General features: G+C 40.8%; 70 protein-coding genes, 1 tRNA gene and 1 pseudogene (2 of these 72 only partly in view). 57 read left to right on the plus strand and 15 right to left on the minus strand.

Annotation, left to right across the window (positions count from 1 at the left end; all coding sequences use genetic code 11):
• A protein-coding gene (locus OFO07_RS06270; RefSeq protein WP_442868075.1) for a pseudouridine synthase family protein crosses the window boundary here: on the plus strand, positions 1-574 show its 3' portion. 332 nt of this gene lie to the left of the window's left edge; the window shows 574 of its 906 coding nt (coding positions 333-906); the start codon falls outside the window, past its left edge; the stop codon is at positions 572-574.
• 44 nt (positions 575-618) lie between these two features.
• On the opposite strand, the gene OFO07_RS06275 is transcribed toward OFO07_RS06270, so the two are convergent.
• The 4 genes from OFO07_RS06275 to hisF all read right to left on the minus strand — a co-directional run bounded on the left by OFO07_RS06275 (position 619) and on the right by hisF (position 3,668).
• Complete coding sequence (locus OFO07_RS06275) at positions 619-1,074, minus strand: hypothetical protein (protein WP_270871338.1); 456 nt, start codon at positions 1,072-1,074, stop codon at positions 619-621.
• Between the two features lie 259 nt (positions 1,075-1,333).
• Positions 1,334-2,401 (minus strand): 23S rRNA (adenine(2503)-C(2))-methyltransferase RlmN, encoded by a 1,068-nt coding sequence (rlmN, locus tag OFO07_RS06280; protein WP_270871339.1) that lies wholly within the window; start codon positions 2,399-2,401, stop codon positions 1,334-1,336.
• Positions 2,398-2,907: a purine-nucleoside phosphorylase gene (locus OFO07_RS06285; RefSeq protein WP_333720489.1), complete on the minus strand. Its 510-nt coding sequence runs from the start codon at positions 2,905-2,907 to the stop codon at positions 2,398-2,400. The genes rlmN and OFO07_RS06285 overlap by 4 nt, the downstream gene beginning before the upstream one ends.
• A 2-nt stretch (positions 2,908-2,909) precedes the next feature.
• Positions 2,910-3,668, minus strand: a complete 759-nt coding sequence (hisF, locus tag OFO07_RS06290; protein WP_270871341.1) for an imidazole glycerol phosphate synthase subunit HisF — start codon at positions 3,666-3,668, stop codon at positions 2,910-2,912.
• 87 nt (positions 3,669-3,755) lie between these two features.
• Here hisF and rsmA point away from each other — a divergent pair, with 87 nt between their 5' ends.
• From rsmA to ybaK, 6 genes are read left to right on the plus strand one after another with little or no spacing between them, the layout of a single operon-like run.
• Positions 3,756-4,559: a 16S rRNA (adenine(1518)-N(6)/adenine(1519)-N(6))-dimethyltransferase RsmA gene (rsmA, locus tag OFO07_RS06295; RefSeq protein ID WP_270871342.1), complete on the plus strand. Its 804-nt coding sequence runs from the start codon at positions 3,756-3,758 to the stop codon at positions 4,557-4,559.
• Positions 4,540-6,594, plus strand: coding sequence for a ribonuclease J (locus OFO07_RS06300; RefSeq protein WP_270871343.1), 2,055 nt, complete (start codon positions 4,540-4,542; stop codon positions 6,592-6,594). Before rsmA ends, OFO07_RS06300 begins: the two co-directional genes overlap by 20 nt.
• A 10-nt stretch (positions 6,595-6,604) precedes the next feature.
• The gene (locus tag OFO07_RS06305) at positions 6,605-7,564 is read left to right on the plus strand and encodes a KpsF/GutQ family sugar-phosphate isomerase (RefSeq protein WP_270871344.1); all 960 of its coding nucleotides are present in this window, start codon (positions 6,605-6,607) and stop codon (positions 7,562-7,564) included.
• 2 nt (positions 7,565-7,566) lie between these two features.
• Positions 7,567-8,337: a pseudouridine synthase gene (locus OFO07_RS06310; protein WP_270864685.1), complete on the plus strand. Its 771-nt coding sequence runs from the start codon at positions 7,567-7,569 to the stop codon at positions 8,335-8,337.
• An 8-nt stretch (positions 8,338-8,345) separates the two neighbouring features.
• Positions 8,346-8,687 (plus strand): hypothetical protein, encoded by a 342-nt coding sequence (locus tag OFO07_RS06315; protein WP_270871345.1) that lies wholly within the window; start codon positions 8,346-8,348, stop codon positions 8,685-8,687.
• Between the two features lie 2 nt (positions 8,688-8,689).
• Entirely contained in the window at positions 8,690-9,181 is a 492-nt protein-coding gene (gene ybaK / locus OFO07_RS06320; RefSeq protein ID WP_270871346.1) for a Cys-tRNA(Pro) deacylase, read from the plus strand.
• A gap of 44 nt (positions 9,182-9,225) precedes the next feature.
• On the opposite strand, the gene OFO07_RS06325 is transcribed toward ybaK, so the two are convergent.
• The 3 genes from OFO07_RS06325 to OFO07_RS06335 are packed head-to-tail and all read right to left on the minus strand — an operon-like array spanning position 9,226 to position 11,659.
• Positions 9,226-10,179, minus strand: a complete 954-nt coding sequence (locus OFO07_RS06325) for a hypothetical protein (RefSeq protein WP_270871347.1) — start codon at positions 10,177-10,179, stop codon at positions 9,226-9,228.
• The gene (locus OFO07_RS06330) at positions 10,176-11,099 is read right to left on the minus strand and encodes a DUF3137 domain-containing protein (RefSeq protein WP_270871348.1); all 924 of its coding nucleotides are present in this window, start codon (positions 11,097-11,099) and stop codon (positions 10,176-10,178) included. Before OFO07_RS06330 ends, OFO07_RS06325 begins: the two co-directional genes overlap by 4 nt.
• Positions 11,099-11,659: a LemA family protein gene (locus OFO07_RS06335; RefSeq protein WP_270871349.1), complete on the minus strand. Its 561-nt coding sequence runs from the start codon at positions 11,657-11,659 to the stop codon at positions 11,099-11,101. The genes OFO07_RS06330 and OFO07_RS06335 overlap by 1 nt, the downstream gene beginning before the upstream one ends.
• 115 nt (positions 11,660-11,774) lie before the next feature.
• On the opposite strand from OFO07_RS06335, the gene OFO07_RS06340 reads away from it, so the two are divergent.
• Positions 11,775-11,851 (plus strand) — tRNA-Met (locus tag OFO07_RS06340).
• Positions 11,852-11,882: 31 nt separating this feature from the next.
• Here the strand turns inward: OFO07_RS06340 and OFO07_RS06345 are convergent.
• Positions 11,883-12,779 carry an AraC family transcriptional regulator gene (locus OFO07_RS06345; protein ID WP_270871350.1) on the minus strand — a complete coding sequence of 299 codons (897 nt, stop codon included), beginning with the start codon at positions 12,777-12,779 and terminating at the stop codon, positions 11,883-11,885.
• 138 nt (positions 12,780-12,917) lie between these two features.
• On the opposite strand from OFO07_RS06345, the gene OFO07_RS06350 reads away from it, so the two are divergent.
• Positions 12,918-14,060, plus strand: coding sequence for an iron-containing alcohol dehydrogenase (locus tag OFO07_RS06350; RefSeq protein ID WP_270871351.1), 1,143 nt, complete (start codon positions 12,918-12,920; stop codon positions 14,058-14,060).
• A 43-nt stretch (positions 14,061-14,103) separates the two neighbouring features.
• Here OFO07_RS06350 and OFO07_RS06355 read toward each other — a convergent pair whose 3' ends face one another.
• Both OFO07_RS06355 and purM read right to left on the minus strand, forming a co-directional pair.
• The gene (locus tag OFO07_RS06355) at positions 14,104-14,607 is read right to left on the minus strand and encodes a tetratricopeptide repeat protein (RefSeq protein WP_270871352.1); all 504 of its coding nucleotides are present in this window, start codon (positions 14,605-14,607) and stop codon (positions 14,104-14,106) included.
• A complete protein-coding gene (gene purM, locus OFO07_RS06360; protein ID WP_270871353.1) occupies positions 14,577-15,560 on the minus strand; it encodes a phosphoribosylformylglycinamidine cyclo-ligase in 984 nt (327 codons plus the stop codon). Before purM ends, OFO07_RS06355 begins: the two co-directional genes overlap by 31 nt.
• Before the next feature lie 81 nt (positions 15,561-15,641).
• Between purM and coaE the strand changes: the two genes are divergently transcribed.
• The 5 genes from coaE (at position 15,642) to OFO07_RS06385 (ending at position 19,080) form a co-directional block, all read left to right on the plus strand.
• A complete protein-coding gene (gene coaE / locus OFO07_RS06365) occupies positions 15,642-16,238 on the plus strand; it encodes a dephospho-CoA kinase (protein WP_270871354.1) in 597 nt (198 codons plus the stop codon).
• Positions 16,235-17,086 carry a diaminopimelate epimerase gene (locus tag OFO07_RS06370; protein ID WP_270871355.1) on the plus strand — a complete coding sequence of 284 codons (852 nt, stop codon included), beginning with the start codon at positions 16,235-16,237 and terminating at the stop codon, positions 17,084-17,086. Before coaE ends, OFO07_RS06370 begins: the two co-directional genes overlap by 4 nt.
• 9 nt (positions 17,087-17,095) lie before the next feature.
• Positions 17,096-17,470, plus strand: a complete 375-nt coding sequence (locus OFO07_RS06375; RefSeq protein WP_270871356.1) for a VOC family protein — start codon at positions 17,096-17,098, stop codon at positions 17,468-17,470.
• Between the two features lie 83 nt (positions 17,471-17,553).
• Entirely contained in the window at positions 17,554-17,955 is a 402-nt protein-coding gene (locus tag OFO07_RS06380; RefSeq protein ID WP_270871357.1) for a hypothetical protein, read from the plus strand.
• A gap of 615 nt (positions 17,956-18,570) precedes the next feature.
• Positions 18,571-19,080: an EexN family lipoprotein gene (locus OFO07_RS06385; RefSeq protein WP_270871358.1), complete on the plus strand. Its 510-nt coding sequence runs from the start codon at positions 18,571-18,573 to the stop codon at positions 19,078-19,080.
• Here the strand turns inward: OFO07_RS06385 and OFO07_RS06390 are convergent, their stop codons facing one another.
• The gene (locus OFO07_RS06390) at positions 19,081-20,205 is read right to left on the minus strand and encodes an AAA family ATPase (protein WP_270871359.1); all 1,125 of its coding nucleotides are present in this window, start codon (positions 20,203-20,205) and stop codon (positions 19,081-19,083) included. It abuts the gene before it with no gap.
• A gap of 236 nt (positions 20,206-20,441) precedes the next feature.
• On the opposite strand from OFO07_RS06390, the gene rpsJ reads away from it, so the two are divergent.
• From rpsJ to OFO07_RS06515, 25 genes and pseudogenes are all read left to right on the plus strand, one after another.
• Positions 20,442-20,753, plus strand: coding sequence for a 30S ribosomal protein S10 (gene rpsJ / locus OFO07_RS06395; protein WP_270858578.1), 312 nt, complete (start codon positions 20,442-20,444; stop codon positions 20,751-20,753).
• A gap of 11 nt (positions 20,754-20,764) precedes the next feature.
• Positions 20,765-21,343 carry a 50S ribosomal protein L3 gene (gene rplC / locus OFO07_RS06400; RefSeq protein WP_270858577.1) on the plus strand — a complete coding sequence of 193 codons (579 nt, stop codon included), beginning with the start codon at positions 20,765-20,767 and terminating at the stop codon, positions 21,341-21,343.
• Entirely contained in the window at positions 21,340-21,954 is a 615-nt protein-coding gene (gene rplD / locus OFO07_RS06405; RefSeq protein WP_270858576.1) for a 50S ribosomal protein L4, read from the plus strand. Before rplC ends, rplD begins: the two co-directional genes overlap by 4 nt.
• Before the next feature lies 1 nt (position 21,955).
• Entirely contained in the window at positions 21,956-22,237 is a 282-nt protein-coding gene (locus tag OFO07_RS06410) for a 50S ribosomal protein L23 (protein WP_270858575.1), read from the plus strand.
• Between the two features lies 1 nt (position 22,238).
• On the plus strand, positions 22,239-23,069 hold the full coding sequence (gene rplB, locus OFO07_RS06415) for a 50S ribosomal protein L2 (protein WP_270858574.1): 831 nt from the start codon (positions 22,239-22,241) through the stop codon (positions 23,067-23,069).
• Between the two features lie 2 nt (positions 23,070-23,071).
• Positions 23,072-23,353 carry a 30S ribosomal protein S19 gene (gene rpsS, locus OFO07_RS06420; RefSeq protein ID WP_270858573.1) on the plus strand — a complete coding sequence of 94 codons (282 nt, stop codon included), beginning with the start codon at positions 23,072-23,074 and terminating at the stop codon, positions 23,351-23,353.
• 10 nt (positions 23,354-23,363) lie between these two features.
• Positions 23,364-23,675: pseudogene (rplV, locus tag OFO07_RS06425) on the plus strand (50S ribosomal protein L22); the annotation flags it as partial.
• A gap of 19 nt (positions 23,676-23,694) precedes the next feature.
• Positions 23,695-24,390, plus strand: coding sequence for a 30S ribosomal protein S3 (gene rpsC, locus OFO07_RS06430; protein ID WP_270858572.1), 696 nt, complete (start codon positions 23,695-23,697; stop codon positions 24,388-24,390).
• 2 nt (positions 24,391-24,392) lie between these two features.
• Positions 24,393-24,818: a 50S ribosomal protein L16 gene (gene rplP / locus OFO07_RS06435; protein WP_270858571.1), complete on the plus strand. Its 426-nt coding sequence runs from the start codon at positions 24,393-24,395 to the stop codon at positions 24,816-24,818.
• A complete protein-coding gene (rpmC, locus tag OFO07_RS06440; RefSeq protein WP_270858570.1) occupies positions 24,805-24,987 on the plus strand; it encodes a 50S ribosomal protein L29 in 183 nt (60 codons plus the stop codon). The genes rplP and rpmC overlap by 14 nt, the downstream gene beginning before the upstream one ends.
• Before the next feature lie 10 nt (positions 24,988-24,997).
• Positions 24,998-25,249 carry a 30S ribosomal protein S17 gene (gene rpsQ, locus OFO07_RS06445; protein ID WP_270858569.1) on the plus strand — a complete coding sequence of 84 codons (252 nt, stop codon included), beginning with the start codon at positions 24,998-25,000 and terminating at the stop codon, positions 25,247-25,249.
• Positions 25,249-25,617 (plus strand): 50S ribosomal protein L14, encoded by a 369-nt coding sequence (gene rplN, locus OFO07_RS06450; protein WP_270858568.1) that lies wholly within the window; start codon positions 25,249-25,251, stop codon positions 25,615-25,617. The genes rpsQ and rplN overlap by 1 nt, the downstream gene beginning before the upstream one ends.
• Entirely contained in the window at positions 25,617-25,850 is a 234-nt protein-coding gene (rplX, locus tag OFO07_RS06455) for a 50S ribosomal protein L24 (RefSeq protein WP_270858567.1), read from the plus strand. Before rplN ends, rplX begins: the two co-directional genes overlap by 1 nt.
• 2 nt (positions 25,851-25,852) lie before the next feature.
• Positions 25,853-26,398 carry a 50S ribosomal protein L5 gene (gene rplE / locus OFO07_RS06460; RefSeq protein ID WP_270858566.1) on the plus strand — a complete coding sequence of 182 codons (546 nt, stop codon included), beginning with the start codon at positions 25,853-25,855 and terminating at the stop codon, positions 26,396-26,398.
• A 1-nt stretch (position 26,399) separates the two neighbouring features.
• Positions 26,400-26,585 carry a type Z 30S ribosomal protein S14 gene (locus tag OFO07_RS06465; protein ID WP_270858565.1) on the plus strand — a complete coding sequence of 62 codons (186 nt, stop codon included), beginning with the start codon at positions 26,400-26,402 and terminating at the stop codon, positions 26,583-26,585.
• Positions 26,586-26,597: 12 nt separating this feature from the next.
• Positions 26,598-26,993 (plus strand): 30S ribosomal protein S8, encoded by a 396-nt coding sequence (rpsH, locus tag OFO07_RS06470; RefSeq protein ID WP_270858564.1) that lies wholly within the window; start codon positions 26,598-26,600, stop codon positions 26,991-26,993.
• 76 nt (positions 26,994-27,069) lie between these two features.
• Positions 27,070-27,606: a 50S ribosomal protein L6 gene (gene rplF, locus OFO07_RS06475; RefSeq protein ID WP_270858563.1), complete on the plus strand. Its 537-nt coding sequence runs from the start codon at positions 27,070-27,072 to the stop codon at positions 27,604-27,606.
• A 10-nt stretch (positions 27,607-27,616) separates the two neighbouring features.
• Positions 27,617-27,973 (plus strand): 50S ribosomal protein L18, encoded by a 357-nt coding sequence (gene rplR, locus OFO07_RS06480; RefSeq protein ID WP_270858562.1) that lies wholly within the window; start codon positions 27,617-27,619, stop codon positions 27,971-27,973.
• Positions 27,974-27,988: 15 nt separating this feature from the next.
• Positions 27,989-28,432 (plus strand): 30S ribosomal protein S5, encoded by a 444-nt coding sequence (gene rpsE, locus OFO07_RS06485; protein ID WP_270858561.1) that lies wholly within the window; start codon positions 27,989-27,991, stop codon positions 28,430-28,432.
• A 12-nt stretch (positions 28,433-28,444) separates the two neighbouring features.
• Positions 28,445-28,846 (plus strand): 50S ribosomal protein L15, encoded by a 402-nt coding sequence (gene rplO / locus OFO07_RS06490; protein ID WP_270858560.1) that lies wholly within the window; start codon positions 28,445-28,447, stop codon positions 28,844-28,846.
• Positions 28,846-30,111, plus strand: coding sequence for a preprotein translocase subunit SecY (gene secY, locus OFO07_RS06495; RefSeq protein ID WP_270858559.1), 1,266 nt, complete (start codon positions 28,846-28,848; stop codon positions 30,109-30,111). The genes rplO and secY overlap by 1 nt, the downstream gene beginning before the upstream one ends.
• Before the next feature lies 1 nt (position 30,112).
• Positions 30,113-30,880, plus strand: a complete 768-nt coding sequence (map, locus tag OFO07_RS06500) for a type I methionyl aminopeptidase (RefSeq protein ID WP_270858558.1) — start codon at positions 30,113-30,115, stop codon at positions 30,878-30,880.
• A 14-nt stretch (positions 30,881-30,894) separates the two neighbouring features.
• Positions 30,895-31,113, plus strand: coding sequence for a translation initiation factor IF-1 (gene infA, locus OFO07_RS06505; RefSeq protein WP_005869854.1), 219 nt, complete (start codon positions 30,895-30,897; stop codon positions 31,111-31,113).
• Between the two features lie 221 nt (positions 31,114-31,334).
• Positions 31,335-31,451, plus strand: a complete 117-nt coding sequence (locus tag OFO07_RS06510) for an ABC transporter six-transmembrane domain-containing protein (RefSeq protein WP_270871360.1) — start codon at positions 31,335-31,337, stop codon at positions 31,449-31,451.
• On the plus strand, positions 31,423-32,115 hold the full coding sequence (locus OFO07_RS06515; protein WP_270871361.1) for an ABC transporter six-transmembrane domain-containing protein: 693 nt from the start codon (positions 31,423-31,425) through the stop codon (positions 32,113-32,115). The genes OFO07_RS06510 and OFO07_RS06515 overlap by 29 nt, the downstream gene beginning before the upstream one ends.
• A gap of 42 nt (positions 32,116-32,157) precedes the next feature.
• Here the strand turns inward: OFO07_RS06515 and OFO07_RS06520 are convergent, their stop codons facing one another.
• A complete protein-coding gene (locus OFO07_RS06520; RefSeq protein ID WP_270871362.1) occupies positions 32,158-32,835 on the minus strand; it encodes a DNA alkylation repair protein in 678 nt (225 codons plus the stop codon).
• A gap of 143 nt (positions 32,836-32,978) precedes the next feature.
• On the opposite strand from OFO07_RS06520, the gene OFO07_RS06525 reads away from it, so the two are divergent.
• The gene (locus OFO07_RS06525) at positions 32,979-33,755 is read left to right on the plus strand and encodes a 3'(2'),5'-bisphosphate nucleotidase CysQ family protein (protein WP_270871363.1); all 777 of its coding nucleotides are present in this window, start codon (positions 32,979-32,981) and stop codon (positions 33,753-33,755) included.
• A gap of 45 nt (positions 33,756-33,800) precedes the next feature.
• The gene (locus tag OFO07_RS06530; RefSeq protein WP_270871364.1) at positions 33,801-34,187 is read left to right on the plus strand and encodes a type II secretion system protein; all 387 of its coding nucleotides are present in this window, start codon (positions 33,801-33,803) and stop codon (positions 34,185-34,187) included.
• 14 nt (positions 34,188-34,201) lie between these two features.
• Here OFO07_RS06530 and OFO07_RS06535 read toward each other — a convergent pair whose 3' ends face one another.
• Positions 34,202-34,804, minus strand: a complete 603-nt coding sequence (locus OFO07_RS06535) for a hypothetical protein (RefSeq protein ID WP_270871365.1) — start codon at positions 34,802-34,804, stop codon at positions 34,202-34,204.
• A 97-nt stretch (positions 34,805-34,901) separates the two neighbouring features.
• Here OFO07_RS06535 and OFO07_RS06540 point away from each other — a divergent pair, with 97 nt between their 5' ends.
• The 15 genes from OFO07_RS06540 to OFO07_RS06610 all read left to right on the plus strand — a co-directional run bounded on the left by OFO07_RS06540 (position 34,902) and on the right by OFO07_RS06610 (position 53,289).
• Positions 34,902-35,459: a TRAP transporter small permease subunit gene (locus tag OFO07_RS06540; RefSeq protein ID WP_270871366.1), complete on the plus strand. Its 558-nt coding sequence runs from the start codon at positions 34,902-34,904 to the stop codon at positions 35,457-35,459.
• Positions 35,459-36,820, plus strand: a complete 1,362-nt coding sequence (locus OFO07_RS06545; RefSeq protein ID WP_270871367.1) for a TRAP transporter large permease — start codon at positions 35,459-35,461, stop codon at positions 36,818-36,820. The genes OFO07_RS06540 and OFO07_RS06545 overlap by 1 nt, the downstream gene beginning before the upstream one ends.
• Positions 36,821-36,857: 37 nt before the next feature.
• On the plus strand, positions 36,858-38,663 hold the full coding sequence (locus OFO07_RS06550; RefSeq protein WP_270871368.1) for a biotin/lipoyl-containing protein: 1,806 nt from the start codon (positions 36,858-36,860) through the stop codon (positions 38,661-38,663).
• A 158-nt stretch (positions 38,664-38,821) separates the two neighbouring features.
• A complete protein-coding gene (pckA, locus tag OFO07_RS06555; protein WP_270871369.1) occupies positions 38,822-40,405 on the plus strand; it encodes a phosphoenolpyruvate carboxykinase (ATP) in 1,584 nt (527 codons plus the stop codon).
• Complete coding sequence (locus tag OFO07_RS06560; protein WP_270871370.1) at positions 40,380-41,681, plus strand: CAP domain-containing protein; 1,302 nt, start codon at positions 40,380-40,382, stop codon at positions 41,679-41,681. Before pckA ends, OFO07_RS06560 begins: the two co-directional genes overlap by 26 nt.
• 9 nt (positions 41,682-41,690) lie before the next feature.
• A complete protein-coding gene (argH, locus tag OFO07_RS06565) occupies positions 41,691-43,088 on the plus strand; it encodes an argininosuccinate lyase (protein ID WP_270871371.1) in 1,398 nt (465 codons plus the stop codon).
• Positions 43,058-43,729, plus strand: a complete 672-nt coding sequence (locus tag OFO07_RS06570) for a uroporphyrinogen-III synthase (RefSeq protein ID WP_270871372.1) — start codon at positions 43,058-43,060, stop codon at positions 43,727-43,729. Before argH ends, OFO07_RS06570 begins: the two co-directional genes overlap by 31 nt.
• A 218-nt stretch (positions 43,730-43,947) precedes the next feature.
• Positions 43,948-45,195 (plus strand): phosphoribosylamine--glycine ligase, encoded by a 1,248-nt coding sequence (gene purD, locus OFO07_RS06575; RefSeq protein ID WP_270864713.1) that lies wholly within the window; start codon positions 43,948-43,950, stop codon positions 45,193-45,195.
• A gap of 4 nt (positions 45,196-45,199) precedes the next feature.
• Entirely contained in the window at positions 45,200-45,646 is a 447-nt protein-coding gene (locus OFO07_RS06580; protein WP_270867896.1) for an RDD family protein, read from the plus strand.
• Positions 45,633-47,882, plus strand: a complete 2,250-nt coding sequence (locus OFO07_RS06585) for an LPS-assembly protein LptD (RefSeq protein WP_270871373.1) — start codon at positions 45,633-45,635, stop codon at positions 47,880-47,882. The genes OFO07_RS06580 and OFO07_RS06585 overlap by 14 nt, the downstream gene beginning before the upstream one ends.
• Positions 47,879-48,613, plus strand: coding sequence for a phosphoribosyltransferase family protein (locus tag OFO07_RS06590; protein WP_270871374.1), 735 nt, complete (start codon positions 47,879-47,881; stop codon positions 48,611-48,613). Before OFO07_RS06585 ends, OFO07_RS06590 begins: the two co-directional genes overlap by 4 nt.
• Complete coding sequence (locus tag OFO07_RS06595) at positions 48,597-50,729, plus strand: polyribonucleotide nucleotidyltransferase (protein ID WP_270871375.1); 2,133 nt, start codon at positions 48,597-48,599, stop codon at positions 50,727-50,729. Before OFO07_RS06590 ends, OFO07_RS06595 begins: the two co-directional genes overlap by 17 nt.
• A gap of 12 nt (positions 50,730-50,741) precedes the next feature.
• Positions 50,742-51,596, plus strand: a complete 855-nt coding sequence (locus OFO07_RS06600; protein ID WP_270871376.1) for a universal stress protein — start codon at positions 50,742-50,744, stop codon at positions 51,594-51,596.
• Between the two features lie 41 nt (positions 51,597-51,637).
• Positions 51,638-52,801: an MFS transporter gene (locus tag OFO07_RS06605; RefSeq protein ID WP_270871377.1), complete on the plus strand. Its 1,164-nt coding sequence runs from the start codon at positions 51,638-51,640 to the stop codon at positions 52,799-52,801.
• On the plus strand, positions 52,798-53,289 hold the full coding sequence (locus OFO07_RS06610) for a methylated-DNA--[protein]-cysteine S-methyltransferase (protein WP_270871378.1): 492 nt from the start codon (positions 52,798-52,800) through the stop codon (positions 53,287-53,289). The genes OFO07_RS06605 and OFO07_RS06610 overlap by 4 nt, the downstream gene beginning before the upstream one ends.
• Position 53,290: 1 nt before the next feature.
• Here the strand turns inward: OFO07_RS06610 and OFO07_RS06615 are convergent, their stop codons facing one another.
• Both OFO07_RS06615 and OFO07_RS06620 read right to left on the minus strand, forming a co-directional pair.
• Positions 53,291-53,530, minus strand: coding sequence for a cyclophilin-like fold protein (locus OFO07_RS06615; protein WP_270871379.1), 240 nt, complete (start codon positions 53,528-53,530; stop codon positions 53,291-53,293).
• Between the two features lie 26 nt (positions 53,531-53,556).
• On the minus strand, positions 53,557-53,817 hold the full coding sequence (locus tag OFO07_RS06620) for a helix-turn-helix domain-containing protein (protein ID WP_270858537.1): 261 nt from the start codon (positions 53,815-53,817) through the stop codon (positions 53,557-53,559).
• Between the two features lie 83 nt (positions 53,818-53,900).
• Between OFO07_RS06620 and OFO07_RS06625 the strand changes: the two genes are divergently transcribed.
• On the plus strand, positions 53,901-54,814 hold the 5' portion of the coding sequence (locus OFO07_RS06625) for a type I restriction endonuclease (protein WP_270871380.1). Its footprint extends 148 nt past the window's final position; 914 of the gene's 1,062 nt are visible here — the first part of the coding sequence; it begins with the start codon at positions 53,901-53,903; the stop codon falls past the right edge of the window.

Below are 54,814 nucleotides of genomic sequence, written 5' to 3' on the forward strand. Positions count from 1 at the left end.
TGCGGCGGTCGTGCATAGGCTCGATAAAGAGACAAGCGGCGTGATACTGGTAGCAAAAAATTTGGCTTCGCTGAACGCTTTAAAAACGCTTTTTGAAAATAGGGCGGTGAAAAAATCATATTTTGCTTTGGTGAGCGGGAGAGTGGAGCGAGAATTTGTAATCGATGAGCCAATAGGCGAGAGTTTGGAAACTGACGAAGTAATGATTAAAATGCGAATTTGCGAAAACGGCAAAAAGGCGATAACCGAAATTTATCCGATAGAGTATTTTAGCGAATTTAATGCGACTTTGGTTCGAGCCGTGCCACTGACGGGAAGACAGCATCAAATTCGTTTGCATTTGTTTCATGTGAAACACAAAATTTTAGGCGACCCGCTTTACGGGACTGATACGGCGACTTTCGAAGCGATTTTGGACGAGAAATTAAGCGTGTGTGAGCGGATAAATTTAACAGGCGCTTCTAGGCTTTGCCTACATGCAGCGAATTTGAGTTTTGAATTTAACGGGAAAATTTATGATATAAATACAAAAAGCGACTTTAAGACTGAATTTTTAAAGTCGCTTTGTAAATAAAGTAAATTTAGGCAATTTGGCTAAATTTATCCGAAATATTTTTATTAATATATGCTATTAAATTCATCTATTTTATTTTTTGTGTTACGGTCGTTTATGCCAACAATATTTGAAGCTAATCTGCAATTATTATCAAAATTTGTTTGCTCATCTAGTCCGTATTTACCTTTTCCTATATTCCATCTTATTTTTTTAAGTTCTTCTGTATTTCCTTCTTTCATAACTCTCATATCGACAGCCCAACAAATATCATGAATTTGTTGAGCTAATTCTTTATGGTTTCTACCGAGCGGTTCATAATCAAAGTGACTTACGCAATAAACAGTTGGCTTTACTCTACAATTTTTTAAATTTTTACTTGTCCAATCTACTTCGGTTTTTGAACTTGTGTTGCCGCCAAATGTTGGAAACTGTGGCAATTCTGGTAACCTAAATTCTGCACAACCACAAAAATTTAAACCTACAAAAGCCGTAAAGCTCAACACCAAAATTTGTTTCATTTTTTTATCCTTTGAAAATAAAATTAAAAATCCACAGAATATCAAAAAAAAAAAAAAACAAATGGTAAATAAACGGCAGTTTTTTAACATAATTTTTAAAATTTTATATGATTTAAATTTCGGCGCAGTGTTTTGGAGTTGCGCTAGCGAAATTTTAAAATTTGGTAAAATTTACTCTTTTTTTTCATTTAAAACTACATAAAAAATTCCACAAATGCCGATTATAGCGACGATTGCGATAAAAACTACTTCGATTATATCAAGGGCGGTCATTTTTGCTTCTTTCTTTGAGTTGTCCGCACGCGGCACTTATGTCAAGCCCCTTGCTTTGGCGAATCGTGCAGGTTACGCCGTGCGCGCTGAGATAATCTTGGAATTTTACCATATTTTCAGTGCTTGGGCGCAGATACGGGCTTCCTTCGTGCGGGTTAAAATATATCAAATTTACCTTTGCTTTTATGCCGTGAAGTAGCTTCACAAGGGTTTTTGCGTCGCCGGGGCTATCATTTACGCCGCCCATGACAAGGTATTCGAACATCACTCGCTTTCGCATATCTATGGGGAAATTTCGCACGGCGTCCATAACCGAAGCTATGTTGTAGGCTTTGTTTATCGGCATTAGCTTGGCGCGAAGCTCGTCGGTTACGGCGTGAAGTGAAATGGCAAGCAAAACACCCAAATCCATTTCACCCAGCTTTTTTATCTGCGTGGCAAGACCGCTCGTGCTGATAGTTTGGCGGCGTGGAGCGATGGCTAGGCCGTCATTTTCTTTTAAAATTTGCACGGCTTTTGAGACATTTGCTAGGTTGTCAAGTGGTTCGCCCATACCCATATATACGACATTTACGCGTCTTTCGTAAGGGATTTGGTTTGCGATTTTTATGTATAAAATTTGCCCGACGATTTCACCTGCTGTGAGATTTCGCACAAATCCGCCTTTGGCAGTCAGGCAAAACGCACAGCCCATTTTGCAACCGACTTGCGAACTAACGCAGATCGAATATCGCGCATGGCGTGAAATTTTGCCGTTTTCATCGGCGACTTCATCTTTCATAGGAAGCAAAACGCTCTCTATGGTTTTGCCGTCTTTTAGCTCGAAAAGATATTTTTTGCTTCCGTCGATACTCTTTTCGCATTTCACGCATTTTACGGGGTCTAAATAGAAATTTTCGCTTAAATTTGCTCTTAATTCCTTTGGCAAATTTAGCATTTCATCGAAATTTTTAACGCCTTTTTTATAAATCCACTCGTAAATTTGCTTGGCTCTAAATTTTGGCGTTACAAGCTGGGATAGTTCATCAAGTGTGAAATCTAGGATATTTTTCAAATTATTCCTTTTTGTTTTAAGTAATTTTCTAAAATTTCTTTGGCTTTTGCGTGATTTTTCAAAAAATCTGCGTGTGCGTTTTGATTGCAAAAATTCGTCGCGACGAAAATTCCGCGAGCTGGGATTTTGAAACTTTCGGCGACTTTGACGACAGAGTAAAATTCCATATTTTCGATTTTGTAGCCGAGCTCAGCGAATTTTTGCGCGCAAATTTCATCTGTGGTGATGAAATTTGATGAGTTGCAAAATGTTTCATATGAAACATTTGGGTCAAAAATCGGGCTGTATGAATAGCCTAAAAGCTCGGAAATTTCGTGGTTTGTGGCTGTTTCGCACTCGAAAATATCAAAAATTTTACCTTCGTTATACAGACCGCAACTGCCTACAAATAAAATTTCGCTATGTTTTTCGCTCGCTAAAATTTTGGTTAAATTGATAGCGCAATCCACGAGCCCTACGCCGACAGCGCGCGCGAAGCCGAATTCTTCGCCGTTTCCTGCGCACACTATCAACTTCGAACCCTTATGTCGTTTTGCAAAAGATAGGCTTTTAAATCTTTGATTTTTATCTCGCCGAAGTGGAAAATACTCGCCGCGAGCGCCGCGTCAGCCCCGCACTCAAAGGCTTCTTTGATATGCTCCATATTTCCTGCACCGCCACTTGCGATAACGGGGATTTTTAGCATTTTGCTAATTTTGCCCGTAACTTCCAAATCAAAGCCATTTTTGGTGCCGTCGCAGTCCATGGAAGTGAGTAAAATCTCCCCCGCACCGCGGTTTTGCACTTCCTCTGCCCACGCATAAGCGTTCAGTCCAGTGTCTTCTCTACCACCTTTGACAAAGACATTGTAGCCCTCACCGGTTCGTTTGACATCGATTGCCACGACGACGCATTGAGAGCCGAATTTTTTCGCCGCTTCGTCGATTAAACCTGGGTTTGCGATAGCCGATGAGTTTAGGCTGACCTTGTCGCAACCCACATCCAAAAGTCGCGAAATATCGTCGATTTTGCGGATTCCACCACCCACGGTCAGCGGGATAAAAAGCTGTTTTGCCACGCTTTCGACTACATGCACGATAGTGTCGCGGTTCTCAAAACTAGCCGTAATGTCTAAAAAACAAAGCTCGTCTGCGCCCTCGTCGTTATAGCGTTTTGCGATTTCGACAGGATCGCCTGCGTCGCGTAAATTTACGAAATTTACGCCCTTTACCACGCGCCCATTTTGCACATCTAGGCATGGAATTATTCGTTTTGCAAATGTTTTCAAAATTTTGCCCTTTAAAATTTTTGTAAATTTTAGCCAAATTTCGCTTATATAACCATTTTATAAGTAAAAATTGGATAAAATCTCTCGATGATAGTTGCAAAGAAAAAATTCGGACAAAATTTTCTAAAAGATAGTTTGATTTTAGACAAAATTATCCAATCGATTCCCAAAAATGCTGAAAATATCGTAGAAATTGGGCCTGGCTTGGGTGATTTAACTCGTAATCTTTTAAAGAGTTATAAAGTAAAAAGTTTCGAAATTGATAATGATTTATATCAGATTTTGTGCCAAAATTTCGCCACAGAGATAAAAAACCGCGATTTGGAGCTGGTTTTGGGCGATGTTTTGGAAATTTGGGAAAATTCTCTTAGCGAAAAACCATATTTTTTGGTTGCGAATTTGCCGTATTATATCGCGACAAATATAATCCTGCGAGCCATTGAAGACCCACTGTGTGAGGGTTTGGTCGTAATGGTGCAAAAAGAGGTCGCGCAGAAATTTTGCGCAGTTTCTGGGAAGCGGGAATTCGGCGCGATTTCGGTTTTGGCTAGCCTTTGTGGCGGGGCGCAGTATCTTTTCGAGGTGCCTCCACACGCTTTCGAGCCAGCTCCGAAGGTCATTTCAGCCGTGATGAGGATAGAAAAGACGCGCAATCCTTTCCAAAGCGTGGAGCAAAAGCGCGATTTTGAGGCGTTTTTGAGAGCGTGTTTCGCTTCTCCTAGAAAAACACTAGCCAAAAATCTAAGCGCAATCGCGTCCAAATCAGATATAACCCAAATTTTCGAAGAACTAGAAATTTTTGAAAACACAAGACCGCACGAGTTAAATTTCGCCTTATTTTTAGATATTTTTAAAAAATTAAAGGTGAAAAATGGAAGAGAAAAAAACTAACAACCAAGCGCAAAACTCTGATTTTACAGGCCCTGAGCGCTTAAAAAAGGTAAATAGACGCCGCAGACACAGGGAAAATTTAAAAAAATCGTTTGATGAGAGCAAAAATCAAAAAGATGAGCAAAAAACCCCAGCAAACGAAAATAAAAAAAATAAAAAATCAAAAAGTGAAAAAGCGCAAAATCTATCCAGCGAAACAGCCGTGCAAAGCCCAAATTCAGAGGAGGGCGCTAAAAAGAAAAAACGCTCCAAACGCAAGACAAATATGCCAAAAAGCCTAACCGGTACCGAGCCGTGGCATGTGGCTATGGACGAGGCGATCGCGGCGAATAAGGCTATGCACGAAGCAAGGCTCTATCCGCTAAAAAATGCGAGCTCAGCTGAAACTATCCGCATAACTCCGCTTGGCGGACTTGGCGAGATCGGCGCGAATATGACGATTTTCGAGACCGCTACGAGCGCGATTATCGTCGATGTGGGTATGAGTTTTCCGGACGATAATATGCCTGGCGTGGATATTTTGATCCCTGATTTTAGCTATGTTCGCAAGATCGCTGACAAAGTCAAAGGTATCATCATCACGCACGCGCACGAGGATCACATCGGCGCAATGCCCTATTTTTTCAAGGAATTTCAATTCCCAATCTACGCTACGCCGTTGCCTTTGGGTATGATTTCAAACAAATTTGAAGAGCATGGCTTAAAGGCGGAGCGAAGCTATTTCCGCCCAGTGCAAAAGCGCAAAATTTACAAAATCGGCGATTTTGAGGTCGAATTTATCCACATAACGCACTCGATTATCGACGCTAGCGCGCTTGCGATTACCACAAAGGCTGGCACGATTATCCACACGGGCGATTTTAAAATCGACCACACCCCAATCGACGGCTATCCGACCGATTTAAACCGCTTGGCGCATTATGGCGATCTTGGCGTAATGCTACTGATGAGCGATAGCACGAATTCTCACAGAGACGGCATTACCAAATCCGAAAATTCGGTCGGCAGGACATTTGACGGCATTTTTGCTAGCTCGAAAGGGCGCGTGATTATGAGCACATTTAGCTCGAATATCCACCGCGTCTATCAGGCGATTGAGCGCGGTGTGAAATACGGCCGCAAGGTCTGCGTGATAGGGCGAAGTATGGAGCGAAATCTATTTACGGCAATGGAGCTAGGCTATGTCGAGCTTGATCGTAAAATTTTCATCGATCCAGATGAGGTCAGCAAATACCCTGACAATGAGGTTTTAATCGTAACCACAGGCTCTCAGGGCGAGACTATGAGTGCGCTATATCGCATGGCCACAGACGAGCACAAATACATAAAAATCAAACCAACTGATCAAGTTATCATTTCGGCAAAGGCGATTCCGGGTAACGAAAACAGCGTCTCAACCGTGCTAAATTTCTTGCTAAAAAGTGGCGCAAAGGTGGCGTATCAGGATTTCAGCGAAATCCATGTCAGCGGACACGCTGCCCAAGAGGAGCAAAAACTAATGCTTCGCCTAATCAAGCCGAAATTTTTCCTACCAGTTCATGGCGAGTATAACCACATAGTCAAACACCGCGAAACTGCGATAGAATGCGGGATTGATGAGAAAAATATCTATCTGATGAACGACGGCGATCAAATGGAGATTTGCGAAAAATACCTAAAACGGGTCAAAACCGTTAAAACCGGCAAGGTTTTCATTGACAATCAAATCAATAAACAAATTTCCGATGAAATCGTAAAACACAGGCAAAATTTGGCCGACGCTGGCGTGGCTGTAATCATCGCTCAAATCGACAAAACAGCCAAAAAGCTTATCAAATCTCGCGTCATTACCTACGGGCTTGTCGCAGAGTCGCAGACATCTGCCTTTACCAAGGATATGGAGGGCTTAATCGAGCAGTTTTTGGCGAATATGAAAACCGAAATTTTGCTTGATAACCGCGTGTTGGAATCGCAAATCCGCCAAGCCGTGCGAAAGCATATTTTTAGAAAAACGAAAAAATATCCGACAATCGTGCCGGTTATTTACCTAATGTAAGGGGCATTTTATGGGCATTTTAGAAAACGCAAAAGAGGTTTTAAGGCTCGAAGGTGGCGAGCTTTTACGCCACACTGAGCTTATCGGGGGCGAAATCGAAAGAGCTGTAAATTTGATTTTAGAGTGCAAAGGTAAGCTAATCGTAACAGGCGTGGGCAAAAGTGGTCATATCGGCGCGAAAATCGCTGCGACTTTGGCAAGCACGGGAACTCCTAGCTTTTTCATGCACCCCACAGAAGCCCTGCACGGCGATCTTGGCATGGTAGGCAAAGATGATTTGGTTTTGGCAATAAGTTTTAGTGGCGAGAGCGAAGAGCTAGTGCGAATTTTGCCACACATTAAGCGATTTGGCGTGAAAATCATCGCAATGGCAAGTAACAAAAATAGCTCTTTGGGGCGAATTTGCGACGAATTTATTAGCCTTAAAATCGAGCGCGAAGCTTGTCCGCTTGGGGCTGCGCCTACTGTTTCTACTACGCTAACATTGGCGTTAGGCGATGCGTTAGCCGTATGCTTAATGAGTGAGCGAAAATTTCAAAAAGAAGATTTCGCAAACTTCCACCCGGGCGGCAGTCTTGGCAAACGGCTATATCTAAAAGTCGCTGATGTCATGCGAACTAACGATTTGCCGATTGTTAGCGAAAGTGTTAGTCTAAAAGAAGCCATAAATGCGATGACGCACGGCAAACTAGGCACCGTTTTGCTAACTAACGCTAACGGCAAACTAACGGCGATTTTAAGCGACGGAGATTTGCGTAGGGCGCTCATGAGCGAGAATTTTAGCCTTGAAGAAAGCGCGATTAAATTTGCTGCAAAATCGCCAAAAACCATTGAAAATTCGCAAATTTTAGCTTCAAAAGCGTTAGAGATGATAGAAAATTTCAAAATTCAGCTTCTTGCCGTTACCGATGAAAACGGCACCCCAATCGGCACTGTGCATATCCACGACCTTAAAAACATAGGGCTATAAAAATGGAAAAAATGCGTTTAAATAAATTTATCTCGCACAACACGGGCTATTCACGCCGTGAAGCCGACGAGCTAATCAAAAACGGCAAAGTTAGCATAAACGGGCGAGTTGTTAGCGAGTTTGTCGAAGTTAGCGGCGAAGAGAAAATTCGCATAAACGGGCGAATAATTAAGAAAAAAACCGAATTTAGCGTGATTGTCTATCACAAACCAAAGGGTGAGTTAGTCACCAAAAAAGACGACCGCGGTCGCAAGACGATTTATGACAGCTTGCCAAATGGGTTTTCTAAATTTGTTAGCATTGGACGGCTTGATTTTGCCAGTGAAGGGCTTTTGCTATTAACTGACGCCCCTGCTATCGCCACCGCACTCATGAAAAGCGACATCGAGCGCGAATACTACTTAAAAGTCAAAGGCGAAGTAACTGACGAAGTCGTAACGGCGATAAAAGAGGGCTTTTACGCGGACGACGCCACCAAGGGCGCTCATGCCAAAAGCAAAATCAAATCAATGGAATTTAAGCCCTTTTTGGCGTATCGCATAATGCCAAGTAGCGGCGGCTACACCAAAATCAAAGCTATCATAAACGAGGGGCAAAACAGAGAGTTAAGGCGGTTTTTTGGGTATTTTGACCTAGAAGTCGTAGATCTCAAACGCACAGCATTTGGGCGAGTTACACTAGGGACTTTGAAGCCGGGCAAATGGCGTTATTTAGATAGTTCGGAATATGATGATTTGAGAGATTTTTTGAAACAAGAAAAAATAGTGTATTAAGGGATAATATGAAAATAAATTCGAAAAGAATTTTAAAATTTATACTAAATGTAATTATAGGTTATTCGCCTATATTTTATTTGCTTATTTATACAATTATCGGGGCATTAAAAATTAAGGCTGGCACTTACGAAGGAGACTCTTCTGACTTTGGTGTATTCTCATTTGTAATTCCATTTAGTATGATGGGGATTTGTGGTGTTTATTTGATAGGAATGATAATTTGTCAAGTTGCAAAGTTAAAAAATGCAGTTGCAGACTTTTTTCAAGATAATTGCATTTTTTCATTTTGTTGTCCAGCTTTATATTATTATACATTGTTAGTTATGAGTTATTTTCAAGCAGGCTGACCATGTCTAAACACGAACACAAAACAAACGCTTGTCGCATACTTGACGGGCTGAAAATTCCTTACGAGATACTAGAATACGAAGTCGATGAAAACAACCTTGACGCTGTGCATGTGGCAAATTCGTGCCAAAAGCCTATCGAGCAGGTCTATAAAACGATAGTTTGCGAGTGCGGAAATGAATATATCACGGCGTGTTTGCAAGGTGATTTAAACCTTGATTTAAAGGCGTTAGCTAGAATTGCGAAAGTCAAACGCGCTGAACTAATGAGCTTAAAAGAACTAACAAAAATCACAGGCTATGTTAGGGGCGGTTGTTCGCCACTTGGCATGAAAAAGCACTTTCGCACATTTATCGACTCACGCGCACTAACACAAACGCAAATTTGCGTTAGCGCAGGTGTTAGGGGCAAACAAATTTGGCTAAACCCAAACGATTTAGCGACTGCGACAAAAGCCGAATTTGGCGAATTTGCCGTGAAATTAGAAGGCTAAATTTCAGCGCTCGAATTTACCCCAAATTTAAAAGCTAAATTTCGCTAAGAGCGCATTTCGTTTAGCAAAGCCGTAATCTTTGGCTCTTCGCTCGCTTTGATTTCGCTAGTGGCGAAGGGTGCGAGATTTCGCGCGATTTCTATCATCATATTTATGCTTAAAATCACATTTGCGTTTTGGTTCGTGTCTATGCGAGTAAAGAGCGTGTCGTTCGAAACCGCGATAAATACGGAGTTGCTCACAGCGTGCATTTGCACTGGGGAGTTTAGGCTAATGCTGATAAGTTCGAGCGTGGTTAGGATTTTGCCGTCTTTTAAAACCTCGCTGTCAAAATTCTCGCCAGCGTAAATGTCGAAAATATCGGATTTGGCGATATTTGCCTTTTGGAGTTTGAGGTGCGGGGTTTGGAGCATAAACTCACCCTTTCCAATCGCCGAAAAATCGCTAGCAAAGGCGAGCGGATAGTCAAATTTCGCTATAAATCCAGTGTAAATTTTGCCGTCATTTATGCGCCCCCACTCGAATTTATCTAGTCCGAGCAAACTTTTTTTGCGCCCCTTAGCCCGTGTTAGCGCGGCGTCGCCAAATTTCGCCTCGATTTCACCTACTTTGCCTACTAGTGATCGTTTGCAAACGCATGTGTTAGCGTCTTTTTTAATCGGAAGCGAGCTTAAATCCTCTAAAAAAAATGCGCCAAATGGCTTAAAAGTAAGCCCAGTTTCTTTGGCGATCCAGAGCAAAATTTCATTATCAAAGGCTTTGTCGAGCAGAGCTGAGAAGTGTTGTTTTTGGTTTTTGTCAAAATACGAGTGCGCCAAAAGCCCGCAAATCCCAATCAAACAGCCCAAAATGATTTTAAATTTCAGCGAATACCCGCCACTTAAAATCAAAAACGCCAGCGCACAAACCACGCAAACGACGATAATTAGCCGTTTTTTCGCGCTCGCTTCATTTTCTAAAATCGTCTTTTTTTTCAGCTCAAACGATACTATACTCATATTTTCTCCACAAATGCTTTTTGATTGTTTTTCAAAATTTTAGCCAAAATTTTAAATTTTTCCAACTCCTTTTTTAGCGTGACGGCTGGGGAGTTTTCGCCAAGGAGCGGGTATGAAATATTTGGCTCGAAGCTGTTTTTGCCAAGTGCGATATATAGCCAAATTTTGCCTCCCTCACACGCTAGGCTAAGTGGAGCTTTGAAATAATCCCTAAGTGCGATCAATTGCTCCATAAATTTGGGCGTTAGTATGTAATGCGCGCTGATAGGATCGAGTGAATATGTGCGGAAATACTGCTCAAACTCAGCGTTATCCATACTAACGCGTTTTAGGTGTGAGTTAGCTCTGGCGTTAGTGTCGATGACATGGAGCGTGGAGGCGAAATTTTGGTTAAATTCGGCTATAAGCGTTATGCCGTAAAACAGGGTTGTTAGTTTGGGCGTTTGTTTTTGGTTAGTGTGTGTTTGTGTTTGTTTGGCGAGGTAAATATCGCAAAAACTAGCCCTCACGCCCTCGATTTCGCCAGCGAAAAAATCATCGCCCCTATACACGCTAAAACCGCTTTCGTAAAACCCGGGCGCGTTAAATTCGGCGAATTCGAAAAATTTCTTGCGCTCGTAGTTTAAATTTTCGTCTTTGGCGATTAGGCTTAGGATTTCGTCTTTAAAGCGCGCGTTAAAGGGCGTTATAAGCCTAGCGTGCGAAATACTAAAAAATATAAGCGAGGCAAAAACGCAAATTATGCTAGAAATGAGCAAATCAGGCACAAATCGTAGCAAAACGGGGAGCAGGACAAAAATGAGCGCAAAGGAAGCGACCTTTAAAATGCGTAAATTTTTGGCGATTTTTGCGCGCTTTTTTTCTAAAATTTCCAAATTTTGGATAATTTCTTCGTTTTTAAATTTTAAAATTTTTTCCATTATTTTAGCATTTCTGATAAATTTGGTGCCTGTTTTTCGCTCTCATCGGCGGCGAAAAATTCGCTTTTTTTGAAGTGAAAAAAGCTAGCGATGAGGTTTGTGGGAAACATTTCGCATGCGTTGTTATACACCATAACTGCGCCGTTGTAAGCGCGTCTGGCTGCGCTGATTTGTTCTTCGACTTCGCTTAGCGTGGCTTGGAGGTGAAGGACATTTTCGTTGGCTTTTAGCTCTGGGTAGTTTTCCACAGCGATTTTTAGCGAGCCAAGAGTGCGCGAGAGTTCGGCGTTTAGGGCGAATTTTTGCGCGTCGTTTGTGGCGCTCATCGCTTCGCTTCGCAAAGCCGTGATTTTGCTCAATACTTCGCGCTCGTGCGTTAGGTAGGCTTTGACAGAGGCGAGTAAATTTGGGATCAAATCGTAGCGTTTTTTGAGCTGTGTATCGACGCTAGAAGCGATATTTGCGACCTGATTTCGCTTGGCAATCAAAGAGTTATAAATCCCAATAATGCTAAAAATCAAAACTAGGGTTATGATTAAAAAAATAGTAAAACCGCCCATATTTTCCCTTTGAAAATGAAATTTTGCTATTTTAGCATAAATTATATTTAAAATTTTGCGCTTTTTAAATTTTATATAAGTAAAATTTGGATAAACTCCATTTTTCCTACAATGTGTCAAGGTAGCTCAGCTGGTTAGAGCGCTGGTCTCATAAGCCGGAGGTCGAGAGTTCAAGTCTCTCTCTTGACACCATTTTTTTATACGATTTTAAATTACACCGATTTTAGCTCAGCGTCAATTCTTTTAGCGTTTGGATATGCGCTTTTGGGGGCAGTCCATACATGCGCGCGTATTCTCTGCTAAACTGGCTAGTGCTCTCATAGCCCACATCAAATGCCACTTGCGAGACCGAAGTCGTGGTATTTAGAAGCATAAATTTCGCCTCTTCTAGCCTAATTCGCTTTTGAAATTCTAGCGGCGAAAGGGCGGTAAATTTTTTGAAATTATGGTAAAAAGACGAAACGCTAATGCCAATTTTTTCAGCCAAATCGCTCATATTTATCGCTTCGTTAAAATGCGCTGAAATCTCGCTGATAGCGTGTGCGATTTGGTTTTGCATGGTGCCGTTTAGGATAAATTTGTATAAGAAATTCGCAGCTCCCTCATCGCCACTCATTAGCGAATACAAAACCTCTTTTATAGATAGATTTACCAAATACTCGCTGTGCGCGCCACCTCGTTCTAGCAAATGCACCAGCCTAGCGATAGAATCAGCCAAATCGAAGCTGATTTTGCTCACATACAGGCTCTCTTTTAGCTTTTTTTTCGACGGGGTGAAATTTATGTTTTTGATCGCCTCTGCCAAATCATCGACTTTAAATTCGACAATAATTGACAAAAGTGGGCATTGCGTAACCCTGCCAGAAATCGGTATGTGAGTAGGGGTGAGCATGAATTGGTCTTTGTTATAAAAATACTCTTTGCCGTTAAATTTCACTAGCTTGTTTCCGCGTAGAGCGATACAGATACTAGGCTTGTAAATTCCGCTGCGAAACTCGGTAATTTCGTCCGCGCGATAAAATTTAATCTGCTCAATTTGTGTATCTATAACGCCGTAATTTGGATAATTTTTATCAATAAAATTTGCGATTTCATCTAAAATTTTGTTTTTATCTTTCATTTTTACCCCTTTTGAAATTTTGATTTATTTTAGCAAAGAATTTTAAATTTTGCAGAATTAGGCAATAAATTTGTAAAATTTGTCTATAAGAATTTTGTAAATTCGGTTATAATGTGCGAAATTTTTTAAAGGAGAATTATGGAAAATTTCAGTTTTAAAAACCCTGTGCAGGTCGAATTTGGCAAGGGCAAAGAGAAAAATATCGGCGAGTATATGGCAAAATACGGCGCGAAAAAGGCGCTAATCGTCTATGGAAGCGATAGAGTGAAAAAATCTGGGCTTTTCGATACAGCCGTAAATTCGCTCAAAGCGCACGGCATAGAATACGCCGAGCTTGGCGGGGTCAAAAGCAATCCGGTGCTTAGCAAAGTCCATGAAGGTGTGAAAATCGCGAAAGAATTCGGCGCAGATAGCGTGCTAGCAATCGGTGGCGGAAGCGTGCTAGATAGCTGTAAGGCAATCGCGGCAGGAGCGTGCTATGAGGGCGATGTGTGGGACTTTTTCTTCGCAAAAGAGGTTCAAAAAGCACTTATGATTTTTGACATTATCACACTTGCCGCGACTGGTTCTGAGATGAATAGAGGCGGCGTAGTCACAAACGAAGCGACAAAGCAAAAATTTGGCATAGATGGCCCAGCTTTGTTCCCAAAAGTTTCAGTCATAAACCCAGAGCTTCAAGCTACCGTAACGCCTGAATATTTGGTATATTCAGCTAGCGATATCATCGCACACTCAATCGAGGGCTATTTCACAGCCACAAAACACCCTGAAATCATCGATATGTATATCGAAGCAAACATCAAAACCGTTATGAAAACAACCGAAATTTTGCTTAAAAACCCTGATGATTACGAGGCTAGGGGCGATTTCGCGTGGGCTGCGACAATGGCACTAAATGGGCTAACTTATGTGGGCGTGAGCGGTTATAGCTACCCAAATCACATGCTAGAACACGCAATGAGCGCGGTGGTTGATTGTGCGCACGGAGCGGGGCTAAGCGTGATAATGCCAGCGTGGATGAAATGGTATAAGAAAAATAATGAAGCGAAATTTGCGCGCTTTGCCAAAGAAATTTTTGGGCTTGATAGCGCAGAGGCTGGAATTGACGCGCTTAAAGCGTGGTTTGATAAGGTTGGCACACCAACTAAACTTAGCCAGGTTAAAATTGATGATAGCAATGTAGGCGAAGTCATGGAAATCATCGTGCGAGACGCGCCAAAATGGGGCTTACCACAATACGACGCAAAAGCTGTGAAAGAGATTTTTGATCTAGCAAAATAGTTTAAAATGTTGGCGGAATTTTAAAATTTCGCCAACATTTAATTTAATATCCATTTGATTTTAGCCACTCGCAGGCTCTTTGTTCGCCGTTTTTACACTTGCTTCTGAAATGTTCGACTGATGCCAAACCTCTTTGATAAACACTGCAAGCATTATCGGCATGCTCTTTGTCGCAACATAGTTTTAGATATTTTAGTGCTTTTGCTGAATTTTTCTGTGTGCAATTGCCTCTTATGTAAATACCCGCTAACCTCAGGCAAGCGCCATAAAAAAAGGTTTCATCTGAATTACATATTTTTTCATAGTATTTTATGGCTTTTGCGCCAACTTCAAAATTTTTGGTTTTATCGCAACTATTTTCTAAATTTGTCGCCAACTCAAAGCATTTATCTAAATTCCCAGCCTCGCACTCTTTTTCGAGCCCTGAAATTTGTGTGTTAGCAAACGCACTAACACACAAAATCAAACAAAAAACGAAATTTTTCATAAATTCGTTAGCCTTTGTTAGCGCGTGATTTACGCCATTATTACGCCATTTCCCTCGCATACTTCGCCGATAACATATCCGTCGGTGTTAGCTAACACAAAATCAGCGTTAGCCTTCGGTACGACTAACACCAAACCTACGCCGTTATTAAATGTGCGCTCCATTTCGGCTGCTTCGACTTTTTTGGCTAAAATTTTAAAAATCTCAGGCGTTTTGATTGCGTTTTTCTCGATTTTCGCGCCAAGCCCAGCAGGGAATACACGAGGCAGATTTTCTACCAAACCACCACCTGTGATATGCGCGCAGGCGTGAATTTTATCTTTCAGTGCCAAAAACTCTTTTACATAAATTCTAGTTGGTTCTAAAAGCGTGTCGATTAGAGTTTTTTCGCCGATTTTCTCGTCAAATTTCAACCCTAGCTCAGAAACTACTCTGCGCGCTAGCGAAAAGCCGTTTGAGTGCAAACCGCTACTAGGAAGTGCAATCAAAACATCGCCACGCTCCACAAATTTCGTGCGATCTATCTCGTCTTGCTCGGCGATTCCTACGGCAAAACCAGCCAAATCGAAATCTTTGCCCTCATACATCGACGGCATTTCGGCTGTCTCGCCACCGATTAGCGCGCACCTAGCCATTTTGCAGCCCTCGGCGATACCTGCTACTACGCGTTTTGCGCTTGCGATTTCTAGTTTTGCCGTAGCGTAATAATCTAGGAAAAATAGCGGTGTAGCGAAGTTGCAGATGAGGTCATTGACGCACATTGCGACTAGATCGATACCCACGCCGTCAAGCTTGTCTGTGTCGATTGCTAGGCGAAGTTTGGTGCCTACGCCATCTGTCGCGCCCAAAATCGCTGGTTTTTTATACCCGCTTGGTAGCGCGAACGCACCGCTAAACGAGCCAATTCCGCCAATCACGCCTGGGGTCATTGTGGATTTGACTAGGGGTTTTATACTTTGCACAAACTCATTTCCTGCGTCGATATCGACACCTGCTTCTTTGTAGCTAATCACGGTTTTTCCTTTTTTTGGATTTATTAGAAAATTAAATTATTTTAGCTAAAATTGCATAAAAACGCTATAAAGGGGTGTGAAATGGCATATAAAAATGGTTATGTGATCACAGGCTCGATAGGATCTGGCAAATCTAGCGTTAGTAAAATTTTGCGTGATTTGGGCTATCAAATCATCGACGCAGACGAAATCTCGCACCAGCTACTGGATAAATCCTGGATAGATATTTCAAAAATTTTTGGCAACGAATACATCATAAAAGACGGCAAATCCGTGCGAATCTGCAGGAAAAAGCTAGGCGATTTGGTCTTTAACGACAAGGCTGAGCTTGCCAAACTAGAAGCAATCTTGCACCCAAAAATCAAAGATGAAATTCTAAGACAATCTGAAATTTTAGAACACCTAAATAAACCATTTTTCGCCGATATTCCGCTGTATTTCGAGCGCCAAAAATACGATGAATTCGACAAAATCGTAGTCGTATATGCCCCGCACGACTTGCTTATAGAGCGCATTATGGAGCGAAACGCACTAACGCGTGAGCAGGCCACGCTTCGCGTTAGTTTGCAAGCAGATATCGAATTTAAGCGCGCAAACGCAAATTTTGTTATAGAAAATGTTAGCGATAAAATAACACTTGAAAAAAATGTGAAAAATTTTTTAAAGGAGATAAATTGAATTTTTCAAAGTATAACGCATGTGGAAATGATTTTGTAGTAGTCGAGTTTTCACAAAGTGCCGAGCGTGGCAGTCTAGCTAGGGTGCTTTGCAACCGCGCAGAGGGAATTGGAGCCAACGGATTTATTTCGCTAAGCAACCAAAAAACCCCCGGAAGCAACGACAATAATATCATTGTGGAGTATTACAACCCAGATGGCACTAGAAGCCCGATAAGCGCAAACGCCGCAATGGTTGTGTGTATGTATGCTTACGAGCGATTTTTATCTGGCAAAAATGTGAAATTCAAAAACGACGCCAATGTAATAAACGGCGAAATTCGTGGATTTGACACAGGTAGAAGCGTGAGTTTTGGCACAAAAAAACGAGATTCAAATTTTGGTCAAATTTATGGCATGGGCTCAAACCGCGCAATCACAGCAAATGTCGAGGTCGAGTTTGATAATGTCAATCGCCTTGGCGAGGGATTTATGAGCAATGGCCATATGTGGTATTTATACGAGGTCGGTATGCCAAATGTCGTAACCTTTGTCAAAGATTTGAGCGCATACAACCACACCCTAGCTACCGAGCTTAGCGAGAAATTTAATGCCAATGTAAGTTATGCTGAGATGAGTAACACAGGGGTTAGGGTGCGCACATACGCACACGGCGCGAAAAAAGAAGTTCTTTCATGCGGAACTGGCATAGCTAGCGCATATATCGCGGGCAGAGCGCACTATAATCTGAGCGAAAATGCAAATATGGCGTGCGTGAGTGGCGAAAAAATCGGTGTAAAAATGCGTGGCGAGACTGCGTGCATATCAGGCGATGTCAGACACCTTTTCGACGGCGATTTTATCGCGTAAAGGGCTAGCGTGAAAATCAAAAATATCGATCACTTTGTGATTTTAAGCGCAAATTTAGAGGCTACGCTGAAATTTTACGGCGAAATTTTAGACCTTGAAATCGTGCAAAACGGCGCCAAAATGGCGGTGAAATTCGGAGATTCTAAAATCAATATCCACCAAAAACTAGCCGAATTTCTACCCGTAGCGAAAAATCAAACCTACGGCTCGGCTGATTTTTGCCTAATTGCTCAGGGCGACATCGACGAAATCGCGCGCGAAATCACCTCTCGTGGCGCTATAATCGAGCTAGGACCTGTGGAGCGAACCGGCGCGCTTGGCAAGATGAAAAGCGTGTATCTATACGATCCAGACGGAAATTTGGTCGAAATTTCGGTTTATTAAATTTGATTTGGCGTAAATTTTGCAAAATTTGCGCCAAATTTGCCTTAAAATTTCAAAATTTCATAAATTTATCAAGGATTAAAATGAAAAAATTTCTTAAATTTAGCCTTGCAGTTTGCGTGGTTATGGGGCTTGCGGGTTGTGGCGACACTTGTAGAACAGAGCCAAATGAAAAGGCAAGTAAAATTTTACATACCGAGATAAAAAATACAGATAAAAATTGGATGTATAGTTGCGGTTTTGTAACTGATTTGGAAGAATATGTTTTAAATATCTATGGATTTAATAATTTGGAATTAGAACAAATAATGAAAAATGTATCAGAATCTTCTAAAATTCAAGGTGTAAATATGAAAATATTGATTTACAAAACACCGCTTCATTTTTCTAGTAATTCTAATAATTCAGGGGTTACTTATAGTCGAGTTGTCAAGCCAAATGAAAAACCATTTTTAACGATAAAAATCAAAAACAAAGGAGAGTAAAATGCCAAAAGTTACGATTTACACAGATACTTGGATTGTTCCACATACATTTTTAGGCGTTACGGACAGTAGAATTTGGCGCTAAAACATAGTTAATTTGCGCACGGAACCTGCGCCTTGTGATGATAACGAATTTAGTGTCTGTGAATTTTTAGCTCGTGGATTGCTTCGGCGTTTCGCGCTCGCAATGACAAATCGAAGTAAATTTGCACCATTGTCGAAGTGGTTTAGGGAAATTTATATTTCGCTTTTAAGTGTCATTGCGAGGGGTTTTGCGCCAGCAAAATTCCGTGGCAATCTACAAAGCCTAAACTACCAACCGCAAAAATGGTAAAATTTGAAATTCTAAAATTTCATGAAAATTAAAATTCTGCTATTTGTCATACTATTTATTTTAGCTTTGTAGATTGCTTCGTCGCTGTTTCACAGCTCCTCGCAATGACATTTAAATGCAAAATTTTGCATTTAAAATAAAAAGTAAAATTTCGGCGCAGTATTACAAGGTTGCGTAGCAAAATTTCAAAATTCAATAAAAATTCCAAAATTTCAGCTAGCTTTAAGCAAAACAAAAAAAACGATAAAATGAAAATTTTAATTTCATTTCAAAGGAAAAATATGAAAAGAATTTTAACTCTTAGCCTTGTGGCGGCTATGGGATTTGGTTTGAGTGGTTGCGGAGAGCAAGACCCTAGAACGGCTGATTATTTTGCCGATAATATCGAAATCGCCAAAGCTCGTGTGGATGAGTGCAAAAAAATGGAGCGGATGAGCGAAAAAACGCAAACCGATTGCGAAAATGCAAAAATGGCTGTGAAAAGAGTAGAAGCAAGGGCGGAAGCCGAAATGTCAAAAGCTAGGACAAATTTAGTGACTGCATTATCCGATTTTCAGGCGTATTACACTTCGCAAAGCAAATTTATTTCTGATATAGGCGCAATGACAAATGTGCCAACTCCGATAAAATTAGGCGATAAAATTTGCGTAGAGTTTGCAACAAAAGGCGACAAAGAACTAGAAATTAGAGTAAATAGAGATGATGAGATTTGTAAAAATGCTTTTGGATCACTAAAAAGCGGTGAAGAAGAAAAAATGTATGATGGTGTAGGTAAAATCATCGTCCGATAATCACAACCCAAGTGCGAAGCTGTGAAACGGCACGACTTCGCACTTTATCCCCTCGATTTCAAGCGAGCCTGTATTTGCCATGGAGATCACGGCAAGGCGCGTGATTTTGAGCCGTTTTAGCTCCAAAATCAGCTTTTTAAATCTCAAAAACACAATCTCACTCGCGCTAAATGGCACGACCAAAACCCCTAAATTTCGGCTCGGCAGGTAAAAATCCAAATCCTTGGTGTAGTAAATGAGCGCGCCCAAATTTGCCAGCTCGCAATACACGGCGTTTAAAAATTTTTTTACAAAATCCTTTTTGAAACCGAGAATTTCTTTGAGATTGAAATTCGAAAAAAACATCTTTTTCGCCGCTTTTTCATCGCCAAATTTTGGGATAAAATTTATGAAATTTTCATCGTCAAATTTCGCTATGGTCGCATAGACGCTGTCCTTTGAAATGCGGATTTTTTCCTTTAAATTTGTATAAATTTTATTCGCGCTAAATGACGCTGTGACGAAAGCCGCGCACTCTTTTAAAATTTTAATCTCGTTTGCGCTTAGAGCCGATTTTAGCGCATTTTGCTCGGAATTTATGCTCCCTGCTGAGTGCAAAAGCGAGCCACCCACACTCCCGCCTTGCGAGAAAAATGCCGAAATAATGGCGTTTATCTCGCTGTGCCGTTTATCGAAAGCGATAAATTCCTCAAAACAAAGCGGCGTAATTTTTAGCTTTGCAAAATTTGCTAGCTCAAAGCTACTTTTGCGCGTAGAGATGATAATGCTTTGCAAATTTTGCGAGGCGCCAGAGTTTAGCAAATTTTGCAAATGCGAAATTTCACACGGCAAAATTTCATCTAAATTATCCAAAAAAAGCGCGATAATCTGCGAATTTTGCTCTAAAAATTTAAAAATTTTATCAAATTCATCGCTTAGATTTAAAAATTCATAGCGCAAATCCGCGAAATTTATATACAAAAATTCGCCCTTTTTGAAATTTGAAATATAATCAAACAAAATCAAACTTTTCCCAGCACCTAGCGCGCCATAAAGTATAGTTTTGGGCGCATCAATGGAGGTTTTTCTAGCTATAAATTTCGCCTCTTCTGGCGGATTTTCATAAAAATATTCTAAATTTTGCATAAAACGCATTTTAAAATTTTCCTTATTAAAAGGAAATAAATTTAGCAAAATTTACAAAATTTTAAAATTTAAAAAATTTTGCTCTAAATTTCAGAATATTTCCTTATAAAAAGGAAAAAATTCTATAAAATTCACCGAATTTCTTGACAAAATTTTGCCTTTTTCATATAATCCCAGTCTTTTGTTTTTAAGGCAAAAGGTCACGCGTTGTGACAAGTTCTTTTTAAGGAAAGCAGATGCAAAAAATCAGGTTAAAGTTAAAAGCTTATGACCATAGGGTTTTAGATCGCACAGTTGCGGCAATTGTAGAAGCCGTCAAGAGAACAGGCGCCGATGTGAGAGGTCCAGTTCCAATGCCTACGAAGATCAAACGCTACACAGTCTTGAAATCTCCACACATTAACAAAGATTCGAGAGAGCAGTTTGAGATGAGAATTCACGCTCGTATGCTAGATATCGTAGCGGCAACCCCTGATACAGTTGATTCGCTAACTAAACTTGACTTAGCCCCAGAAGTTAATGTCGAAGTTCATGCGATGGGCAAATAAGGAGTTAAAGTATGGAATATATCGTAGAAAAAATAGGCATGAGTAGAACAGTCGGCATCAAAAGCACGCCTGTAACGCTTTTAAAGCTTATTAATACTAAAATTTGCGAAGTATGCAACGACAAGCAAGCTATCGTAGCTTACGCTAACGGCAAAGCATACAACAAATCTATCGCAGGAATTCAGAAAAAATATAGCCTAAGCAAAGAATTTAACAAATTCGCGACACTAAATGTCGAAAATGCTGAGGTTGGCGATCAAAGCACAGAAGTATTAAGCTCAGCTAAAATCGTAAAAGTTACTTTTACTTCAAAAGGTAAAGGTTTCCAAGGTGTTATCAAACGCCACGGTTTCTCTGGTGGTCCAGCAGCTCATGGCTCACGCTTCCACAGAAGACCAGGTTCTATCGGAAACTGCGAGTGGCCAGGTCGCGTCCAACCAGGTATGAGAATGGCAGGTCACACAGGCAATGAGACAATCACTGCTAAAAACGAGATAGTAAGCTTCGATGCTGAGAATAAAATTTTGGTAGTAAAAGGTTCTATCCCAGGATTTAATGGTGCAATGGGCAGAATAAGGATAGTAAAATGAGTAAAGTAAGCGTTCTTAATGAAAAATTAGAAAAAGCTAGCGAAATCGAGCTTCCTGCAAAATATGCAGAGGTAAATTCGCACAATTTATATTTATATGTAAAATCTTACCTTGCTTCACTTCGTGCAAATACGGCACAAACAAAAGGTCGTTCAGAAGTTAGCGGTGGTGGCAAAAAACCATGGCGTCAAAAAGGTCGTGGCGGTGCAAGAGCTGGTTCGACTAGAACAAATGTTTGGGTTGGCGGTGCGGTTGCATTTGGTCCGACAAACAACAGAAACTATGAGCAAAAAGTCAATAAAAAACAAAAACGCCTTGCGCTTGAATTTGCTATGAACGAAAAAGCAAACGAGGGCAAATTTTATGTTTTCGATAACCTAAGCGTAGAAAGTGGCAAAACAAAAGACGCTGCTAAATTTATCGAAAAACTAGGTGTAAGAGATGCTTTAATCGTTAAAAACGAGCTAGATGCACAAACACTTTTAGCATACAGAAATTTGAAAAATTGCTATGTAGTTGATGCTAGCGAAGTAAATGCTTATTTGGTTGCAGTATATAGCTCAATCGTATGCGAAAAAGCTGCATTTGAAACATTGGTGAAAGAGGACTAAAATGGCAGATATAACAGATATCAAAACTATACTTTATACAGAAAAGTCTCTTGGCCTACAAGAAAGTGGCGTAGTTGTTATCCAAACAAGTCCGTCAATGACTAAAAATGGACTAAAAAGCGTTTTGAAAGAATACTTTGGCATCGTGCCTGTAAAAGTAAATTCATTGCGCCAAGATGGTAAAGTTAAAAGATTTAGAGGAAGATTAGGCGTAAGAGATGATGTAAAGAAATTTTATGTCAAACTTCCAGAGGGTGCAACCCTAGAAAATGCGGAGGCGTAAGATGGCGATTAAAACATACAAACCATATACTCCAAGTAGAAGATTTATGACAGGCCTTAGCAGCGATGATATCACTGCAAAAGCAAGCGTTAGAAGCCTACTTGTAAAAATCCCAGCCGCTGCTGGTAGAAACAATAATGGTCGCATTACAAGCCGCCATAAAGAAGCTGGTGCTAGCAAACTTTACAGAATTATCGATTTCAAAAGAAGAAAATTTGGAATCCCAGGTAAAGTAGAGGCTATCGAATACGATCCAAACAGAAATTGTAGAATCGCTTTGATCTCTTATGCTGATGGCGAGAAACGCTATATCATCAGACCAAATGAATTAAATGTAGGCGATGTCGTTGCTTCTGCTGAGGCTGGACTAGATATCAAACCAGGCAACGCAATGAAAATGAAAAGTATCCCAGTGGGAACTATCTTGCACAATATCGAGCTAAAACCTGGCAAAGGCGCTCAAATGGCAAGATCTGCTGGTGGATATGCTCAACTAATGGGTAAAGAGGAGAAATATGTAATCCTTCGTTTGCCAAGCGGTGAGATGAGAAGAGTTTTGGCTGAGTGTATGGCTACTATCGGCGTTGTTGGTAACGAAGACTGGGCCAATGTCGTTCTAGGAAAAGCTGGTCGCAATCGCCACAGAGGAATTCGCCCACAAACCAGAGGTTCTGCTATGAACCCAGTAGATCACCCACACGGTGGTGGTGAAGGCAAGAAAAATTCAGGTCGTCACCCAGTTACTCCATGGGGCAAACCTACAAAAGGTGCGAAAACTCGTCGTAAAAAAGCTAGTGATAAGCTTATAATTTCTAGAAAGAAAGGAAAATAAAAATGGCTAGATCGCTTAAAAAAGGTCCTTTCGTAGATGATCATGTAATGAAAAAAGTAGTAGCTGCAAAGGCTGCTAACGATAACAAACCAATTAAAACTTGGTCAAGACGCAGCACAATCGTTCCTGATATGATTGGACTAACATTTAATGTGCATAATGGCAAAAATTTTATCCCAGTGTATGTTACAGAACACCACATTGGTTATAAATTAGGTGAGTTTGCTCCTACTAGAACTTTCAAAGGCCACAAAGGCTCAGTTCAAAAGAAAATCGGTAAATAAGGGGAAATAAATGAGTAAATCAACTATCAAATTTGTTCGCCTTTCACCGACTAAGGCAAGACTTATCGCAAAACAAGTTCAAGGCATGAACGCTGAATTTGCACTTGCTACACTGGAATTCACTCCAAATCGCGGTGCAAAATATATCGCTACTGCTATTTCAAGCGCAGTTGCTAATGGCGGTTTTGAACCAGAGGAAGTTATAGTAAAAAGTTGTCGCGTAGATGCTGGTCCAGTTCTAAAAAGATTTAGACCACGCGCTCGTGGAACAGCAAGCAGAATCAGAAAGCCAACTTCACACATTAGCGTTGAAGTAGCAAAACCAAGTAAGGAAGCGTAGTATGGGACAAAAAGTTAATCCGATTGGTTTAAGACTAGGTATCAATAGAAACTGGGAATCAAGATGGTTTCCTGCTAAATCAACACTATCAGAAAACATCGGCGAGGATTACAAAATCCGTAAATTCCTAAAAGCTAAACTTTATTACGCAGGAATTAGCCAAATTCTTGTTGAAAGAACAGCTAAAAAAGTTCGCGTAACTATCGTTGCAGCTCGCCCAGGTGTTATCATCGGTAAAAAAGGTGGCGAAGTAGAGAATTTAAGAGCCGAAGTTGTTAAACTAGTAAATAAAGATGTGAATTTAAACATCAAAGAAGAGCGCAAAGTCGGCGCTAATGCACTTTTGGCAGCTGAAAATGTAGCTATGCAATTAGAGCGCAGGGTTGCATTTAGACGCGCTATGAAAAAAGTAATTCAAGGTGCGCAAAAAGCAGGCGCAAAAGGTATTAAAATTTCAGTTTCTGGCCGTCTAGGTGGCGCTGAAATGGCTCGCACAGAGTGGTATTTAGAGGGACGCGTTCCGCTTCACACTCTAAGAGCAAAAATCGATTATGGTTTTGCTGAGGCTCACACTACATACGGAAATATCGGTATTAAAGTTTGGATTTTCAAAGGCGAAATTTTGCAAAAAGGAATTCAAGCTGAAAAAACAGAAGAAGCTTCTAAAAAACCACGCAGAACAAGAAGAGGTAAATAGCCATGTTGATGCCTAAAAGAACAAAATATCGTAAGATGATGAAAGGTCGCAATCGCGGCTACGCAACTCGCGGTAATGCTTTGACATTTGGTGATTTTGGTATCAAAGCTGTTGAAGCAGGTAGAATTAATTCACGCCAAATCGAAGCAGCTCGTATCGCGATGACTCGCTATGTAAATCGCCAAGCTAAAATTTGGATTAAGGTATTTCCTGATAAACCACTTACTAAAAAACCTCTACAAACTCGTATGGGTAAAGGTAAAGCTGGTGTAGAAGAGTGGGTAATGAATATCAAACCAGGCAGAATGATTTTCGAGATGACTGGTGTAAGTGAAGAGCAAGCAAGAGCAGCTCTTACGCTATCAATCCACAAATTACCTTTCAAAACAAAAATTGTAACTAGGGATAGCGAAAATGAAATATACTGATTTGAAAGATAAAGATTTAGCTGAGCTAAATAAGATGTTAAAAGATAATAAGTTGCTTTTATTTACGGCTAAGCAAAAGCTTAAAACAATGCAGTTAAGCAATCCTAATGAAATTCGTGCGATCAAAAAAGATATCGCTAGAATCAATACTGCTATAAAAGCAAAATAAGGATAGAGTTATGGCATTTAAAAGAGAAATTCAAGGCGTAGTCGTAAAAAAAGCGGGCAATAAAACTGCTACTATTTTGGTAGAGAGAAGAGTTATCCACCCAAGATATAGAAAAATCGTCAAAAGATTTAAAAAATATCTTATCCATGACGAGAACAATATCGTCAAAATCGGCGATACTATATCAGCAGTTGAGTGCAGACCACTTAGTGCGAAAAAAACATTTCGCTTAAAAGCGGTTTTGAAAACAGGAGTTGAATAATGATACAAAGTTTTACAAGACTTGCAGTAGCTGATAACAGCGGTGCAAAAGAACTTATGTGTATTAAAGTTTTGGGTGGTAGCAAACGCCGCTATGCAACAGTAGGCGATATTATAGTTTGTTCTGTAAAAAAAGCTCTACCAAATGGCAAGATTAAACGCGGTCAAGTTGTAAAAGCCGTCGTCGTTAGAACAAAAAAAGAGCTTCACAGAGGAAATGGCTCTTTGATTAGATTTGATGAAAATGCAGCTGTAATTTTGGATGCAAAAAAAGAGCCGATTGGCACTCGTATTTTTGGCCCAATCGGTAGAGAAGTCAGATACGGCGGTTTTATGAAAATCGTTTCATTGGCTCCGGAGGTTCTATAATGGCAGTGAAATTTAAGATTAAAAAAGGCGATCAAGTAAAAATTATCGCAGGTGATGATAAAGGCAAAACTGGCGTTGTAAAAGCTGTTTTCCCTAAAAAATCACAAGTTATAGTTGAGGGTTGTAAAATAGCTAAAAAAGCTGTTAAACCAACTGAGCAAAATCCAAGTGGTGGTTTCACAAACAAAGAAATGCCTATGGATATTTCAAATGTCGCATTGGTTGAGGGTTGATTATGAACAGATTACAAACTAAATATGTTGAGTCAATTAGACCAGCTTTACAAAAAGAATTTGATATAAAAAATCCTATGCTAATTCCGGCACTTGAAAAAATCGTAATTAGCGTTGGTGTAGGCGAATCTGGCAAAGATCAAAAAGTGCTTCAAAACATGGCTGATACAATCTCTTTGATTGCAGGTCAAAAAGCACTTATTGTAAATGCAAAAAAATCAGTTGCTGGTTTTAAAGTCAGAGAGGGATTTCCTGTCGGTATTATGGTTACATTGCGCAAAGAGCAAATGTATGCGTTTTTTGATAAACTTATCTCAATCGCATTACCAAGAGTAAAAGACTTCCGTGGTGTTGCACGCAATGGCTTTGATGGTCGCGGTAACTATAACTTCGGTTTGCAAGAGCAATTAATGTTCCCTGAGGTAGAGTATGATAATATCCTAAGAACTCACGGTATGAACATTACAATCGTAACTACAACAAATAGCGATAAAGAGGCGTTTAAATTGCTAGAATTATTTGGCATGCCTTTCGCAAAAGGAAAGTAATATGGCAAAAAAATCAATGATAGCTAAGGCAAAACGCCCTGCTAAATTCAGCTCTCGTGCATATACAAGATGCCAAATTTGCGGTCGTCCGCACTCTGTTTATAGAGATTTTGGAATTTGCCGTGTATGTTTAAGAAAAATGGCTAATGAGGGTCTAATCCCTGGCCTTAAAAAAGCTAGCTGGTAAAAAGGAGTAGATATGGTAAATGATCTTATTTCAGACGGATTAACCCGCATTAGAAATGCAGCTATGAGACGCTTAGACACTGCTAAATTGTTTCACTCAAATGTTGTAGAGGCTACCCTTAAAATTTTAGCTCAAAAGGGCTATATCGAGAGCTACAATGTAGTAGAAGAGGGAAACAAAAAATTCATCAATGTTGTTTTAAAATATGATGAAAAAGGCAGAAGTGTAATCAATGAAGTAAAAAGAGTTTCAAAACCAGGACGCCGTGTTTATCAAGGTAAAGACGAGATCAAAAGATTTAAAAATGGTTATGGAACAGTAGTTGTTAGCACTAGCAAAGGCGTTATGAGCGGTATCGAAGCTAGTAAAGCTGGCGTTGGCGGCGAAGTGCTTTGCACTATTTGGTAAAAAGTTCTACTTTTTATGGCATTGTGGTATCCATTCGTAAAAGTAGTCATACCCTAGACAAATAAAAAGGAAAATTATGTCAAGAATTGGTAAAAAACCTATCTCTATTCCAAACGGAGTAGAGGTAAAAATCGATGGTTCATCTTTAAAATTTAAAAAAGCAAACAACGAAAGAGTCCTTGATTTAAAGGGCAATGTCGATGTTAAAATCGAAGATGGCCAAATTTCATTTTCACCAAAAGGTGAAGATAGACAAAGCAGAGCGTATTGGGGAACATACCGTGCGCTAGCTAACAACATCGTTATTGGCCTAACTGACGGCTTCACAAAACAGCTTGAAATCAACGGCGTTGGTTACAGAGCTGCGATGAAAGGCAAAGTTTTAGAGCTAAACCTAGGTTTTTCTCATCCGATAAATTTCGATTCACCAGCAGGTATTGAAATTTCAGTAGATAAAAACATCATCACAATCAAAGGCGACGATAAACAAAAAGTTGGTCAAGTCGCTGCTGAGATTAGAGGATTTAGACCACCTGAGCCATACAAAGGCAAAGGTGTAAAATATGTCGAAGAGCATATTATCCGCAAAGCCGGTAAAACATCTAAAAAATAAGGGTTGAGAAATGACAGCAAATGTATTAAAAAGAAAAATATCTCTAAGAATTAAGAGAAAAAGAAGAATTCGTGCAAAAATTTCCGGCACTAGCTCTTGCCCTAGAATTTCTATTTTCAAATCAAATAGAACAGTTTATGCGCAAGTAATCGATGATGTTGAGGGAAAAACAATATGCGCTGCCAGCGGTAAAACTTTGGGTGTGAAAGCAAACAAAGAAGGCGCTGCTAGCCTTGGCAAAGATTTGGCTGCTAAGCTAAAAGATAAAGGCATTTCTGAGGCGCTTTTTGATAGAAACGGTTATTTATATCACGGAGTGATTGTAAGTTTTGCTGATGCGTTACGCGAAAACGGCATCAAACTATAAACCAAAGGAATTATCGTGGAAAAATATAATAGAGAAGAATTCGAAGAAGTAATCGTTAATATCGGTAGGGTTACAAAGGTCGTAAAAGGTGGTAGAAGATTTAGATTTACTGCCCTAATCGTTGTTGGTAACAGAAATGGTTTAGTTGGCTTTGGTTTTGGAAAATCAAAAGAGGTTCCAGACGCGATTAAAAAAGCCGTAGATGATGCGTTTAAAAATATCATCGAGGTTAAACTAAACGGTTCGACAATTACTCACGATGTAGAGGTTAAATATAACGCTAGTAGAATTTTGCTTAAACCAGCTAGCGAAGGTACCGGCGTAATCGCAGGCGGATCTGTTCGCCCTGTTTTAGAACTTGCAGGCGTTAAAGATATTTTGACTAAGTCTCTTGGTTCAAACAACTCATCAAATGTCGTAAGAGCTACAATGAAGGCTCTTAGCATGCTAAAACACTAACAAGGATTTAAGATGGGATTAGAAAATCTTCAAAAAGCACCAGGCTCTACTCATAGCACCAAAAGACTAGGTCGTGGTCAAGGTAGCGGTCTTGGCAAAACAGCAGGTCGCGGTGGCAAAGGTCAAACTGCGCGCACTGGCTCACATGAAAAAAGAGGTTTTGAGGGTGGCCAACAACCACTTCAAAGAAGATTACCAAAAGTTGGTTTTTATTCAAGATTTGAAAAACCTTATGTAATCAATGTAGAAAAAATTTCAGCTGTAAAAGAGCTAAGCGAGATTACAGTTGATACTATCAGAACTGTTCATAAAATGTCTAGCTCTGTAAAAGTAGTAAAACTTATCGGTGCAAGTGCAAAAGATCTTGCTAGCAAGATAAAAGACGAAAATGTAAAATTTAGCGGACAAAACTAATGAACAAAACACTTCGCAACAAGATACTCATTACATTGGGTTTTCTATTTGCTTTCAGGCTACTGGCTTATGTGCCAGTGCCGGGCGTTGATGTTGAGGTGATAAAAGAATTTTTCAATACAAACAAAGACAATGCCTTTGGTATGTTTAATATGTTTAGCGGTGGCGCGGTCGAAAGATTTAGCGTCATTTCGCTGGGCATTATGCCATACATTACAGCTTCGATTATTATGGAGCTATTATCTGCTACATTTCCAAATTTAGGCAAACTAAAAAAAGAGCGTGACGGTATGCAAAAATATATGCAAATTATTCGTTACGCTACAATCGCTATTGCGCTTGTGCAAGCAATCGGTGTTAGTATCGGTTTGCAGGGCATTACGGGCGTAAATGGCGCGAAGGCTATCATGGCAGAAAATACAAACGAATTTATATTTATTTCGTGTATTTCTATGCTTGTAGGCACTATGCTTTTGATGTGGATTGGCGAGCAGATTACTCAAAGAGGTGTTGGAAACGGCACGAGCTTAATCATTTTTGCCGGTATTGTTAGCGCGATACCAACGGCGATCGGCGGCACAGTTCAGCTCGTAAATAACGGCGAACTTAATATCTTAAAATTAATCGCAATCGCCTTAATTATTTTTGCTACAATCGCGGCGATTTTGTATGTCGAGCTAGGCGAGCGCAGGATTCCAATCTCGTTTCCTCGCAAAATTTTAATGGCGAACCAAAACAAACGCATTATGAATTATGTGCCAATCAAGCTAAATTTAAGCGGTGTTATTCCGCCGATTTTCGCTAGTGCGGTATTGATGTTTCCTAGCACGATTTTGACTGCTAGCACAAATTCTTTTGTCCAAAAAGTAGCTGACTTTATCAATCCAAGTAGCTATTTCTTTAATCTTTTGACATTTATTTTAGTTGTATTTTTTGCCTATTTTTACGCTTCAATCGCGTTTAATTCCAAAGATATCAGCGAAAATTTGAAAAAACAAGGTGGATTTATCCCTGGAATTCGTCCAGGTGAGGGCACAGCGACATTTCTAAACGATGTTGCATCTCGCCTTACATTTTGGGGTTCGATTTATCTAGGCTTGGTGACTGTTATTCCATGGTTGCTAGTCAAATTTATGGGCGTTCCATTTTATTTCGGTGGCACGAGCGTGCTAATCGTAGTATCGGTCGCACTTGATACTATGAGAAGAATCGAAGCGCAAGTGTATATGAACAAATACCAAACCCTAAGTGCCGTTGGACTATAAAATGGCAATTTTACTCAAAAATCAAAAAGATTTAGAGGGTTTGCGGGCGGCGAATAAAATCGTCGCCGCTGCCCTTGATTATGCGGAAGAATTCATAAAACCGGGTATGACGCTTTTAGAAGTGGATAAAAAAATCGATGATTTTATTACGAGCAAGGGCGCATATCCAGCATTTAAAGGGCTTTATGGTTTCCCAAACGCAGCTTGTCTTTCACTAAACGAAGTTATAATCCATGGCATACCTGATAACACTATCCTAAAAGAGGGCGACATACTAGGTATTGATCTAGGCTCTCGCTTAAATGGATATTACGGCGATAGTGCGCGCACTTTGCCGATTGGCAAAATTTCAAAATCAGACGAAGAGCTCATCGCATGCAGCAAAGACGCGCTGTATCATGCTATCGACACGATAAAGGTCGGCATGCATTTTAAAGAGCTATGCCTAGCTATCGAGCAATTTATCAGAGCGCGCGGATATGTGCCACTATATGGATTTTGCGGGCATGGAATCGGCAAAAAACCGCATGAAGAGCCTGAGATTCCAAATTATTTAGAGGGCAACAATCCAAAATCAGGGCCAAAAATCAAAAACGGCATGGTTTTTTGTATCGAGCCGATGATTTGCCAAAAAGACGGCACCCCAGTCGTGGGCGCAGACAAATGGACGACGACGAGCAAAGACGGCCTTAGAACGGCTCATTATGAGCATTGCTTGGCTGTGGTAAATAACAAAGTCGAAATTCTAAGCAAAAGCTTGAAAGATTAAAAGGAGAAAATTTAATGGCAAAAGATGATGTCATTGAGATTGATGGCAATGTAATCGAGGCGTTGCCAAATGCGACATTTAAGGTCGAGCTTGATAACAAGCATGTGATTTTGTGCCATATCGCAGGCAAAATGCGTATGCACTATATCAAAATCATGCCAGGCGATCGCGTCAAAGTCGAGCTTACGCCATACAGCCTTGATAAGGGTAGAATCACTTATCGCTACAAATAAATTTTGCATTGTCTAAAATTTAACTGCATAGTTAAATTTTAGATACTTTTTTTAATTTAAATCTTATTAAATTTTCCCCTTTATACTTGCGCGATTTAATTCAAATTTAGGAATTTTTATGCAAAAAAGCGCGTTTAAAACGCTTATTTTCATCGCGTTGAAACATTATAAAAAAGCTGATTTTTACATTTTCATTGGTGATTTTGGAAAATTTGGCCTTTATGCTCTATCCGATTTTTGGCGGATTTGCGATAAATAAAATTTTAGCAGGCGAGGCAAAAATCGCGATAATTTATATTTTTGTGATATTTGGAATTTGGTTTTTTGGGCGCTATTAGGCGCAAAATCGACACCTACGCATTTAGCAAAATTTATGCAAATTTAGCCGTCAATATCATCTCAAACGAACGAAGCACAAACGCTAGCGTGAGCCAGACAAGCGCGCGCGTCGCACTTTCGCGTGAATTTATAAATTTTTTCGAGCACTCCTTTCCTATGCTTTTTACCTCTGTGGTTTCGATTTTGGGAAGTGTTTTTATGCTATATTTTTACGAGCCGATTGTAGCGAGCTTTTGTCTAATCATAATCGCTGTTTTGGCACCCTTTTTGCCACGATATATTCGCAAAAACGACAGATTTTATTTGAAGCTAAACAACCGCAACGAAAACGAGGTAAATCTCATAGAAAAAGGCAGCCCTATCGCCGTTTCGCGCCACTACGATTTGCTTTCGCGTATTCGCATAGCTATCTCGAACCGCGAGGCGATTGGCTATCTCATCGTAGGCTCGATTTGTGCACTAGTATTTAGTTTGGCGGCTTATCTTTTGGCGCTCAAACAAACAGACGCTGGGTATATTTTTACGGTGATGAATTATATTTGGACTTTTGCGATTAGCCTAGATGACGCACCGCGCCTAATCGAAGAGTTTTCGCAGCTCAAAGACATCGGCAAAAGGGTAAATGCGCTAGAAAACGACAGCGAAACAAACAAGCAAGATTGAGAAAGAAATTTGAAATTTTGATAAATTAAATTTCCGCGAATTTTAGGATTTCGCGGATTTTAACGCCTTAAATTTTGCCTTGCTTTGCTCGGTGAAACGCAGGCTTTCGCAGATTTTTTTAATCGCAAGATTTTTGATTTTTTCGTTTTCATACCCCTGCAAAAACTCATAAATTTCACGCTCAAATTTCACGGCGAATTCGCACAGTGCCCACGCTGCCCCCATTTGGACATAGTATTTCTCGTTTCGCTCAGCGCGTGCAGTATCTAGCAAAAGCGCCAAATTCTGCGAATTTACGAAATTTACCAGCAAATTTACATAAAAAAACCGCTTCTCAAACTCGCCCCTAGCCTCCCTAAAACCAAGCGTAAATTCCCGCCAAAGCTCTAAATCGTTTTTGCGTTTGGCGCAAAATGTATCGCAAACGCCCCAGTTTGTGATGCGCGGGATAAAATCTCGCGCCAAATTTATGCGATTTTTTTCGCTGATTTTTAGTGAATTTATCAAAATCGCCTTTAATGTCATTTCTTCGCTAAATTCGCCCTTGGCGCGGATAAATTCTAAAATTTCACCCTCGCTTTGCTCGCGCAAAACCCGCTTTGCAAGCGCGCGTAAATGTGGCATTTTCACGCCCAAAATTCGCGCCCCCGGCAGAATTTTCGCGCTAAATTTGGCGTATTTTTCATCGCTTAAATTTTGTAATTCTTGTAAAATTTCCATTTTTGCCCCTTGAATTTGCAAAAATTTTATAAATTTTGCCCTTAAAATTTAATCTAGCTTTTTTAAAGCTTTGTTGTGCTAGAATACAAATCTTTCAATTCTACGATTACAACAATTCTTACCGCTTATTTTTGGAGGCGAAAATGAATAAAGATGAACTTTTGAATTTAGCCGTGGTTGCGGCAAAGCGCGCAAACAAGGCGATTATGGAGCATTATGAGAAATTTGATGTCTATGTCAAAGAGGACAAATCTCCGCTAACAACCGCGGATTTGGCTGCAAATGATGCGATTGTAAGCACGCTAGCACCTAGTGGGATTGCGATTTGCTCCGAAGAGAGCGTGATGAGCGCAGATGAGCGCATGAGCGCAAAGAGGTTTTGGCTAGTCGATCCGCTTGATGGGACGAAGGAATTCATCGCGCGAAATGGCGAATTTTGCGTTTGCATCGCGCTGATAGAGGACGGAAGACCGATTTTGTCGGTGATTTCATCGCCTGTAAGTGGCGATGTGTATAGCAGTAATGGCGGTGGCGTCGTCTATAAAAACGGCGAAAAAATCGAGCGAAAACCAAATTCGCCAAAGACCTTTATGATAGGGCATCATGGCAAGGGAAGCAAGTATATGGGGCTATGCGAGAAGTTTGGCTTCGAATTTACTCGCTATGGCTCTGCGCTGAAATTTTGCGTAATGGCGGAAAATGGGGCGAGCGCGTATGGTAGGTTTAGCGATTGTTCGCTGTGGGATATCGCGGCTGGGGATTTTATAATCCACCAAAGCGGCGGCGCGATAATCGACCTCAAAACGGGCGTCGCTCCGCTGTATAACGGCAAAAGTCTGATAAATAACCACTACATCGTCGTCGATGCAAATACAATAAATTTATTATCAAAAATGGTAGAATTTGCGAAAAATTTATAGATTGTGGTAGAATACGCCTGCAAAATTTTTATCAAAGGATAAAAAATGAAACAGGCTTTTACAATGATCGAATTAATTTTCGTGATTGTTATTTTGGGTATCTTGGCGGCGGTAGCTATCCCTAGACTAGCTGCTACCAGAGACGACGCAGAGATGGTAAAAACGATGAATAATATCACGACATCTCTTAGCGATTTGATGGCGTATTACACATCGCAAGCGCATTATTCTTCTTCTATCGCAACGATGACAAATGTTACAAACCCGATTAAGATTAGAAACGATGTTTGTGCTACTTATGAAATCGTTGATGAGAAGCAAATTATCCTTACAAAAGGCTATGACGGATTATGCAAAAAGGTCTGGGCTATGAGCGGATTGTCTTCGTTAGAAGATGTGTATAGCTCCGATGCGCTAATTATCGTTCAATAACTCACGCAGGGGGGCTATCCCCTGCGCCTGATAAATCCCAAAACCACTCCCAAAACACAGACAAAAGCAAAAAACCCAAATACAATAAACCAAAGAGTAGGCAAACTTAGGCTTTTTGAGCTTACAAAAAGATACCAGCCATCATTATAAGCGCTAATTAAATTCGCACGCATACCGCTGAGTTCGAAATTTGCAGGCGGTGTGGGTATATCAAAAGCGCAAGAATTATATGATTTAAAAAGCGAAATTTTATTTAAATCAAAATTCAAAAATTTATTCGCCCCAGCGCAGTTCATCACGCCGTCCATATCGCTACTAGCGCGCACTGCTTTGTGTAGATACGATAGGCTTTTCGCACAAATTAGCCCCCCAAGCGCGCCATAAAACCACAAAAAATACCCACAAATCGTGCTTAGGCTATCCTTGCTAAATGCCACAAAAATCACGCCCAGAGCTAAAACGCACAGATCAAACCTAAGTCTAGCGCTGAAAATTTCAGGATACATAAACAAGAAATTTTGCAAAAAGCAGTATGAAAAGCAAACCCACAAACCCGCCCAAACTGCGCAAAATAGCAGAAATTTGCGAGAATATTTATTGTTAAATTTTAAATACATTTTTATCCTTTTTTTGCTCGTTATTTTATTATTTTTTGCGCTAAATTTCGATAAAATCGCAAGTTTATTTTGAAATTTAATACAAAAAGGTTCAAATTTGAGGAAAAATCTCCAAATTTTAGAAAAAATTTTCGATAGTTTTGCGAAAATTTTAGGTTTTTTTAGCATTGTTTTTTTAGCTCTTTTAGTCCTTTGCGTTTTTTACAATGTCGTTGCGCGCTATCTCTTTCCAAGCGCGAATTCTGTGGCAATGCAAGAGATTAGCTGGTGGCTGTTTTCGGCGATGTTTTTGTTTGGTTCGACCTATACTTTACAGCAAAATTCCCATGTCAGGGTCGATGTGCTATATGAAAAATTTCGCCCCAAAACAAAGGCGATTATCAATATTTTGGGCACAATCTTTTTTATTTTGCCATTTGTGGCGCTCGTGGCGTATTTTTCGCTAGATTTCGCGCTCGAAGCCTACGAGAGCAAAGAATCCAGCCCAAATCCAGGTGGATTAACGAATTTATGGATAATCAAATCATTTATTAGCCTATCTTATGTCTTTTTATTTATTTATTCGTTTGGGTTTTTGATAAAAAATATAAATTCGCTAATCCACAACCACCGCGGCGAATTTTTAGACGAAAATTCTAGCGCAAAGGCTGTGTGATGATAGGGATTATAATGTTTGGCGCAGCGCTTTTTATGCTGCTTTTGGGATTTCCGGTAGCCTTTACATTTGGGGCTGTGGCGGTGATTTTTGGATTTATTTATGGCGTGAGTGAGGCGTGGGAATACGCCGAGGGAAGCGAGGTTTTTACAGAGGCTATAAGCGAAATGAGCAACCAGTTTTTCTCTCTTATGCCAAACCGAATTTACTCGATTATGGAAAATCAGCTTCTAATCGCGGTTCCGCTTTTTATTTTAATGGGTATGATTTTGCAAAAAACGCGCTTAGCTGAGAGGCTTTTGGAGTCAATGGCGTTTTTATTTGGCGGGGTTCGCGGTGGCGTGGCGATTAGCACTGTTTTGGTGGGCGCGCTTTTGGCGGCTACGACTGGAATCGTGGGCGCTAGCGTGATTGCTATGGGTATTATTAGCCTGCCTGTGATGATGAAATACGGCTACGACAAAGCCCTATCTACCGGCACTATTGCAGCTTCTGGCACGCTTGGGCAGATTATTCCACCTTCAATCGTGCTAATCATTTTAGGCGATGTTTTTTCGGTATCAGTAGGCGAGCTATTTTCCGCAGCTATCGTGCCGGGGCTCGTTTTGGTGGGGCTTTATATAGTTTTTATCCTCATAATCTCGTATGCCAAAAAAGACTGCGCGCCCGAGCTTCCTAAAATCGATGATGAAACCAAAGCTCGTCAAATTTTTAATGCTCTAAAAAATGTCGTGCCTGTTTTTGTGCTGATTTTGCTAGTGCTAGGATCAATCTTTGGCGGTATCGCAACTCCAACAGAAAGCTCATCGGTAGGCTGTGTGGGCGCGATAATTTTGTCATTTTTATACCGCACATTTTCATTTTCTTTGCTTTACGACGCACTTCGCCAAAGCGTGAAAATTTCGGGCATGGTTTTTATGATTTTAATGGGCGCAACAGCCTTTTCTATGATTTTTTCATACACGGGCGGGGACTATGTCGTGGAGGATTTCATGCACTCACTTCCTGGCAAAGAGTGGGGATTTATCGCGCTAACTATGATTGTCATCATAATTTTGGGCTTTTTCCTTGATTATGTTGAAATTTCATATATCATTTTGCCGATTTTATTCCCGATAGTCGAAGCGATGAATATAAATCCAGTTTGGTTTGCGATACTAATCGCTGTAAATTTACAAACATCATTTATGACGCCACCTTTTGGATTTTCGATATTTTTCCTAAAAGGTGTCGCGCCAAAATCAGTGCGCACGACAGACATTTATCGTGGAGTGTTGCCGTTTATCGGGCTTCAAATTTTAGTTCTTTTCGCCCTTGCGATTTATCCAGAAATTTTTGGATTAAAAGCTTTTTTAGGCTAGAAATTGTAGAATTTAGAATTATTTTAAAGGAGTTAGCATGAGCAAAAAATTTATTGATGTTATGGACACTACATTTCGCGATGGTTTCCAATCTGTCTTTGGTGCGCGTGTAGCGATGAAGGACTTTTTGCCAGCAGTGAGCGCGGCAAAAGAGGCTGGGATTAGACACTTTGAATTTGGCGGCGGAGCTAGATTTCAGAGTCTGTATTTTTATCTAAACGAAGACGCGTTTGCGATGATGGATAAATTCCGCGAAACCGTGGGAGATGAGGCAAACCTGCAAACCCTAGCCAGAGGCGTAAATACCGTTACGCTTGATACTGGTTCGCGCGAAATGATAGACATGCATGCCAAACTCTTTGCCAAACACGGAACTACGACTATTCGAAATTTTGACGCCCTAAATGATGTCGAAAATTTAAAATATAGTGGCGAGCGTATCAAAGCGCACGGTTTAAAACACGAAATTACCGTTACTATGATGGATTTACCACCTCGTTGCTCTGGCGCGCACGATCCTGAATTTTATGCTGGAATTTTACGCAAAATTTTAGAGGCTGGAATTCCTTTTGATAGCGTTTGTTTCAAAGACGCTAGCGGAACTTCAAGCCCACAAAAGGTTTTTGAGACCGTAAGAAGAGCGCGCAAACTCCTAGGAAACGATGTTCATATCAGACTTCACACTCACGAAACAGCCGGCGTTAGCGTGGCTTGCTATCAAGCAGCCTTAGCAGCAGGCGTCGATGGAATCGATTTAGCTGCTTATCCAGTAAGTGGAGGCACAAGCCAACCAGATATTTTGACGATTTTACACGCGACAAAGGGGCAAAATTTTGATTTTGGCTTTGACGCTGAGAAAATTTTAAAATACGAAGAGGTTTTGGAGGATTGTTTGAAGGATTATTTCTTGCCGCCAGAAGCGACAATGGTAAGCCCGATAATCCCATTTTCGCCTATGCCAGGCGGTGCCTTAACCGCAAATACGCAAATGATGCGCGATAACAAAATCATGGATAAATTTCCAGCCGTCATCAAAGCTATGCGCGAAGTCGTCGAAAAGGGCGGTTATGGCACGAGCGTAACGCCTGTAAGTCAATTTTATTTCCAACAAGCATTTAATAATGTAATGTTTGGCGACTGGAAAAAAATCGCTGAGGGATACGGCAAAATGGTGCTAGGATACTTTGGCAAAACCCCAGTTGCCCCTGATAGCGAGGTCGTAAGATTAGCTAGCGAGCAACTTGGCTTAGAGCCTACTACCAAAAATGCCGTTGATTTGGCTGATTTAGACGAGACAAAGAGCATTGCTTATGCCAAAAAACAGCTAGAAGATGAAAATATCGAGCCAAGCGAGGAAAATATTTTTATCGCTCTTGCGTGCCGTGAAAAGGGCATTGCCTTCTTAAAAGGCGAGGGCAAGGTAATGATCCGCAAAAACGAAGCAAAAGAATCTAGCGAGGGCAGTGAGAAAAAGGCAAAATCTGATAAATTTGACATTAATGTCAATGGCAAAGCCTATGCAGTGGAATTTAGCGGAAATAAGGTCTTGGTAAATGGCGATAGCTACAATGTCAGCATTGGCATGGCAGAGCCTAGCGAGACCAAAACTGAGGCGAAATCAACTGCAAATAGCGATGATATCGTGGCTAGCCTGCCAAGCAATGTGTTTAAAATTTTAGTCAAACCTGGCGAAAAAGTCGTAGCCGGTCAAACCGTAGTCGTGCTAGAAGCTATGAAAATGGAGATAAACATCGAAAGCCCAAGAGACGGCGAAGTCGCTGAAATTTTGGTATTCCAAGGTCAAAGTGTCGATGCAGATGACCCATTAATCCACTTAAAATAATTTTAAATTTAACTACCACAGGGGCGGAATTTAGCGGGTTTCGCCCCTTTTTAAATTTACAAAAACGATAAATTTACTTCAAATTCCACAATCCTAATAAAGGTTAATCAAATTTCGATATAATTACTTATTTATAATTTTTTAAAAAAGGATTTAAGATGAGAATTCCAAATGATTTTGAAAAACTAGGAATTAGCGGTGAAAAAGAAATTTTTTATAACCTTAGCTATGATGAGCTTTTCGAGCACGAAAAACGCGCAAACGAGGGCAAGGTAAGCGATAATGGCACCTTTATGGTCGATACTGGCATTTTTACAGGTAGAAGCCCAAAAGACAAGTATTTTGTAAAGCAAGATCCAAGCGCGAAATATATTAGCTGGGGCAAAATCAACCAACCGATTAACAAAGAGCTTTTTGATAAACTTCTAGCAAAGGCCAAAAATCAGCTTTCAAACAAATCAATCTATGTCCAAGACGCGTATTGTGGCGCTAGCCTAAAAAGCCGTAAAAGCGTGCGTTTCGTAACCGAAGTAGCGTGGCAAGCGCATTTTGTAAAAAATATGTTTATCCGCCCAAGCGATGATGAGTTAGCAAATTTTCACCCAGATTTCGTGGTTTATAACGCTTGCAAATGCGTAAATGAGGATTACGCCAAAGACGGGCTAAACTCAGATGTTTTTGTAATCTTTAATGTTGAGGAAAATGTCGCAGTTATCGGTGGCACATGGTATGGTGGCGAGATGAAAAAAGGAATTTTTTCTATGATGAATTACTGGCTACCATTAGAGGGCAAAATGTCAATGCACTGCTCAGCAAATGTCGGAGCTGGCGGCGACACTGCGCTATTTTTCGGACTTTCAGGCACTGGCAAGACTACGCTTTCTACTGATCCAAACCGCGCGCTAATCGGTGATGACGAGCACGGCTGGGACGATGAGGGCGTGTTTAACTTCGAGGGTGGTTGCTACGCAAAATGTATAAATCTCGATCCAAGCTCAGAACCTGAAATTTATGGTGCGATTAAACGCAACGCACTTTTAGAAAATGTCGTAGCTGACGCAAACGGCAAGGTCGATTACGCCGATGGTAGCAAGACAGAAAATACCCGCGTAAGCTACCCAATCGAGCATATCGCAAACCACAAACCAAGCCTAAGCGCAGGACACCCAAAAAATATCATTTTCCTAAGCGCTGATGCATTTGGCGTTTTACCGCCTGTTGCGAAGCTTACAAAAGAACAAGCGATGTATTATTTCCTAAGCGGATATACTGCCAAAGTCGCAGGAACTGAGCGCGGTATTACCGAGCCTGTGGCGACTTTTAGTGCTTGTTTTGGCGAGCCGTTTATGCCACTTCACCCGACAGTTTATGCAAAACTTCTAGGCGAGAAAATCGACAAACACGGCGTAAATGTATATCTAGTAAATACAGGTTGGAGCGGTGGTGCTTATGGCGTTGGCAAACGCATGAGCATAAAGGCAACTCGTGCTTGTATAAATGCTATCCTTGATGGAAGTATCACAAAATGCGAATTTGAAAATTTTGAAAAATTTAATTTAGCTGTTCCAAAAGAGTTAACTGGTGTTGAGACAAAACTTCTAAATCCAGCCAATACTTGGGAAAATGCTGACGAATACGCAAAAACTCGCGAGAAATTAGCGAAAATGTTTGTAGAAAATTTCAAACGCTACGAAGATGTCAAAGAGGGCGTAGAGTATGCAAAAGCCGGCCCAAAAGCTTAAAATTTGGCTTTTGTTAGGCACTGCGGGCTTGTTTTTGGGTTGCAAAGGCGAGCCTGCGAATTTAAAAGAACCGCTTCCTAGTAAAAGCGGTTTTTCTTTTTATGATACGCCGATAAACTACATAAACTATATCCGCCAAAGCTCGAATTTAAACCCATTTGCGCCAAATTCGCTTTTAGACAAGGCTGCGCTAAATCACGCCAAATATGTCGTTACAAACGATGAAGTCACCCATGATGAGAGCGAGGGAAGGGCTGAATTTAGTGGCAAAACTCCAAGCGATCGCGCATTTGCGGTAGGGTTTAACTCTGGGATTGTAGAAAATCTCTCTTACAACGCCCACGATATCAAAGCCTCAATCGACGGGCTATTAAGCGCGATTTATCATCGTTTTGGGTTTTTGACATTTGACGCAAATCTCCTTGGCGTGGGATACTATGAGCAGGGCGAAAAATCCGCCTATGTCTATGAAATGGGAAATGAGTATTTAGAGGAAATTTGTGGTGGCGGAAAGAGCCAGAGTGGGGACGGCAAATTTATCATAGGGCTTTGCAAAAACAAAAGCCTTGCCATACGAAACGAAAACTACGAGCGCACTAGATCGCTAAATACCACGCCTTACGCGCATTATCCAAACAAAGAGCCAGCACTTGCATTTTTTAGCCACGAGCTTCCTGACCCTGTGCCAGAGTGCGCGATTACAGCAAATCCTATTAGCATAGAATTTCACCCCCAAGCCAAACCTGTGGAAATGCTCGAATTTAGGCTATTTGATAGTGAGGGAGCAGAGATAAAAGATACTAAAATTTTGGATAAAAAAAGCGATCCAAATAGGCGTTTTAATGACAAACAATTCGCGCTTTTTAGCAAGGAAGTGTTTAAATTCGACGCTACTTACACGGCGGAATTTAGCTATAAACAGGGAGAAAGGCAAGATAAAATTCGCTGGGATTTTACTACTCAAACCCCAAAATATGACTATTTTATAGTCGGTGGTGGTGAGAATTTAGCCATAAAAAATGGCAAATTTTACGATATATTTTTTGCGCCAAAAGATTGCAACGATGAGGTCAAAAACTACAAAACCAGCTACAACGGCGCAATCGACAAACCCGAAATCCAAAACATCGCCACAAATATGCTAAGGGTGCGCGTAAATGGCGAACGGGGCGCCAAGCTCGAAATCAGCACGGATAATGGCAGGGTGGTGAGATTGTATCTAACAGACGAGCCAAAAAATTCTAGTTTGAAACGCAAAATTATAAATTTATTCTAAGGATTATTGATGAAAAAAATGTGGGAAGGCAGGTTTAGTGAGGCTAGTAGCGAGCTTTTGGAGAGATTTAACGCTTCGATTATGTTCGATAGAGAGCTTTACGAGGACGATATCGCAGGCTCAATCGCTCATGCAAGCATGCTAGGCGATGCAGGAATCATCACCAAAGACGAGGCTAGCGCGATAAAATCTGGTTTGGAGCAAATTTTAACCGAGATTAATGAGGGGAAATTTGAGTGGAAAATCGCCGATGAGGATATCCACATGGCAGTAGAAAAACGCCTAAGCGAAATTGTAGGCAAAGAAATCGGCGGCAAGCTCCATACTGCGCGCTCTCGCAACGATCAAGTAGCCCTTGATTTCAGGCGTTTTGTAATGCGAAAAAACCGCGAAATTTCGGTTCAAATTTTAAATTTGATTAAAACCTTGCTTGAAATTTCAAACTCCCACACAGACGCTTTAATGCCAGGTTACACTCACCTCCAACACGCCCAGCCTGTGAGCCTTGCCTTTCATTTGCTAGCTTACATTTATATGTTTAAGCGAGATTATGAAAGGTTTGTTTCAAGCTTCGAGCGCGGAAATTTCAGCCCGCTTGGCTCGGCTGCGCTTGCAGGCACCCCGCACCGCATAAATCGCCACGCCACGGCTAGTGCGCTTGGATTTTATGCCCCTATGGAAAACGCTATGGACGGCGTGAGCGATAGAGATTTCGCCCTTGAAATTTTATTTAACATTAGCCTATTTTTCATGCACGCTTCAAGGCTGTGCGAAGAGCTGATTTTGTGGAGTTCGAGCGAATTTGGCTTCATCGCTATAAGCGATGCGTATTCGACTGGAAGCTCGATAATGCCACAAAAGAAAAACCCCGATGTAGCCGAGCTAATCAGGGGCAAAACCGGCAGGGCTTATGGAAATTTAATGGGGCTTTTAACCGTTATGAAGGGTCTTGCGCTCGCGTATAATAAAGACATGCAAGAGGATAAAGAGGGCGTGTTTGATAGCGTAAAAGCTATTTTGGAGAGCGTTGCAATCCTAAATGAAATGCTAAAAACAGCCAAATTTAACAAAAAAAATATGCTAAGCGCGACTGAGCGTGGCCATTTAAGCGCGACTGATTTGGCGGATTTTTTGGTGCGAGAAAAGGGCGTGGCGTTTCGCGAGGCGCATTTCATCACCGGAAAATGCGTAGCCGCAGCAGAGAGAGCAGGCAAGGATCTAAGCCAAATGAGCGCGGAAGAGCTTCGCTTGGTCGATGAGCGAATCACGCCTGATGCGCTTGCATTTTTGGGGCTAAAAGCTTCGATGGACGCTAGGAAATCTTTCGGCGGGGCTAGCAGTTCTAGCGTGCTAGCGCAGATCGCGAGTGTGCAAAAGTGGCTGGGCGAGAAGAGCAGCTCTATTTAGTTTCAAACACTAAATTCGACGATGAGAGGGTGATTTGGCTAAATTTATGCGAGATAAAATTTTATAAATTTAGCATAAATTCCAAATTTGACGCACTTATTTTTACATCGAAAAATGGGGTAAAATCTTTGGAATTTAACGGCATTAAATTTGATGAAAATATCCAAATTTACGCCATTGGCAAGGCGTGCGCTGACGAGATAAGAGCCCAGGGATACAAAAATATTTTCGTAGCGCAAAACTCCCATGGCGACGAGTTTGCGCACGAGATTGCCACGCATTTAAAGGGCAAAAGCGCGCTTTATATCAGTGCCAAAGACAGAGTGTCGAATTTGCCCCAAATTTTGCACGAAAATGGCGTAAATTTGACCCATATAATCGGCTATGAAAACGCGCCCAAAAAAGCTAGCATTTCGCAAAAACCAGCCACAAATTCCGTGATAATTTTTACTTCGCCACTAAATGCGAAAAGTTTTATCTTAAATTTTGGCTGGGATAGCTCGTATGAGGCGATTTGCATAGGAAATAGCACGGCTAAAATTTTATCTAAATTTACAGAGCCTATAATCAGCGAAAATCAAAGCATAAAAGCGTGTGTGGATTTGGCGTTTGCTTGTATTTTAAGGCAAAAAAACATATAATTTCGCTTGCCTGGGTGATGCGCCAGCGTTATTTATGAGGGTCTAACATATTTTAGTAGGCGACGATGTGATTTGCCGGTGTGACGCGGCTCGGTTTGAGGCTCTGAGCTTACGGGTTGCGACCTAAGGGCTTGTCCTAGTTGCAAGATTGGCTTTGTTTTAGGCCGAATCTTTTTCACGCAACGCTCACTTGGGCTATTTTTACACGGAGTTTTACCTTGAAAATTTTAATCATCGGCAGTGGTGGCAGAGAATACGCTATCGCACTTAGACTAAAAGAGGATAAAAATGTTTCAAATCTATATTTTGCCCCAGGAAATGGCGCGACTAGCGCACTTGGCGAAAATTTGGATTTGAAAACTTTTGAGGAACTTGCAAATTTTGCGAAAGACAACAAAATTGATTTGACGATTGTAGGCCCAGAAGATCCGCTTACAAAGGGCATTGTCGATGTATTTAAATCAAAAGGTCTAGTGATTTTTGGACCGAGTAAAGCGGCAGCTCGTTTAGAGGGCTCAAAAGCCTATATGAAGGAGTTTTTGGCTCGCAATGCTATCCGCACCGCTAGATTTTTAAACAGCGATAATTTTGAGGAAATTTCTAAATTTATCCACACCCTAGATGAAAAAGTCGTAGTCAAAGCCGATGGGCTTTGTGCAGGCAAGGGTGTAATAATCGCTCAAAACCACGACGAGGCCAGAGACGCGGCATGGGAAATGCTAAAAGGCAGTTTCGGAGATGCTGGTAAAACCGTGGTTGTCGAGGAGTATTTGGACGGGTTTGAGCTTAGCTTTTTCGCGATTTGCGACGGGGATAATTTCGTCTCTTTGCCAGTAGCCCAAGATCACAAACGATTGCTAAACCGCGATCAGGGTCCAAACACAGGCGGTATGGGCGCATACGCTCCAAGCCCGCTAGCAGATGAGGCGCTGATAAAAAGGGTCGAAAACGAAATCGTAGCTCCGACTCTAAGAGGTATGAAAAAAGACGGCAATCCGTTTTGCGGAGTGCTTTTTGTGGGGCTTATGATTGTAAAAGGAGTGCCGTATGTGCTCGAATACAATGTCAGATTCGGCGACCCTGAGTGCGAGGTTTTGATGCCTTTAATCGACGGAAATTTAAGCCAAATTTTATACGATGCAGCCACTGGCAAGCTAACAGACATCAAACTCCGCGATAAATTCGCCGTTGGCGTCGTAAGTGCTAGCGAAAACTACCCTTACAAATCTACGCCAAAAACAAAGATTAATTTAGGCAAAATTCCGGCTAACACTCACATTTGTTATGCTGGCGTTAGCGAAGAAAACGGCGAAATTTACGCAGACGGCGGAAGAGTTTTGGTAAGTGTAGGTGTAGCTAATAATATCAGAGAAGCGCGAAATTTAGCCTATGAATTAGTCAAAAATATAGAATTCGAAGGCTCTCAACACCGAAGCGATATCGCATATCAGGCACTTAGGGACTAAGTAGGTGTTAGCTAGTCTTCCTAAGAGAATTTTCGCCTTTATTTTAGATGAGGTGATTATGGGCGTGCTTTTTACCTTTATGCTCATTAGCGTGGCTTCCGAGCCCTTGCTTGCGGCCTCACAGATGAGCGGAAGCGACCCAATGGCGCTAAATAACGCAATCGCACCGTATTTGCCCTATTTAGTAATGGTGAAATTTTTATATCACGCGATATTTGTATATTTTTATGGCGCGACTTTGGGAAAACTAGCCCTAAAAATAAAAGTCATCAGCGCTAGGGACGAAAACGAGAGGCTTAGCTTTGGCGTTTGCGCGTTTAGATCGGGCGTTAGGCTTGTTAGTGAAACAGCATTTTATATCGGATTTTTGTTTGCATTTTGGACGAAATTTCGTCAGAGTTTGCAGGATTTGGCAGCAAAAACCTTGGTGGTAGAAATTGAAAAAAAGTAAAATTTTAATATTAACATTTGGTGCGTTAGTGGCAAATTTGCTTAACGCAAAGGTGCAAAATGTCGAGTTAATCGCCGATAATGTCAAGCGAAACGGTTTTTTAACCATTGCGAGGGGAAATGTAACTGTGTATTCACAGGACTATTTCCTCACGGCCGATCGCGCCACTTATGATGAAAAAAACGAAATAATCGAGCTTTTTGGCAATGTAAATGCTATGCGTGGGGATAACGAAACCACCAGAGCCGAATACATTAAAATCGATTTGAAAAACAATACCCAAGAGGGCAAAGCGACCTTTATGATGGATAAAGACGCTGAGCTTTGGATGCAAAATGATGAGAGTTGCAGTGATAGCGAGTATTACCGTGTCAAGGGCTCTGTGATATCTAGCTGTAATGTCAATGATCCAGACTGGAAAATCAAATTTAGCAGTGGCAAGCTAAATAAAGAGAGCAAATTTTTACACCTTTTCAACCCTAGATTTTATATCGGCGATGTGCCTGTGTTTTATCTGCCGTATTTTGGCGTGCCTACTGATACTACGCGTAGAACAGGTCTCTTGCCACCAGAGGGCGGATATATCGGCGATGAGGGCGTGTATTATAAACAGCCAATTTATTTCGCGTCGTATGATAGCTGGGATTTGCAGTTAGACCCGCAGGTTCGTTCGCGCCGTGGTTTTGGTGTGTATGGGACATTTAGGTTTGCGGATTCGCCGTATTCAAGGGGCGAAATTCGTGGCGGTGTGTTTGATAATTTCACCCGCGCCCAAGAACGCTTAGAGTATAAAAACGAAAAACACCACGGATACGAGATCGAATACGATAGAAGCAAACTAGCTGGATACCTAATCGACGGAAATTTCAAAGAAAATTTATGGATTGACTTTACGAAATTAAACGACCTTGAATACTATGATTTAAAGAGCAAAGGTGGTGTCGATGAGGACGATAACGCGCTAGTAACTTCTAAGCTAAATTATTATTTGACGACAGATGACCATTATTTCGGGCTTTATGGCAGGTATTATATCGATACTAGCAAGCTCAACCAAGATAGCGTCTTCCAAAACCGCGATACGGTTCAAGAGCTACCGACTGCGCAATATCATAAATTTATCGATGATATCTTTGTGCCAAATTTGCTCTACTCTGTGGATTTAAAGGCGCGAAATTTCACCCGCCAAGAGGGCGTTACCGCGCGCCAATACGAGCTTGATATTCCGCTTAGTTATAGTGATAGATTTTTGGGAGATTATTTGGGGCTTAGCGTGAGCGAGCGTGTGTATATGACGCATATAGATTGGAGCGATAAATACTACTACGCAAATGGCGAGCTAGAAGCTGATAAAAACACATTTTACGCCAATCAATACACCGAATTTTCAGCATTTACGGATTTAGCCAAGGCGTATGAGAGCTTTTATCATACTATGATTTGGAGGGCTGATTTAAGGATTCCTGGCTGGCAAAAGGGCGAGATTGATAAGAGAATTTTAAAATCTCATCAATACGAATACGATGAAAAAAATGGAAATTTACGCAAATCCCGCTTGGCAAGGTTGCAAGATTCGCTGTATTGGGAGGATAATTTCCTTGGCGAGTTGGCTGATGAATATACACACGAAAATATAGCTCTTGGTATGACGCAGTATTTTTATGACGAAAATGGGCGCAAATTTATCCGCCACTCGGCTAAACAAAGCTATGATTTCGATGATGAAGAGCTGGGAAATTTCGACCATAGATTTGATATTTATTTCGCAAATGGGCTAAATTTGGGCAATCGTTTCACATACTCGCACAAATACGATAGTTTTAGCAAGGTTCAGACCTACGCAAACTACTCGAATTCTGATTTTAGCGCGAGCATAAGTCACGCTTATACCTACGATCAATTCGGCGATAAAAACGAAAAACGATATAAAAAAGACAACTACACAATCGCAAATTTAAGCGCGAATTTGCCAGGAAATAACAAAATTTTCGGGCGCTGGGAGTATGATTTGGCTAGGTCGTATTCAAAAATGTGGAGGCTAGGTATCACGCATACGAGAAAGTGCTGGAACTACTCTTTTGTCTATCAAGAAGACATCGAGCCAAAAAACACGAGCAACGCTGATTACACCAAGGCTAAAAAAGAGCATGGATTTTACTTTTTCGTAAATTTCTACCCATTTGGTGGGGTTGGATATGATTTTTCGGTTGATACCGAGTATGGTGAAGCGCAATGATACCAAGAGCGGAATTGATGTTTGAAAACGAAGTGGAAGCAGCCGAAAAGCTAGCTGAAATTCTGCCCTCAAATGCGGTAAAAAACGAAAATTTCCTAATCATAGCCCAGTCGTTATCATCGATTTATTTGGTAAAAAGACTATCTGAAAAGCTAAATTTAAGCTATGAATTTTTATTTAGCGAGATGATTTATGCGCCAAATAATCCAGAGTGCGTGATAGCCTGTGTGAGCGAAACGCAAGAGATAGTTTTCATAGATGAACTTGTCAAAAGCTTTGGGATAAGTTTGGACTATATTTACGGGCAGGCTAACCGCAAATATGAGGAAAAAATTTTAAAAAATGTCTATAAATTTCGCAAGGGCGCGCTCTTGCCTGACTTGGCTAGAAAAAATGTAATCTTAGTCGATGAGGGTTGCGAGAGTGGGCTTACGACGATGACATGTATAAAAACCCTAATCAAACTAAATGCAAAGACGATTTTTTATGCCACGCCGGTTATTAGCACTGATAATGCCCAAGAGATAGAAGCCACGGTAGATGGGCTATACGCCGTGCATAAAATAAAAGATTTTGTAAATGTGGATTTTTATTACAAAGAGAAAAAAGAGGAAAAAGCCGAGGATATTATACAAATTTTAAATAATTGCGAATTTTACCTACCATTTCACAAAGAAAAAAACATTGATAAAAACGAAAACAAGGAGAGTAACAATGCAGTGCAAGATTGATGTAAATAATCAATTAGAAATTTTTGACATAGACAAGGTCGCAAAACAAGCAGCGGGTGCTGCGCTTATGCGTGTGGGTGATACTGTGGTGCTAGCTACGGTCGCTAGGGAAGATAGACAGGTAGAGGAAGATTTCTTGCCACTAACCGTGCAATATATCGAAAAAATGTATGCCGTGGGAAAAATCCCTGGCGGATATATCAAAAGAGAGACCAAGCCGGGCGATTTTGAGACGCTAACTAGCCGTATTATAGATCGCTCACTTCGCCCACTTTTTCCAAAAGGATATGCCTATCCTACTCAAATCGTAGTTTATGTCCTCTCAGCTGATCCTGAGGTGGATTTGCAGGTTGTGAGCCTAAATGCGGCAAGTGTGGCGCTATATCTAAGCGATATTCCTATGAAAGCCCCAGTTTGCGGTGTCAGAGTAGGCCAAATAGACGGAGAATTTGTGCTAAATCCGTCAAATTCAGCCCTTAAAAAATCAGCTCTTGATCTGTATGTAGCTGGCGTGGGCGACGAGCTTTTGATGATTGAGATGCGCTCACTCCCTCAAATCGTAGGTGGCGTCCAGAGCATGAACGAACTACCAGAGGATTTGACAGCCCAGGCGATAAATTTCGCTGCTAAGGCTATCGAAGAGGGCTCGCGCAAATACGTGGAAGCATTTTTAGCGCTTAAAAAACCAGACGCAAATTTAGAGTATAAACCAGAAATCGAAGATGAAAATATCGCCAAATATATCGACGAAAACTACAAAGACGCCGTAAAAGAGGCGATTAATCAAATGGCAAAAAGCGAGCGCGCAACCGAGCTAAATAAAATCGTAGATAAAATTTTAACCGATGAAATCGCGGTGCAAAACGAGTGGCAAAAAGAAGTAGTAACAAATGTCATTGGCAAATACAAACGCCAAATCATACGCACTCAAATCATCGAAGAGCGTCGCAGAGCCGACGGACGCGCGCTAAATGAGGTGCGCCCAATCAGCATTGAGACAAACATTTTGCCACGCGCGCACGGCTCATGCCTCTTTACCCGTGGTCAAACACAGGCTTTGGTGGTGGCAACTCTGGGTGGGGATAGCGACGCTCAGCTTAGCGATAGCCTAACTAGCCCAGAGCCGATAGCTGAGAAATTTATGTTTAATTACAACTTCCCTGGATTTTGCGTAGGCGAAGCAAGCCCGCTAAAAAGCCCAGGTCGCAGGGAGCTAGGACACGGAAATTTGGCAAAACGAGCGATTTTTCCAAGCATTGATATAAATTCGCCTCAATCAATGCGCGTAGTAAGCGAAATTTTAGAGAGCAACGGATCTAGCTCAATGGCGTCAGTGTGCGGTGGCGCACTATCGCTTCGCGCAGCTGGTGTAAAGACCCTAAAATTAGTTGCAGGTGTCGCAATGGGACTAATCTTTGAGGGCGAAAAACACGCGATTTTAACCGACATTATGGGCTTAGAAGATCACGACGGGGATATGGATTTCAAAGTCGCTGGTAGCAACGACGGAATCACCGCGCTCCAAATGGATATCAAGCTTGGCGGAATTAGCCTAGAAGTGCTAAAAGAGGCGCTAGCGCAGGCCAAAGAGGGCAGGGCGCATATATTAAATTTAATGGAGGAAGCAAACGCAAATATCGTAATCAACGAAGCCGTGCTTCCAAAACTCGAAATTTTCAGCGTCGATCCTAGCAAAATCGTCGATATCATCGGTCAAGGCGGAAAAACGATTAAGGAAATTACCGAAAAATTTGGCGTTAGCATTGATTTAGATCGCGAAAAAGGCGAGGTTAAAATCCAAGGCGCGAACAAAGACGGCGTCGATGGCGCAAAAGAGAGAATTCTCTCTATCGTTTCAAATGCGAAAGATTTCCGCAAACCGCGCGCTGATAGAGGCGATAGGCACGAGCGCAAAGAGGTTAAATTTGAAATCGGCGAGGAATTTGACGGCGTAGTGCAAAGCTCACTAGATTTTGGCACATTTATTTCACTTCGTGACGGCGTAGATGGGCTTTTAAGAGCGAAATTTATCACAACTCCATTTAAACCGGGCGATGTGGTTAGAGTGCGCGTAACAGAGCAAAAAGGCAGTAAAATTTCACTTGAATTAGTGTAAAAAGGAGGCAAAATGGAGCTTAAAAAACTTTTTTTTCCAATCGGTGGCGGCGAAGAGTTAGAGGGCAGAATTCGTGGTGCGTTGCTTGTGAATAAATTTTTTGGCACACACATGAATATCATGGCGTGCCAGCTAGATCCTAAGATGATTTATAATGTCCGCATGACGCTAAAAGGCGGAGTTTTGATGGACGAGTTTTTGGAGTCGGCAAACGAGGAGATGAAGGCTGAGCGCGATGAAATCGGCGCAGTTTTCGAGGCAGAGTGCAAAAAAATCGACCTTGATATGCACGAAGATGAGAGAGTGGGAAATAGCGCTTGCTTGCGCCATTTGGTGGGAATTCGCTCTGAGCTAGTTGAAAAGCACTCTAAATACTGCGATCTTGTCGTGGTCTCAGTGCCCCCAACTGGCACTATTACGGGCACTTTCGAGGCGGCTGTTTCAAAAAGTGGCAAGCCTTGTGTCGTAATCCCAAGAGAGCTAAAAAGCTTTAAAGCTGATAAAATTTTGGTCTCTCTTACAGGCACGGCTGCAAGTGCCAGAGCGCTCGATCACTCGCTAGATTTGCTCAAAAAAGCGCAAAATGTCACAATCATCACAGCCAATCACTATCTCCAAGATAGCGCAGAAGAGACCAAGCGCAGAATCACCGAGTATCTAGCGCTGCACGATGTGAAAGTCGATAAATTCGAGCTTTTAAACATTGACGGCAAAATTCCAGGTCAGGTTTTGATAGACTATGCAAACAACGGCGGATACGATTTAATCGTCGCTGGACTTCACTCAAACACTGGAATTAAGGAAATTCTGCTTTCAGGAACGAGCAAATTTTTCTTGCAAAACACGCAAATTCCTGTTTTAATGTAAATTTTATATGGGATTTTCCCATATAAAATCCTAAATTTAAAATGAAAAACAAATTTGTCTATATTTTGGCATTTTCGCATTTGTGCTGTGATATAAATCAAGGCGCACTCGTGGCGATTTTGCCGTTTTTAATCGCCAGCTATCACTACGATTACGCAACTGCCGCAAGCCTAGTCATGGTCTCAAATATCGTTGGTTCGCTAATCCAGCCTATTTTTGGCTCACTCGCTGATAAGAAAAATATGCCTTACATTATCCCGCTTGGACTTATTTTAGCAGGTGGCGGTATCGCGCTAAGTGGCGTTGCGCCCTCGTTTGCCGTGCTTTGCGCGGTCGTGATGATCACAGGAATTGGCGTGGCGATGTTTCACCCACAAGCCGCAAGAGCCATAAATAAATGCTCTAATCCGCATAACAAAGCCCAAAATATCGGCATTTTCTCATTTGGCGGGATTTTGGGATTTTCTTTGGGACCGCTTTTTATGACGGCGATTATTAGCGCGTTTGGGCTAAAAGGCACGCTGATTTTCATAATTCCACAAATTTTAATTAGTATTGTGTATAGATTTTTTTACGCCGAATTTAAAAGACTTGGCGAAATCGCCCCCAAAACAGACACAAACACCCAAACTAACGGCGTCGATGACTGGGGCGGATTTTATAAACTTATGGCGTTAATCTGTGGGCGTTCTATCATTTTTCACGGATTTAATACATTTTTGGCACTTTATTTTATCTACGAATTTGACCAAAGCAAGGCTTATGCAAACACGCTATTAAGCGCATATATCGGCGTGAGCGCGATTTTTACGCTTCTTGGCGGCAGGTTTGCCGATAAATTCGGCTTTACAAAGATGATAAAAATCTCATTTCTTTGTCTTTTGCCGATTATGATAATGCTTGCAACCGCGCAAAATTTGGGCTTTGCCGTGGTTTTATTAGCACCGCTTGGCATTTTTCTAGCACTTTCTTATAGCCCGATTATCGCGCTTGGACAGGGCTATTTGCCAAACCGCGTTGGGCTTGCTTCTGGCGTTACATTTGGGCTGACCGTTAGCATTGGCGGGATTTTTGCGCCGATTTTGGGCTTAATAGCCGATAAATTTGGGCTAGGATATGTTTTATACACGCTTTGCGTGGTTTGCGTTTTGCCACTAATCATGGCGTTTTTCTTGCCAAATTTAGAAAAAAAGCAAGGCTTATGAAATATTTTTGGCGTTATAGCTCACCGCTTGGCGAAATTTTTATGCAAAGCGACGGAGCAAATTTAACAGCGCTTAAATTTGGCAAATTTAGCGATTTTGGCGCAGAATTTAGGGAACAAAATTTGCAAATTTTTGGGGATACCTGCGCGTGGTTGGACATTTATTTTAGCGGAATTTCGCCAAATTTCACGCCAAAAATTTCGCTAATTGGCAGCGAATTTCAGCTTGGAATTTGGCAAATTTTAATGCAAATTCCTTTTGGGACTACCACGACTTACGGCGAAATTGCGCGCGAAACCGCACTAAAAAGACAAATCCCAAAAATGTCCGCCAGAGCCGTAGGCAGAGCAGTGGGAGCTAATCCGATTGCTATAATTATCCCATGCCACAGAGTTATCGGCAGTGGCGACAAACTCACAGGCTACGCACACGGGCTGGATAAAAAAGAGTTTTTGCTAAATTTAGAAAATGCGAAATTTAGGGCTTAATTTAATCCGCTTTTTGGATTAAAACTCTCTCGCATTTTATGATTTCATCAAATCCGCTTTCGAATTTACCGAGATTTATGACGCCTTCGTAGTATGGCTGAGGTTTGTAGTAAAGCACCAAATTTCCCCACGGCGAGAAATAGCCAAGATCGCCGACTTTGCCGTCCGAACTAGGATCGCCGGCAAAATTTAATCGCACGGGTAAATCCGCGATTTTTTCTCGCCCTGCGTAATCTTTCAAAATTGGAAATTGTAATTAATAAAATTTTAAATAATATCTTCTAAGATTTCGCAAATACTGATATTTAAAGCTTTTGAAATTTTATAAATATGTTCTAAATTAAAATGTTTTCCATAGCGATTGTTTTCGCAATTTGAATAAAATGCAACAGATTTAATGCCGATTTCCAAAGCCAAATCAAGCTGCGAAATTCCCTTGCTTTCGCGCAAATTTCGCACATTTTGAGATACTTTTTTGTAAAATTCTGTTATTTCTTGTTCGTTTATATTGCTAAATTCTTTATTCATATTTATCCCATAGGTTAAATGAGATTTAAATTTATCAATGCTATAATGCTTTTTCTATATCCTATAGGATAAAAGGAGAAAAAGTGGATTTAAAAGAACAAATTAAAATAATAGGCGCCAATGTAGCAAAATTGAAAGATAGTATCCAAACAGAAGAGGCAACAAAAACAGCTTTTATAATGCCTTTTATACAAGCTTTGGGATATAATGTTTTTAATCCATTGGAAGTTATACCAGAATTTACCGCAGATATAGGAATAAAGCAAGGTGAAAAAGTTGATTATGCTATTTTTAAAGATGAAAAACTTATTTTATTGATTGAGTGTAAAAAAATTGGAGCGGAATTAAATTTAAATAATGAAAGTCAATTGTTACGATATTTCCATGTAAGCAATGCCAAATTTGCCATTTTAACAAATGGTGAGTCATATAAATTTTATTCTGATATAGAGCAGGAAAACAAAATGGATACAACTCCGTTTTTGTCATTTAATATAACAAAAATTAAAGAAAATCAAATTTTGGAATTACGCAAATTTTGCAAAGAAAATTTTGATTTTGATAAAATTTTAGACACTGCTACAACTTTAAAATATTCAAATTCTATTAGAGAGGCTATAAAAACTGAACTAAGCGAACCAAGTGATGAATTTCTAGCTGTTTTTATAAAAAGAGCATATAATGGTAGAATTACAAAAAAAGTTTTGGAACAATTTAACTCGATTGTTAAATACAGCTTTAAACAATTTATAGATGATAGTATTACTGAAAGATTACAAAATGCTATAAAAGCAGAAGCCGAGCAACAAACTCCGCCGCCACAAATAGAAGAAGAAATTCAAGAAAACGGCGGGATAGTAACAACAGAAGAAGAGTTAGAAGCTTTTCGTATTGTTAGAGCTATTTTATGCGATAAAATTCCTGTTGAGAAAATCCACTACAAGGATACAAAATCATACTTTGGTATTTTATACGACAATAAAGTAACTAAATGGAT

The sequence above is a fragment of the Campylobacter sp. JMF_06 NA1 genome (genome assembly GCF_027737785.1).
Classification (GTDB): Bacteria; Campylobacterota; Campylobacteria; order Campylobacterales; family Campylobacteraceae; genus Campylobacter_B.

Bases quoted from the DNA above. Each gene is read 5' to 3' on its own strand.
- OFO07_RS06330 (WP_270871348.1), bottom strand. From the start codon at position 11,099: ATGGAAAAAATTTTAAAATTTAAAAACGAAGAAATTATCCAAAATTTG.
- rplD (WP_270858576.1), top strand. From the start codon at position 21,340: ATGAGTAAAGTAAGCGTTCTTAATGAAAAATTAGAAAAAGCTAGCGAA.
- infA (WP_005869854.1), top strand. From the start codon at position 30,895: ATGGCAAAAGATGATGTCATTGAGATTGATGGCAATGTAATCGAGGCG.
- OFO07_RS06325 (WP_270871347.1), bottom strand. From the start codon at position 10,179: ATGAGTATAGTATCGTTTGAGCTGAAAAAAAAGACGATTTTAGAAAAT.
- OFO07_RS06385 (WP_270871358.1), top strand. From the start codon at position 18,571: ATGAAAAGAATTTTAACTCTTAGCCTTGTGGCGGCTATGGGATTTGGT.
- rplR (WP_270858562.1), top strand. From the start codon at position 27,617: ATGACAGCAAATGTATTAAAAAGAAAAATATCTCTAAGAATTAAGAGA.
- secY (WP_270858559.1), top strand. From the start codon at position 28,846: ATGAACAAAACACTTCGCAACAAGATACTCATTACATTGGGTTTTCTA.
- rplF (WP_270858563.1), top strand. From the start codon at position 27,070: ATGTCAAGAATTGGTAAAAAACCTATCTCTATTCCAAACGGAGTAGAG.
- OFO07_RS06465 (WP_270858565.1), top strand. From the start codon at position 26,400: ATGGCAAAAAAATCAATGATAGCTAAGGCAAAACGCCCTGCTAAATTC.
- OFO07_RS06600 (WP_270871376.1), top strand. From the start codon at position 50,742: ATGGAGCTTAAAAAACTTTTTTTTCCAATCGGTGGCGGCGAAGAGTTA.
- rpsS (WP_270858573.1), top strand. From the start codon at position 23,072: ATGGCTAGATCGCTTAAAAAAGGTCCTTTCGTAGATGATCATGTAATG.
- OFO07_RS06355 (WP_270871352.1), bottom strand. From the start codon at position 14,607: ATGCGAGGGAAATGGCGTAATAATGGCGTAAATCACGCGCTAACAAAG.
- OFO07_RS06390 (WP_270871359.1), bottom strand. From the start codon at position 20,205: ATGCAAAATTTAGAATATTTTTATGAAAATCCGCCAGAAGAGGCGAAA.
- OFO07_RS06530 (WP_270871364.1), top strand. From the start codon at position 33,801: ATGAAACAGGCTTTTACAATGATCGAATTAATTTTCGTGATTGTTATT.
- OFO07_RS06310 (WP_270864685.1), top strand. From the start codon at position 7,567: ATGGAAAAAATGCGTTTAAATAAATTTATCTCGCACAACACGGGCTAT.
- rplO (WP_270858560.1), top strand. From the start codon at position 28,445: ATGGGATTAGAAAATCTTCAAAAAGCACCAGGCTCTACTCATAGCACC.
- rplE (WP_270858566.1), top strand. From the start codon at position 25,853: ATGAACAGATTACAAACTAAATATGTTGAGTCAATTAGACCAGCTTTA.
- OFO07_RS06550 (WP_270871368.1), top strand. From the start codon at position 36,858: ATGAGCAAAAAATTTATTGATGTTATGGACACTACATTTCGCGATGGT.
- rpsJ (WP_270858578.1), top strand. From the start codon at position 20,442: ATGCAAAAAATCAGGTTAAAGTTAAAAGCTTATGACCATAGGGTTTTA.
- rplP (WP_270858571.1), top strand. From the start codon at position 24,393: ATGTTGATGCCTAAAAGAACAAAATATCGTAAGATGATGAAAGGTCGC.
- OFO07_RS06300 (WP_270871343.1), top strand. From the start codon at position 4,540: ATGGAAGAGAAAAAAACTAACAACCAAGCGCAAAACTCTGATTTTACA.
- map (WP_270858558.1), top strand. From the start codon at position 30,113: ATGGCAATTTTACTCAAAAATCAAAAAGATTTAGAGGGTTTGCGGGCG.
- rpsC (WP_270858572.1), top strand. From the start codon at position 23,695: ATGGGACAAAAAGTTAATCCGATTGGTTTAAGACTAGGTATCAATAGA.
- OFO07_RS06590 (WP_270871374.1), top strand. From the start codon at position 47,879: ATGATACCAAGAGCGGAATTGATGTTTGAAAACGAAGTGGAAGCAGCC.
- OFO07_RS06595 (WP_270871375.1), top strand. From the start codon at position 48,597: ATGCAGTGCAAGATTGATGTAAATAATCAATTAGAAATTTTTGACATA.
- OFO07_RS06275 (WP_270871338.1), bottom strand. From the start codon at position 1,074: ATGAAACAAATTTTGGTGTTGAGCTTTACGGCTTTTGTAGGTTTAAAT.
- OFO07_RS06535 (WP_270871365.1), bottom strand. From the start codon at position 34,804: ATGTATTTAAAATTTAACAATAAATATTCTCGCAAATTTCTGCTATTT.
- OFO07_RS06510 (WP_270871360.1), top strand. From the start codon at position 31,335: ATGCTCTATCCGATTTTTGGCGGATTTGCGATAAATAAAATTTTAGCA.
- OFO07_RS06525 (WP_270871363.1), top strand. From the start codon at position 32,979: ATGAATAAAGATGAACTTTTGAATTTAGCCGTGGTTGCGGCAAAGCGC.
- rsmA (WP_270871342.1), top strand. From the start codon at position 3,756: ATGATAGTTGCAAAGAAAAAATTCGGACAAAATTTTCTAAAAGATAGT.
- OFO07_RS06350 (WP_270871351.1), top strand. From the start codon at position 12,918: ATGGAAAATTTCAGTTTTAAAAACCCTGTGCAGGTCGAATTTGGCAAG.
- rplB (WP_270858574.1), top strand. From the start codon at position 22,239: ATGGCGATTAAAACATACAAACCATATACTCCAAGTAGAAGATTTATG.
- rplN (WP_270858568.1), top strand. From the start codon at position 25,249: ATGATACAAAGTTTTACAAGACTTGCAGTAGCTGATAACAGCGGTGCA.
- OFO07_RS06520 (WP_270871362.1), bottom strand. From the start codon at position 32,835: ATGGAAATTTTACAAGAATTACAAAATTTAAGCGATGAAAAATACGCC.
- rplX (WP_270858567.1), top strand. From the start codon at position 25,617: ATGGCAGTGAAATTTAAGATTAAAAAAGGCGATCAAGTAAAAATTATC.
- OFO07_RS06610 (WP_270871378.1), top strand. From the start codon at position 52,798: ATGAAATATTTTTGGCGTTATAGCTCACCGCTTGGCGAAATTTTTATG.
- rpmC (WP_270858570.1), top strand. From the start codon at position 24,805: ATGAAATATACTGATTTGAAAGATAAAGATTTAGCTGAGCTAAATAAG.
- OFO07_RS06620 (WP_270858537.1), bottom strand. From the start codon at position 53,817: ATGAATAAAGAATTTAGCAATATAAACGAACAAGAAATAACAGAATTT.
- OFO07_RS06315 (WP_270871345.1), top strand. From the start codon at position 8,346: ATGAAAATAAATTCGAAAAGAATTTTAAAATTTATACTAAATGTAATT.
- OFO07_RS06605 (WP_270871377.1), top strand. From the start codon at position 51,638: ATGAAAAACAAATTTGTCTATATTTTGGCATTTTCGCATTTGTGCTGT.
- OFO07_RS06410 (WP_270858575.1), top strand. From the start codon at position 21,956: ATGGCAGATATAACAGATATCAAAACTATACTTTATACAGAAAAGTCT.
- OFO07_RS06560 (WP_270871370.1), top strand. From the start codon at position 40,380: ATGCAAAAGCCGGCCCAAAAGCTTAAAATTTGGCTTTTGTTAGGCACT.
- coaE (WP_270871354.1), top strand. From the start codon at position 15,642: ATGGCATATAAAAATGGTTATGTGATCACAGGCTCGATAGGATCTGGC.
- OFO07_RS06545 (WP_270871367.1), top strand. From the start codon at position 35,459: ATGATAGGGATTATAATGTTTGGCGCAGCGCTTTTTATGCTGCTTTTG.
- rplC (WP_270858577.1), top strand. From the start codon at position 20,765: ATGGAATATATCGTAGAAAAAATAGGCATGAGTAGAACAGTCGGCATC.
- OFO07_RS06380 (WP_270871357.1), top strand. From the start codon at position 17,554: ATGAAAAAATTTCTTAAATTTAGCCTTGCAGTTTGCGTGGTTATGGGG.
- pckA (WP_270871369.1), top strand. From the start codon at position 38,822: ATGAGAATTCCAAATGATTTTGAAAAACTAGGAATTAGCGGTGAAAAA.
- OFO07_RS06305 (WP_270871344.1), top strand. From the start codon at position 6,605: ATGGGCATTTTAGAAAACGCAAAAGAGGTTTTAAGGCTCGAAGGTGGC.
- ybaK (WP_270871346.1), top strand. From the start codon at position 8,690: ATGTCTAAACACGAACACAAAACAAACGCTTGTCGCATACTTGACGGG.
- rpsQ (WP_270858569.1), top strand. From the start codon at position 24,998: ATGGCATTTAAAAGAGAAATTCAAGGCGTAGTCGTAAAAAAAGCGGGC.
- OFO07_RS06345 (WP_270871350.1), bottom strand. From the start codon at position 12,779: ATGAAAGATAAAAACAAAATTTTAGATGAAATCGCAAATTTTATTGAT.
- rpsH (WP_270858564.1), top strand. From the start codon at position 26,598: ATGGTAAATGATCTTATTTCAGACGGATTAACCCGCATTAGAAATGCA.
- argH (WP_270871371.1), top strand. From the start codon at position 41,691: ATGAAAAAAATGTGGGAAGGCAGGTTTAGTGAGGCTAGTAGCGAGCTT.
- OFO07_RS06335 (WP_270871349.1), bottom strand. From the start codon at position 11,659: ATGGGCGGTTTTACTATTTTTTTAATCATAACCCTAGTTTTGATTTTT.